General features: G+C 64.4%; 55 protein-coding genes and 1 pseudogene (2 of these 56 running past the window's edge). 25 read left to right on the top strand and 31 right to left on the bottom strand.

Annotated elements, in window-relative coordinates; all coding sequences use genetic code 11:
• A protein-coding gene (locus WHZ77_RS17295; protein ID WP_375309044.1) for a type II toxin-antitoxin system RatA family toxin crosses the window boundary here: on the top strand, positions 1-204 show its final stretch. The gene continues 279 nt to the left of window position 1, outside the view; the window shows 204 of its 483 coding nt (coding positions 280-483); the start codon falls outside the window, past its left edge; it ends in the stop codon at positions 202-204.
• Here the strand turns inward: WHZ77_RS17295 and WHZ77_RS17290 are convergent, their stop codons facing one another.
• Genes WHZ77_RS17290 through WHZ77_RS17265 form a run of 6 tightly spaced genes read right to left on the bottom strand, consistent with a single transcriptional unit; the run spans position 205 to position 5,344 of the window.
• Positions 205-1,020: a c-type cytochrome gene (locus WHZ77_RS17290; RefSeq protein WP_375309043.1), complete on the bottom strand. Its 816-nt coding sequence runs from the start codon at positions 1,018-1,020 to the stop codon at positions 205-207. It lies immediately after the preceding gene.
• The gene (locus WHZ77_RS17285; RefSeq protein ID WP_375309042.1) at positions 1,020-2,642 is read right to left on the bottom strand and encodes a b(o/a)3-type cytochrome-c oxidase subunit 1; all 1,623 of its coding nucleotides are present in this window, start codon (positions 2,640-2,642) and stop codon (positions 1,020-1,022) included. The genes WHZ77_RS17290 and WHZ77_RS17285 overlap by 1 nt, the downstream gene beginning before the upstream one ends.
• The gene (locus tag WHZ77_RS17280; protein ID WP_375309041.1) at positions 2,629-3,192 is read right to left on the bottom strand and encodes a cytochrome C oxidase subunit II; all 564 of its coding nucleotides are present in this window, start codon (positions 3,190-3,192) and stop codon (positions 2,629-2,631) included. The genes WHZ77_RS17285 and WHZ77_RS17280 overlap by 14 nt, the downstream gene beginning before the upstream one ends.
• Entirely contained in the window at positions 3,189-3,365 is a 177-nt protein-coding gene (locus WHZ77_RS17275; RefSeq protein WP_202633012.1) for a hypothetical protein, read from the bottom strand. Before WHZ77_RS17275 ends, WHZ77_RS17280 begins: the two co-directional genes overlap by 4 nt.
• Before the next feature lie 19 nt (positions 3,366-3,384).
• Positions 3,385-4,623: a cytochrome c gene (locus WHZ77_RS17270; protein ID WP_375309040.1), complete on the bottom strand. Its 1,239-nt coding sequence runs from the start codon at positions 4,621-4,623 to the stop codon at positions 3,385-3,387.
• Positions 4,624-4,636: 13 nt separating this feature from the next.
• The gene (locus tag WHZ77_RS17265; protein ID WP_375309039.1) at positions 4,637-5,344 is read right to left on the bottom strand and encodes a c-type cytochrome; all 708 of its coding nucleotides are present in this window, start codon (positions 5,342-5,344) and stop codon (positions 4,637-4,639) included.
• 1,088 nt (positions 5,345-6,432) lie between these two features.
• On the opposite strand from WHZ77_RS17265, the gene WHZ77_RS17260 reads away from it, so the two are divergent.
• Positions 6,433-8,781 carry a TonB-dependent receptor family protein gene (locus tag WHZ77_RS17260; protein ID WP_375309038.1) on the top strand — a complete coding sequence of 783 codons (2,349 nt, stop codon included), beginning with the start codon at positions 6,433-6,435 and terminating at the stop codon, positions 8,779-8,781.
• 18 nt (positions 8,782-8,799) lie between these two features.
• A complete protein-coding gene (locus WHZ77_RS17255; RefSeq protein ID WP_375309037.1) occupies positions 8,800-9,618 on the top strand; it encodes a methyltransferase domain-containing protein in 819 nt (272 codons plus the stop codon).
• Between the two features lie 9 nt (positions 9,619-9,627).
• On the opposite strand, the gene WHZ77_RS17250 is transcribed toward WHZ77_RS17255, so the two are convergent.
• Positions 9,628-10,236 carry a CinA family protein gene (locus WHZ77_RS17250; RefSeq protein WP_375309036.1) on the bottom strand — a complete coding sequence of 203 codons (609 nt, stop codon included), beginning with the start codon at positions 10,234-10,236 and terminating at the stop codon, positions 9,628-9,630.
• A 3-nt stretch (positions 10,237-10,239) separates the two neighbouring features.
• The gene (locus tag WHZ77_RS17245) at positions 10,240-11,421 is read right to left on the bottom strand and encodes a bifunctional 2-C-methyl-D-erythritol 4-phosphate cytidylyltransferase/2-C-methyl-D-erythritol 2,4-cyclodiphosphate synthase (protein ID WP_375309035.1); all 1,182 of its coding nucleotides are present in this window, start codon (positions 11,419-11,421) and stop codon (positions 10,240-10,242) included.
• A gap of 280 nt (positions 11,422-11,701) precedes the next feature.
• On the opposite strand from WHZ77_RS17245, the gene dusB reads away from it, so the two are divergent.
• Genes dusB through ntrC form a run of 3 tightly spaced genes read left to right on the top strand, consistent with a single transcriptional unit; the run spans position 11,702 to position 15,327 of the window.
• The gene (gene dusB / locus WHZ77_RS17240) at positions 11,702-12,703 is read left to right on the top strand and encodes a tRNA dihydrouridine synthase DusB (RefSeq protein WP_375309034.1); all 1,002 of its coding nucleotides are present in this window, start codon (positions 11,702-11,704) and stop codon (positions 12,701-12,703) included.
• Complete coding sequence (locus WHZ77_RS17235) at positions 12,700-13,875, top strand: nitrogen regulation protein NR(II) (RefSeq protein ID WP_375309033.1); 1,176 nt, start codon at positions 12,700-12,702, stop codon at positions 13,873-13,875. The genes dusB and WHZ77_RS17235 overlap by 4 nt, the downstream gene beginning before the upstream one ends.
• 9 nt (positions 13,876-13,884) lie before the next feature.
• A complete protein-coding gene (ntrC, locus tag WHZ77_RS17230) occupies positions 13,885-15,327 on the top strand; it encodes a nitrogen regulation protein NR(I) (protein ID WP_015686181.1) in 1,443 nt (480 codons plus the stop codon).
• Positions 15,328-15,491: 164 nt separating this feature from the next.
• Here the strand turns inward: ntrC and WHZ77_RS17225 are convergent, their stop codons facing one another.
• Positions 15,492-15,812 (bottom strand): histidine kinase, encoded by a 321-nt coding sequence (locus tag WHZ77_RS17225; RefSeq protein WP_375309032.1) that lies wholly within the window; start codon positions 15,810-15,812, stop codon positions 15,492-15,494.
• Between the two features lie 11 nt (positions 15,813-15,823).
• Between WHZ77_RS17225 and WHZ77_RS17220 the strand changes: the two genes are divergently transcribed.
• The 4 genes from WHZ77_RS17220 to hflX all read left to right on the top strand — a co-directional run bounded on the left by WHZ77_RS17220 (position 15,824) and on the right by hflX (position 21,503).
• A complete protein-coding gene (locus WHZ77_RS17220; protein ID WP_375309031.1) occupies positions 15,824-18,217 on the top strand; it encodes an ATP-binding protein in 2,394 nt (797 codons plus the stop codon).
• Between the two features lie 17 nt (positions 18,218-18,234).
• Complete coding sequence (locus WHZ77_RS17215) at positions 18,235-19,605, top strand: sigma-54-dependent transcriptional regulator (RefSeq protein ID WP_375309030.1); 1,371 nt, start codon at positions 18,235-18,237, stop codon at positions 19,603-19,605.
• A 240-nt stretch (positions 19,606-19,845) separates the two neighbouring features.
• Positions 19,846-20,094 carry an RNA chaperone Hfq gene (gene hfq / locus WHZ77_RS17210; protein ID WP_007591126.1) on the top strand — a complete coding sequence of 83 codons (249 nt, stop codon included), beginning with the start codon at positions 19,846-19,848 and terminating at the stop codon, positions 20,092-20,094.
• 11 nt (positions 20,095-20,105) lie between these two features.
• Complete coding sequence (hflX, locus tag WHZ77_RS17205) at positions 20,106-21,503, top strand: GTPase HflX (RefSeq protein ID WP_375309029.1); 1,398 nt, start codon at positions 20,106-20,108, stop codon at positions 21,501-21,503.
• Positions 21,504-21,690: 187 nt separating this feature from the next.
• Here the strand turns inward: hflX and mazG are convergent, their stop codons facing one another.
• Entirely contained in the window at positions 21,691-22,545 is an 855-nt protein-coding gene (gene mazG, locus WHZ77_RS17200; RefSeq protein ID WP_375309028.1) for a nucleoside triphosphate pyrophosphohydrolase, read from the bottom strand.
• A 126-nt stretch (positions 22,546-22,671) separates the two neighbouring features.
• Here mazG and queC point away from each other — a divergent pair, with 126 nt between their 5' ends.
• On the top strand, positions 22,672-23,406 hold the full coding sequence (queC, locus tag WHZ77_RS17195; RefSeq protein ID WP_375309027.1) for a 7-cyano-7-deazaguanine synthase QueC: 735 nt from the start codon (positions 22,672-22,674) through the stop codon (positions 23,404-23,406).
• On the opposite strand, the gene WHZ77_RS17190 is transcribed toward queC, so the two are convergent.
• The 3 genes from WHZ77_RS17190 to nthA are packed head-to-tail and all read right to left on the bottom strand — an operon-like array spanning position 23,403 to position 25,062.
• Positions 23,403-23,780 carry a nitrile hydratase accessory protein gene (locus WHZ77_RS17190; RefSeq protein ID WP_143845174.1) on the bottom strand — a complete coding sequence of 126 codons (378 nt, stop codon included), beginning with the start codon at positions 23,778-23,780 and terminating at the stop codon, positions 23,403-23,405. The two genes, queC and WHZ77_RS17190, sit on opposite strands and share 4 nt — an antisense overlap.
• The gene (nthB, locus tag WHZ77_RS17185; RefSeq protein WP_375309026.1) at positions 23,777-24,439 is read right to left on the bottom strand and encodes a nitrile hydratase subunit beta; all 663 of its coding nucleotides are present in this window, start codon (positions 24,437-24,439) and stop codon (positions 23,777-23,779) included. Before nthB ends, WHZ77_RS17190 begins: the two co-directional genes overlap by 4 nt.
• On the bottom strand, positions 24,436-25,062 hold the full coding sequence (gene nthA, locus WHZ77_RS17180) for a nitrile hydratase subunit alpha (protein WP_375309025.1): 627 nt from the start codon (positions 25,060-25,062) through the stop codon (positions 24,436-24,438). Before nthA ends, nthB begins: the two co-directional genes overlap by 4 nt.
• A 63-nt stretch (positions 25,063-25,125) precedes the next feature.
• Between nthA and WHZ77_RS17175 the strand changes: the two genes are divergently transcribed.
• The 5 genes from WHZ77_RS17175 to WHZ77_RS17155 all read left to right on the top strand — a co-directional run bounded on the left by WHZ77_RS17175 (position 25,126) and on the right by WHZ77_RS17155 (position 29,565).
• Entirely contained in the window at positions 25,126-25,884 is a 759-nt protein-coding gene (locus WHZ77_RS17175) for a hypothetical protein (RefSeq protein WP_375309024.1), read from the top strand.
• Between the two features lie 31 nt (positions 25,885-25,915).
• Positions 25,916-26,722 (top strand): enoyl-CoA hydratase/isomerase family protein, encoded by an 807-nt coding sequence (locus WHZ77_RS17170; protein WP_375309023.1) that lies wholly within the window; start codon positions 25,916-25,918, stop codon positions 26,720-26,722.
• A 249-nt stretch (positions 26,723-26,971) separates the two neighbouring features.
• Positions 26,972-28,108: a methionine ABC transporter ATP-binding protein gene (locus WHZ77_RS17165; protein ID WP_375309022.1), complete on the top strand. Its 1,137-nt coding sequence runs from the start codon at positions 26,972-26,974 to the stop codon at positions 28,106-28,108.
• A complete protein-coding gene (locus tag WHZ77_RS17160) occupies positions 28,098-28,763 on the top strand; it encodes a methionine ABC transporter permease (protein ID WP_375309021.1) in 666 nt (221 codons plus the stop codon). The genes WHZ77_RS17165 and WHZ77_RS17160 overlap by 11 nt, the downstream gene beginning before the upstream one ends.
• A 28-nt stretch (positions 28,764-28,791) precedes the next feature.
• Positions 28,792-29,565 carry a MetQ/NlpA family ABC transporter substrate-binding protein gene (locus WHZ77_RS17155; RefSeq protein WP_375309020.1) on the top strand — a complete coding sequence of 258 codons (774 nt, stop codon included), beginning with the start codon at positions 28,792-28,794 and terminating at the stop codon, positions 29,563-29,565.
• A 15-nt stretch (positions 29,566-29,580) separates the two neighbouring features.
• Here WHZ77_RS17155 and WHZ77_RS17150 read toward each other — a convergent pair whose 3' ends face one another.
• Entirely contained in the window at positions 29,581-30,573 is a 993-nt protein-coding gene (locus tag WHZ77_RS17150) for a helix-turn-helix domain-containing protein (protein WP_375309019.1), read from the bottom strand.
• Between the two features lie 183 nt (positions 30,574-30,756).
• Here WHZ77_RS17150 and WHZ77_RS17145 point away from each other — a divergent pair, with 183 nt between their 5' ends.
• From WHZ77_RS17145 to WHZ77_RS17135, 3 genes and pseudogenes are all read left to right on the top strand, one after another.
• Positions 30,757-31,953 carry a serine hydrolase domain-containing protein gene (locus WHZ77_RS17145; RefSeq protein ID WP_375309018.1) on the top strand — a complete coding sequence of 399 codons (1,197 nt, stop codon included), beginning with the start codon at positions 30,757-30,759 and terminating at the stop codon, positions 31,951-31,953.
• Between the two features lie 15 nt (positions 31,954-31,968).
• Positions 31,969-33,953, top strand: a pseudogene (locus WHZ77_RS17140) (primary-amine oxidase).
• A 249-nt stretch (positions 33,954-34,202) separates the two neighbouring features.
• Entirely contained in the window at positions 34,203-34,961 is a 759-nt protein-coding gene (locus WHZ77_RS17135) for a CBS domain-containing protein (RefSeq protein ID WP_375309017.1), read from the top strand.
• Positions 34,962-35,074: 113 nt separating this feature from the next.
• On the opposite strand, the gene WHZ77_RS17130 is transcribed toward WHZ77_RS17135, so the two are convergent.
• Positions 35,075-35,638 (bottom strand): helix-turn-helix domain-containing protein, encoded by a 564-nt coding sequence (locus WHZ77_RS17130; protein WP_375309016.1) that lies wholly within the window; start codon positions 35,636-35,638, stop codon positions 35,075-35,077.
• Between the two features lie 425 nt (positions 35,639-36,063).
• Between WHZ77_RS17130 and fsrB the strand changes: the two genes are divergently transcribed.
• A complete protein-coding gene (gene fsrB / locus WHZ77_RS17125) occupies positions 36,064-37,353 on the top strand; it encodes a siderophore utilization protein FsrB (RefSeq protein ID WP_375309015.1) in 1,290 nt (429 codons plus the stop codon).
• A 98-nt stretch (positions 37,354-37,451) separates the two neighbouring features.
• On the opposite strand, the gene WHZ77_RS17120 is transcribed toward fsrB, so the two are convergent.
• The 7 genes from WHZ77_RS17120 to WHZ77_RS17090 form a co-directional block, all read right to left on the bottom strand.
• Positions 37,452-37,976: an exopolysaccharide biosynthesis protein gene (locus tag WHZ77_RS17120; RefSeq protein ID WP_375309014.1), complete on the bottom strand. Its 525-nt coding sequence runs from the start codon at positions 37,974-37,976 to the stop codon at positions 37,452-37,454.
• Positions 37,977-38,019: 43 nt separating this feature from the next.
• Positions 38,020-38,184, bottom strand: a complete 165-nt coding sequence (locus WHZ77_RS17115) for a DUF3309 family protein (protein ID WP_375309013.1) — start codon at positions 38,182-38,184, stop codon at positions 38,020-38,022.
• Between the two features lie 104 nt (positions 38,185-38,288).
• Positions 38,289-38,435: a hypothetical protein gene (locus WHZ77_RS17110; protein ID WP_375309012.1), complete on the bottom strand. Its 147-nt coding sequence runs from the start codon at positions 38,433-38,435 to the stop codon at positions 38,289-38,291.
• 101 nt (positions 38,436-38,536) lie between these two features.
• Complete coding sequence (locus tag WHZ77_RS17105; protein WP_166056303.1) at positions 38,537-38,701, bottom strand: DUF3309 family protein; 165 nt, start codon at positions 38,699-38,701, stop codon at positions 38,537-38,539.
• 530 nt (positions 38,702-39,231) lie between these two features.
• Complete coding sequence (locus WHZ77_RS17100) at positions 39,232-39,432, bottom strand: CsbD family protein (RefSeq protein WP_375309011.1); 201 nt, start codon at positions 39,430-39,432, stop codon at positions 39,232-39,234.
• 552 nt (positions 39,433-39,984) lie between these two features.
• Positions 39,985-40,383, bottom strand: coding sequence for a hypothetical protein (locus WHZ77_RS17095; protein WP_375309010.1), 399 nt, complete (start codon positions 40,381-40,383; stop codon positions 39,985-39,987).
• Between the two features lie 53 nt (positions 40,384-40,436).
• The gene (locus WHZ77_RS17090) at positions 40,437-40,850 is read right to left on the bottom strand and encodes a BA14K family protein (RefSeq protein ID WP_375309009.1); all 414 of its coding nucleotides are present in this window, start codon (positions 40,848-40,850) and stop codon (positions 40,437-40,439) included.
• 327 nt (positions 40,851-41,177) lie between these two features.
• Between WHZ77_RS17090 and WHZ77_RS17085 the strand changes: the two genes are divergently transcribed.
• From WHZ77_RS17085 to WHZ77_RS17070, 4 genes are all read left to right on the top strand, one after another.
• Complete coding sequence (locus WHZ77_RS17085; RefSeq protein WP_375309008.1) at positions 41,178-42,005, top strand: hypothetical protein; 828 nt, start codon at positions 41,178-41,180, stop codon at positions 42,003-42,005.
• 125 nt (positions 42,006-42,130) lie between these two features.
• Positions 42,131-42,934 carry a universal stress protein gene (locus WHZ77_RS17080; protein ID WP_375309007.1) on the top strand — a complete coding sequence of 268 codons (804 nt, stop codon included), beginning with the start codon at positions 42,131-42,133 and terminating at the stop codon, positions 42,932-42,934.
• 110 nt (positions 42,935-43,044) lie between these two features.
• Positions 43,045-43,881: a universal stress protein gene (locus WHZ77_RS17075; RefSeq protein ID WP_375309006.1), complete on the top strand. Its 837-nt coding sequence runs from the start codon at positions 43,045-43,047 to the stop codon at positions 43,879-43,881.
• 34 nt (positions 43,882-43,915) lie between these two features.
• The gene (locus WHZ77_RS17070) at positions 43,916-44,404 is read left to right on the top strand and encodes a CDP-archaeol synthase (protein ID WP_375309005.1); all 489 of its coding nucleotides are present in this window, start codon (positions 43,916-43,918) and stop codon (positions 44,402-44,404) included.
• On the opposite strand, the gene WHZ77_RS17065 is transcribed toward WHZ77_RS17070, so the two are convergent.
• The 3 genes from WHZ77_RS17065 to WHZ77_RS17055 are packed head-to-tail and all read right to left on the bottom strand — an operon-like array spanning position 44,385 to position 47,450.
• Positions 44,385-45,350, bottom strand: coding sequence for a metallophosphoesterase (locus WHZ77_RS17065; protein ID WP_375309004.1), 966 nt, complete (start codon positions 45,348-45,350; stop codon positions 44,385-44,387). The two genes, WHZ77_RS17070 and WHZ77_RS17065, sit on opposite strands and share 20 nt — an antisense overlap.
• Positions 45,351-45,376: 26 nt before the next feature.
• Positions 45,377-46,492, bottom strand: coding sequence for an SbmA/BacA-like family transporter (locus tag WHZ77_RS17060; RefSeq protein WP_375309003.1), 1,116 nt, complete (start codon positions 46,490-46,492; stop codon positions 45,377-45,379).
• Positions 46,485-47,450: a 1-phosphofructokinase family hexose kinase gene (locus WHZ77_RS17055; protein ID WP_375309002.1), complete on the bottom strand. Its 966-nt coding sequence runs from the start codon at positions 47,448-47,450 to the stop codon at positions 46,485-46,487. Before WHZ77_RS17055 ends, WHZ77_RS17060 begins: the two co-directional genes overlap by 8 nt.
• 198 nt (positions 47,451-47,648) lie before the next feature.
• Here WHZ77_RS17055 and WHZ77_RS17050 point away from each other — a divergent pair, with 198 nt between their 5' ends.
• Positions 47,649-48,989 carry an agarase gene (locus WHZ77_RS17050; RefSeq protein ID WP_375309001.1) on the top strand — a complete coding sequence of 447 codons (1,341 nt, stop codon included), beginning with the start codon at positions 47,649-47,651 and terminating at the stop codon, positions 48,987-48,989.
• Between the two features lie 21 nt (positions 48,990-49,010).
• Here the strand turns inward: WHZ77_RS17050 and ppsA are convergent, their stop codons facing one another.
• From ppsA to WHZ77_RS17020, 6 genes are all read right to left on the bottom strand, one after another.
• Entirely contained in the window at positions 49,011-51,422 is a 2,412-nt protein-coding gene (gene ppsA / locus WHZ77_RS17045) for a phosphoenolpyruvate synthase (protein ID WP_375309000.1), read from the bottom strand.
• A gap of 78 nt (positions 51,423-51,500) precedes the next feature.
• On the bottom strand, positions 51,501-52,496 hold the full coding sequence (locus WHZ77_RS17040) for an FAD:protein FMN transferase (RefSeq protein WP_375308999.1): 996 nt from the start codon (positions 52,494-52,496) through the stop codon (positions 51,501-51,503).
• Positions 52,493-53,062 (bottom strand): nitrous oxide reductase accessory protein NosL, encoded by a 570-nt coding sequence (locus WHZ77_RS17035; protein WP_375308998.1) that lies wholly within the window; start codon positions 53,060-53,062, stop codon positions 52,493-52,495. Before WHZ77_RS17035 ends, WHZ77_RS17040 begins: the two co-directional genes overlap by 4 nt.
• Positions 53,059-53,886 (bottom strand): ABC transporter permease, encoded by an 828-nt coding sequence (locus tag WHZ77_RS17030; RefSeq protein ID WP_375308997.1) that lies wholly within the window; start codon positions 53,884-53,886, stop codon positions 53,059-53,061. Before WHZ77_RS17030 ends, WHZ77_RS17035 begins: the two co-directional genes overlap by 4 nt.
• Positions 53,883-54,803 (bottom strand): ABC transporter ATP-binding protein, encoded by a 921-nt coding sequence (locus WHZ77_RS17025; protein WP_375308996.1) that lies wholly within the window; start codon positions 54,801-54,803, stop codon positions 53,883-53,885. Before WHZ77_RS17025 ends, WHZ77_RS17030 begins: the two co-directional genes overlap by 4 nt.
• A protein-coding gene (locus tag WHZ77_RS17020) for a nitrous oxide reductase family maturation protein NosD (RefSeq protein ID WP_375314746.1) crosses the window boundary here: on the bottom strand, positions 54,800-55,214 show its final stretch. 926 nt of this gene lie beyond the right edge of the window; 415 of the gene's 1,341 nt are visible here — the last part of the coding sequence; the start codon falls outside the window, past its right edge; it ends in the stop codon at positions 54,800-54,802. The genes WHZ77_RS17025 and WHZ77_RS17020 overlap by 4 nt, the downstream gene beginning before the upstream one ends.

Below are 55,214 nucleotides of genomic sequence, written 5' to 3'. Positions count from 1 at the left end.
AACCGCTGGACGTTCGAGCCCAAAGGCCAACAGGAGGGTGAGGATGTCTGCGACGTCGGTTTCTTCCTCGCCTATGAGTTCAAGAGCCGCATGCTTGCGATGCTGATGGGCTCGATGTTCGATGCCGCCTTCGCGCGGTTTTCCACAGCGTTCGAGAAGCGGGCGGATGCGATCTACGGCCGGCCGAAGCTGGCGTCGTCCTGATCAATCCACCGCCTTCACGATATCAGGCGGCTGCGAGGCATAGTAGGCCGCGGCCTGGTCGATCTCCTGCGGTGTCATCGATCTCGCGATGTTGCGCATCTGCTGGCTGATGTCGTTGCGGCGCTCGCCGGATGCGAAGGCATGGAGCTGCGCCTTCATGTAGGCTTCGGACTGGCCTTCGAGCCACGGACTGCCGGTCTTGTTGTCGAGGCTGCCATGGCAGGCGCCGCAAGGCGCGATGCCGCGCATTGGCGCGCCGTAAACGACGATGTTGGGTTTCGGCAGTTGCGGCGTCGGGTGATAGGCGGGAAGCCTCGGCAAATAGGCGTAGTAGTTCGAGAGATCGGCGATCTCCTCGTCCGTCAGGTTCACGGCGAACGGTGACATCACGGCATTGCTGCGCGCGCCGGAGCGGAAATCGTGCAGCTCCTTGTAGATCACGGCGGCATACTGGCCGGCGAGATTGGGTGAGTCCGCACGGCTGATGCCGGTCGGGCCGTGGCAGATCGCGCAGCGCTGCGCCTGCGTGGCGCCGCGGCCGATCGCTTCCTGGCTCGGACGCGCCAGCGTATGCGAGGTCAGCACGACCTCGGACAGGCGTTTTGCCTGTTCGGGCGCCTTCACATTCGCCGCGCGCTGCGGCACGCCGGCAGCGCTGCAGATAGCATCCCAGACATTGGCGAACTGTACCCAGGGCTGAGCGAAGGGCAGCACGATGAAGCCGGCAATCGCTGTGACGATCAGGATCGCAGCGGTGATGCCGACACCAATCCGGAAATGGCTGTTGCGGAGGGTGAAGAGGTCGCGCGCGCTCATCACTGCGCTCCCACGTAGACGGCGGGCACCGAGGTGCCTTCACTCAACGCCAGATTCAGGATCGGATAGCCGTAATTGGTGATGGTGAGGGCGATCATCAGCGCCACCCACAATGCGTGCGTGTTGAGCGCGACCGGAACGGTCACTGGCTGATGCAAGGCCAGCGCAAAGCGGTACGGCCCGGCCTCGGTCTGGGGCGCACGCATGCCGCGCGCCAGGATGACGATGAACATGATGCCCGACGCCAGTAAAATAAAGCCGCCGAAAGCAGAGAGGGTGACGGAGAGCGCCTGCGGCGCGATGGCTGGATCGCCGAAGTCGAAATAGGCCATGCGGCGCGGCATGCCCAGAATGCCAACCCAGTGCCACGGAAACGTCGTGACGACCATGCCGACGAACCACAGCCAGAGCTGGGTGCGCATCAGGCGAAGGTCGATCAGCTCGCGGCCAGTCAGATGCGGCCACAGATCATAGGCGATCGCGAAATACATGATCACGATGGCGCCGCCGAAGATCAGGTGGAAATGACCGGTGATCCATTGCGTGTTGTGGATGGACGCGTCGAGCTGATAGCTCATGTTGATGAGGCCGCCGGCGCCGCCGAAGCCGAGCATGACGAACGAGAACGCCAGCGCCAGCATCATCGGGTTGTCCCAGGGCAGGGCCTTGATCCAGCCAAACAGGCCGTGGCCGCCGCGCAGCCGCGCAGCGATCTCGACCGACGCGCAGATAGTGAACACCGTCAGCAGGGTCGGCAGCGCGACCAGCGCGGTGAAGGCCGAATGGATGAACTTGAAGCCGGCGCCGACCATCGGATCGGCAAAGGTGTGGTGCATGCCGATTGGCATCGCCACCACCAGGAACAGAATGAAGGAGATCCGCGCCATGCTGTCGGAATAGACCCGGCCGCCGATCGCGCGCGGCACGATGGTGTAATAGGCGATGTAGGTCGGCATCAGCCAGAAATAGACGATGGCGTGCAGCGTCCAGGAGAAGAAGATGCGCGCAAGACCGGCGTCGATGGTGTTCTTCAGTCCTGCCGCGACGGGAATGATCTGGAGCAGCAGCTCGAGCGCGGCGCCGACCGCGGTCCAGGCCCACAGATAGGAGCCGGCAACATTGGCGAACATCGCCAGCGGTACCGGCGCGCCGGGATGGGCCTTTCGCCAGACGCGCAGATTGATCGACATCAGCGCGACCCAGATCCAGGAGCCGACCACGACCAGCACGACGCCGAGGTAGTAGAAGACGTTGCCGATCAGCGGCGGATAAAACGTGTAGAGCACCGAAGCACGGCCGAGCGCGATCGGGATCACGGCCATGATGCTGCCGGCAACGATCAGCCAGAAACCGGCCCAGGCCCAGCGCACGCCGACCAGGCGCTGCTCCAGCGCGGATTCGCTGATGGCATAGCCAAAGCCCATAGCCACCAGGGTCGGGAACACGTAGCCCATCACCGTACCGTGCGCGGTGAGCGAACGGTAATAGAGCTCGGGATTGGACAGCCAGGTCCCGATCGGGCTGCGAATGAACATCTGCCAGGCGCCGAGCGTCAGCGCGACGCCGAACACAGCAAAGGCAAACCAGAAATGGGAGAGGATGAGCTTCCTATTGACCAACACAGCTCAGCCTCCCGCCGCTCTTCGCGCGATTGGCGAAGTCAGCCTTGTCAATCACCTTGACCTTGCCCCACATGCCCTCATGGCCAAAGGAGCAAAACTCCTGACAGGGCATCAGATAGTCGCCAGTCTTCGTAAAGCGCATCAGCTGCTCGGAGACGTAGCCCGGCACCAGCATGGTGTTGACGTTGGTGCCCTGGATCAGGATGCCGTGCACGACGTCTGCGCTGGTGGCGCGCAGCGTGATCGGCGTATCGGCGGGCACCACGATGCAGGCCGGCGTGAAGGAATATTGCTGGCCGATCGCACGCACCGTGACCGCGCCATTGGCCTCCAGCACGCTGCCGAGATTGCTCTCGACGAACTCGCCGAACAGATGGATTCGCGACGGATCGATGATCTCGACGCGTGGCTGCGGCATGGTCGCGCGATGGATGCCGGCGAATGCCGCCAGCAGCGCCATCATGACGATGATGATCACGGCGATGGTGGCCCAGCGCCGCTCGACGCGGGCGGCGACCTCGGCGCTCGCATGGCTTTGCTCAGTGCTCATTGCAGCGACCCGCGCGGCAGGAAGACGAACAGGTAGAACGCGAGCCACATCGCGACCACGCAGGCCGTGGCGATGCCGGCGAGCACGATCGCGCCGGACGGCCCTTGCGCGACGACCTCCTCGACGGCCTCGTCAGCGGCGGCTGGGCTGGTCGGCGGATCGGAATTGATCATGATGGCTCTCTGGCATCTCTCAGTTCAGCGGCGCGGAGCGCAGCTCGTTGGCGTCGCGTGCCGAGACCGGTGTGCCGCGATTGCCCCAGGCGGTGCGGATGTAGGAGACGACGGCGGCGACCTCGTTGTCGGAGAGGAGGCCCGCGAACGGAGGCATGCCATACGGCATCGGATTGCCCTTGGTGCCCGGCGGATAGCCGCCATTGAGCACCATGCGGATCGGGTTGACCGCCGACTGCATCTCGATCGACTGGTTGTTGGCGAGCGGCGGCCAGTGCGGCGGCTTGCCTTCGCCCTGCGTGCCGTGACAGCTCGCGCAGTTCTTGTCGTAGACGGTCTTGCCGAGGCTGATCAGCAGGCTGCTTTCGGTGGTCGGCAGCGCCGAGCTCGGCGCCGGCGGCGGCGAAGGCTCCGCGATGCCCTTGAGGTACACCGCCATTGCCTTGGTGTCTTCGTCATTGAGATATTGCAGGCTGTTGTGCACGACCTCGGCCATCGGGCCGTAGACAACGCCGCGCATCGAGACGCCGGTCTGGAGCAGATCGGTGATGTCCTTGATGCTCCAGTCGCCGAGACCGGCTTCGCGGTTCGACGTGAGCGAAGGCGCGTACCAGTTCTGCATCGGGATCAGGCCGCCCTTGAAGGCGTCCGATTGCGAGGTGCCGCCGAGCGCATTGATCGGCGAATGGCACATGCCGCAATGGCCGAGGCCTTCGACCAGATAGGCGCCGCGATTCCATTCCGCCGATTTCTTGGGATCCGGCTTGAACTCGCCCTCGCTGAAGAACAGCGTGCGCCAGCCGAGGATGAGCTGGCGATTGTCGTAGGGGAAACGCAGCTCGTGCGGCTTGTTCTTCTGGTTCACCGGCGCGATCGAGCGCAAGTACGCGAAGATCGCGTCGCTGTCGGCGCGCGTAACCTTGGTGTAGGACGCGAACGGCATCGCCGGGTAGATCAATCCTCCGTCAGGGAAACGGCCGCTGTGCATGGTCTTGTAGAAATCATCGGCGCTCCACTTGCCGATCCCGGTTTCCGGATCAGGCGTGATGTTGGAGGTGTAGAGCGTGCCGAACGGGGTCGGCATGGCGCGGCCGCCGGCGAACAGGCGGCCCTCCGGCGCGGTATGGCACGCGGTGCAGTCGCCGGCGCGGGCGAGATATTCACCGCGTGCAATGATGTCGCCGGTCTTTTCCTGCGCCTGCGCGACCGTGGTCAGCGCGGCGAGGGCGAGCAGCGTGATCGAGATTTTGAAGCCCATCACCCGCCTCGCGTCAGTTGGGCTGGCTGCCGCAGCCGAAGGGCAGCGCGTAGGTGCCCTTCGGTACGGGGGCCGGGTTGGCCGGCGCTTGCCGCGTCGCGAGCCAGGCTGCGACGGCGGTGACATCAGCTTCCGTCAGATGGCCGGCGATGAGCTGCATGCAGTCGGGCGATCTCGCGGTGCGCGTGCCGTAGCGCCATGCGCCGAGCTGGGCGCTGACATAAGCGGCGCGCAGGCCGAGCAGGCCGGGGATGCCGGGCTGCATGCCCGTCAGTCCCGGCCCGTGGCAGCTCACGCAGGCCGGAATGTTGCGCCCTGCATCGCCGCTGGTCGCGAGCATCTCGCCCCGTGCGAGGAGGTCCTTGCTGACTTCGCTCGGCGCAGGCTGCGGCAACGGCGGATGCTCGCTGGCAAAATATTCCGCCATCGCCTCCAGATAGGGATCGGGCAGGAACTCGAGGAGATAGTTCATCGGCGGGTATTTGCGCCGGCCGCTGCGGAAGGCGAGCAGCTGGTTGTAGAGATAACCGGCCGGCTTGCCGGCAAGCCGCGGGAAATAGACGTCGCTGGTGCCTTCGCCCTTGTTGCCGTGACAGGGCGTGCAAGCCTCCACCCGCGCTGCCATCGTATCCGGCGGCTGGTTGGCCGTTTGCGCGGCCGCACCATCAAAGGCGGCCAAGGTGATGATCACGGCGGCGAAGGCCGCGGCGCGAGCGAACACTTTTCGTCGCCCTCCAACAATGCTGGTCCGGTTGATTCCGGATCACAACGTATATCAGCATTATTGCGTCAACATATGCTGCGCAAGCTCGGACATCAGTCACGACGTTCGCTCGCGCCATCTGCGTTTGCGATCGCGATCGAATTCGACAGATTTGCGTGCTTTTTGAAAACTGGATATAACGCTGCAGTCTCGCGACAGTTCCTGTCCGAGTTGTTACGTATTCATGACACCCTCCGTTGTCAGAGGGCGCAGGGAAGACCGGATGCCGGCTGACACCCGCGGTCCACTGTGCGAAGGTTGCGCTACAAGAGGCTGCACAGCGGCATACAGGTGAAGCCATAACAACCGGCCTTCCCTGCGCAGTGGTTGGAACGGCGTATGGCGAGCTCTCCCCGGGGAGCGATGCACTATTGCCCCCGTCGCCTTGCGGATGGCTGACGCGCGGGTCCGGTTGGACCACACCCGTCACCACAAGACTTGGCGCACAGACCCCGGGCGCCAGGACGACACGCTTTGGCCGTACGCAAATCGCACCGGTCGTGTGCGCGACGCTTTCGCTCACGGTTTTGCCGCCCTGCGAAGCCCTTCGCGCCGATGCGACTTGCGTCCACCGCCGCCCACCCCACGTTTCGTGACGATCGCGATACGCCCCTCTGACCGGGGTGAGGTGACGTTTGAATACGCCAAAGCCGAATTTCGGTAAAGTGGAATATTTTCGTACGCGCGGATTGACCCGCGACTTGTGTGTTTTGCCCGTCAGGCAACGCAAGCACTTGTAGCCCGGATTACTCTGCGAAGCGCAATCCGGGGTTCGTGCCCGCAGATGCAAAGACGCCGGATTGCGCGGAGCCTTTCATCGGGCGGCGCTTTGCGCCGACTCATTGGCTCCATCCAGGCAACGGAACGGCGATTGGAACGAAACTAATTCCAAGCTGCGCGCTGCTTGTTCCAGCGCAACCAGATTCACGGCACCTGCGGCGAGCTTCGCGCGAGATCGAGGCGGCGCAGAGCGTCGCGCGGATTGCGACCCGCGAGCGGGGGCGACAGGCCGCGGGCAAAGTGGGGCTGGAATGGGAAGTACGATCATGAGGATGCGCGGCACGATACTGCTGTCATGGACTGCGTCTGCCTTGTTGCTGCCGGCGATTGCCGCAGAGTCTTGCCTCGCGCAATCGGCGACACCAGGCACGGCCATCCAGCTCGATCCGGTGGTCGTCAGTGTGCCGAAAAGCGGGACGAAGCCGTCGGTGGCGTCCCGCGAGCGGGTTGCAACGCAACGGCGTGCCGCCAAACCGCAGCCTCGCAACGATGTCGGCCCTGGCGAGACAGCGGGGCGTGCTGCTGCCGCCGCCGCATCGGTGCAGCAGCGCTTCGAGGCGCTCGCGGGAGGCGTGGCACTCGTCAGGCAGGAGGACCTTTCCCCCACCGCCAATCCGACCGTATCGCGCGCCCTGAACGGCGTTCCCGGCGTCGTTGTGCAGGAGTTTTTCGGCGGTAACGACCAGCCGCGCATTCAGATCCGCGGCTCCGGCCTGCAGCAGAACCCGGTCGAGCGCGGGCTGCTGGTGCTCCAGAACGGACTGCCGATCAACCGGGCTGATGGCTCCTACATCGTCGGATTTGCCAATCCGCAACAGGCGGAAGCCATCGAGGTCTATCGCGGGTACATGGCCAACCGCCTCGGAGCGACCGTGCTGGGCGGCGCGCTGAATTTCGTGTCGCCGACGGGATCGTCATCGCCGGGCACGCAAGCGGCGGTTAGCGGCGGCAGCTTCGGGCAGTTCAATGCCAGCACGCAGAGCGGTGGCAGGAAAGGCGATGTGGACGCGCTGGTCCAGGCCGATTTCAGCCGCCGTGACGGCTTTCGCGACTACAATAGCTCCGAGCGCAGCAGCTTCAACGCCAATGTCGGCGCCGTGCTGTCCGAGAACGTCAGCACGCGCTTCTTCATCGGCTATACGGACCTCGGCTTCGACGTGGCGGGACCGCTAACCAAGAGCGCCATGGAGGCCAATCCCCGGCAGGTCTTCGCCGGTCCGACTTTCATCCCGCCGTCGACCTCGATCAATCCGGGTCCGAATGTGGTGCGCGACAAGCCGCGCCGCGAGGCCGACCAGTTCCTGGCGGGCTCGCGGACCACCGCGACATTCGACGCGCATCTGTTCGACGTGGCGCTCGGCTATACCCACACCGACGACATGTTCCGTTTCCCGATCTCGTCAGGCGTCCGGGCCACCCGGGGCGACGATGCGACGGGCGTATTCCGCTACGCGTACAAGCCCGACGGCGCTGCCGCTTTGCCGCTGCTGGAAACGACCGCGCAATATTCCGTGGGATCGGCGGATCGGGAGAACTTCATCAATCAGGCCGGGCAGACCGGCGCCAAGTTCGGCGAAAGCCGGCTCGATGCGGCGACGCTCGCGCTGTACGCCGGCCTCAACTTGCCGGTCTGGGACCGGGTCACCGTGTCGCCGGCGATCGCCTACGGCTATGCCACCCGCGACAACGAAGACACCTATCGGAATGCGACACGGCCGACGATTGCCTATAATCCGGTAAATCCGACCATGTTGTTGCCGAACGGTGCGGTGCCGACGCAGAGCTCGAGCTATGCGCGGAGCTACGCAGCGTGGAGTCCCAGCATCGGCGTGACCTTCCGCCCCGTGCCCGACCAGACCATCTTTGCCGCGGTCAGCCGTAGTTTCGAGCCGCCGTCGCAGGACGACCTTCTCGCAACCGTCAACGGGACCCCGAACAGCAGCGCGGGACGGCCGACGCCAGGCAGTCCGGGCCTCGTCGCGGCGGCCTTCGCGACGCCCGATCTGAAGGCTCAGACCGCCACCACGGTTGAAGGCGGCTGGCGCGGCCGCTCCGGCGTCTTGTCGTGGGACGCGGTCACCTATTATTCCTGGGTCGACAATGAGCTCTTGAGCCTGCGCGACTCCACCGGGGCATTGATGGCGGCGGTCAACGCCGACCGAACCACGCATTTCGGCGTCGAGCTCGGCTTCGGCGTCAGGATCACGGAGCGGCTGACTGGCCGCGTCGCCTACACCTTTCAGGACTTTCGCTTCGAGGACGATCCGGTGCGCGGCAACAACCGGCTGGCCGGCGCTTCGCCGCATCTCTTCAATGCCATCCTGCAATATCGGGCGACGGATGCCTGGAAGCTCGAGGGCGTGGTGCGCTGGAGTCCGGGCGCCATGCCGGTCGACAACATGAACACGCTATTTGCCGATCCGTTCGTCGTCGCCGATCTGCGGTCCGAATACCGGATCAGCGAGCGCTTCTCGGTGTTCGGCGAGATCACCAATCTCTTCAACGCGACCTATGCCGCATCAACCCTGATCGTCGATCAGGCCAGGCCGGATCAGGCCGCGTTCATCCCCGGTGACGGACGCGGATATTACGGCGGCATCCGGGCGCGGTTCTAAGTTGCAAAGGAGAGTCCAATGATGGCGAAACAAGCGATGGCACCGGTTGAACTGCCGGGCAGTGATCTCGACGTGGCGAAGATGCCGGGCCATTGGCTGCTGGCCCGGCTCGGCAAGCGCGTGCTGCGTCCCGGCGGTCTTGGCCTCACGCGTGCGCTGCTGCATGGGCTGGTGATCGGCGCGGAGGACGATGTGGTCGAGTTTGCGCCAGGACTCGGCGTCACCGCCCGCATGATCCTGGATCGGGGCCCGCGACGGTATGTCGGCGTCGAGCGCGATGCGCGCGCGGCGGCGTGGACGATCCGTCAGCTTCCTGCGAGGCGAAATGTCTCGGTCGTCATCGGCGCGGCCGATCAGACGACTCTGCCGGCCGGCTCGGCGTCGGTCGTGATCGGCGAGGCGATGCTGAGCATGCAGACCCAGGAGCAGAAGCGCCGCATCGCGGCGGAAGCGTTCCGGCTGCTTCGCCCTGGGGGGCGCTATGGAATCCACGAACTCGCCGTGATCCCGGACGACATCCCGCCCGATCAAAAGCAGGAGATCGATCGCGCGCTATCCGGGGCCATCCATGTCGGCGCGCGGCCATTGTCCGGGCACGAATGGAGAGCGTTGCTGGAGGGGGCCGGCTTTCACGTCGATGCCGTTGAATTCGCACCGATGCATCTGCTGCGGCCCCGGCGCCTCGTGCAGGACGAGGGCCTGTTCGGCGCATTGAGACTCGCCAGGAACCTGTTGCTCGATCGTGCCGCGCGGCATCGGGTGCTGGCGATGCGCCGGGTGTTCGAGCAGCATCATGCCAATCTGGCTGCGATCCGTGTGATCGCCCGCAAGGCGTAGGCGAGGCGCTCAGCTCCGCGGCGAGCGCGGATTTCTCCGCTTCACTGCGTGCCGGCGCGGCGAGCGTGTCACGCGGGGCCGCAGACGGGTTGCCGCGGCGGCACGGCGTGGCTTGGTTTGGGCCGGGCCGCGGGCGAGGTCCGTCAGCATGCGCAGCGCCTCGACCACCGAGCGCTGGCGCACCGCGCTGCGGCCGATCGCGCCGAAACGATGCTCGCGGTGGACGATGCGGCCATCGCGCGCGGCGACGGCAAAATGCACGAGGCCGACCGGCTTGCCGGGCGTAGCGCCGCCGGGGCCGGCAATGCCCGTGATGGCAACCGCAAGGTCGGTGCCGGCGCGCTCCAGTGCGCCGACCGCCATGGCGGTTGCGGTCTCCTTGCTGACGGCGCCGAAATTGGTCAGCGTGCTCGCTTCGACGCCGAGCATCGCGCGCTTGGCATCGTTGGAATAGGTGACGAAGCCGCGGTCGATCACGTCGGACGAGCCGGGGATGTCGGTCAAGGCGCCGGCGACGAGGCCACCGGTGCAGGACTCGGCGGTCGCGATCGTCAGCTTGCGCATCCGGCACAGGTCGAGCAGCGAGCGGGAGAGGGCGCGTGCGTCGCTGCCGGCCATGACCTAGACGCTCCAGGGGAGGCGGATGGTGGCGCTCGCAGTGGCCGCAATGCCTTCCTCGCGGCCGGTGAAGCCGAGCCGCTCGCTGGTGGTCGCCTTCACCGCGACGCGGGAGATGTCGACGCCGGAGATCTCGGCGATGCGCGCGCGCATGGTGTCGCGGAGCGGGCCGATCTTCGGCCGCTCGCAGATCATCGTCACCTCGAGATTGGCGACGCGGCCGCCGCGCTGCGTGACGCGCTCGATGGCGTATTTCAGGAACTGGTCGGACGAAGCGCCCTTCCATTTCGCATCGCTGGGCGGGAAGTGCGAGCCGATGTCGCCATCGGCCAGCGCGCCGAGAATGGCGTCGACCAGCGCATGCAGGCCTACATCGCCGTCGGAATGGGCGAGAAAGCCCTTGGTGTGCGGCACGCGCACGCCGCAGATCATCAGATGGTCGCCCTCGCCGAAGGCGTGCACGTCGTAGCCCGTGCCGGTCCTGATGTCGCCGAGCAGGCTGGCCAGGCGCGCTTCCTCGCGCACGAAATCCTCGGGGGTGGTGAGCTTCATATTGGCAACATCGCCTTCAAAGGTTGCAACCGTCAATCCCGCCCATTCGGCAATCGCGGCATCGTCGGTGAAATCGCTGCGACCGTCCCTGGCCGCCCGACGATGCGCTTCGAGAATGACATCGAAACGAAAGGATTGCGGCGTCTGCGCGATGCGCAGGCGCGCGCGATCCGGCGTGTCCTCGACATTGCCGTTCGCGCCGGTGACCTTGATGGTGTCGGTGACTGCGACGGCGGGGATCGCCGCACCGGTGCGGCTCGCAGCCTCGATCGCGCGCGAGATCAACCCTTGGGAGACGAAGGGCCGCGCGGCGTCGTGGATCAGGACGATGTCTGGCTTGTGCGTTACGAGCGCTTCGAGACCGGCGAGCACCGAGGCCTGGCGCGTTGCGCCGCCATGGGTCGGCGCCTCGTGCTTCAATCCTGCGACCGCTGCCGTGAACATGGCGCTGTCATCGGGATTCAGCACGGGCTGCACCGCGAACACGTCGGGATGGCGGCTGAACGCTTCCATGGCGCGATAGATCACGGGCACGCCGCCGATCGTCCGATATTGCTTCGGCCCGCCGGCGCCCGCGCGCAGGCCGCGTCCGGCTGCGACGAGAACGACTGCGGTGCGCTCTGATTTCGCCATAGGACTCAAATACTCAGCTGATGATGGAGAGAGTTGGGGTGTGGGTGATGACCGGCATGCCTCTAGCACGGCAGGCACGCAAAAAAAGGGGGTTTCCCCGGATTGTGGGAAACAGCATTTTGCTGCACTGCACTTGAAAGATTTGCAGAACTGTCTAAACTGTAGGCATGACGCTTGACTGCACAAGAATTGTGCGCAAGATAGATCATGGCAGGCGATGAAGCCCTGCCTAGTCAACGAGACCCCTGTGACCGGCTCGGCAATATCCGGCTCTAAGCCGTTGAAAATAGGCGATATCGACGTCGCCACCCCGGTCTTCCTGGCACCCATGTCGGGGGTGACGGACTCACCCGTCCGCAAGCTCGCAGCCGAACTCGGGGCCGGTCTGGTCGTCTCCGAAATGACCGCCAGTGACGAGCTCGCCAACGGCCATCGGATGTCCCGGTTGCGCTGCGAAGCGACCGGAATCGGCTCGCACGTGGTCCAGCTGGCCGGCTGCGAGACGCACTGGATGGCGGAAGGCGCCCGGATCGCCGAAGCCGAAGGCGCCGACATCATCGATATCAACATGGGCTGCCCGGCCCGCCACGTCACCGGCGGCCAGTCCGGCTCGGCCCTGATGCGGGATCTCGACCATGCCGTCAGCCTGGTCGAGGCGACGATCGCGGCGGTGAAGGTGCCGGTGACGCTGAAGATGCGGCTCGGCTGGGACGACCGCAGCCGCAACGCGCCGGAGCTGGCGCGCCGCGCCGAAGCCGCCGGCATCAAGCTCGTCACGGTGCACGGCCGCACCCGCTGCCAGTTCTACAAGGGCGAGGCCGATTGGGACGCGATCCGCGCGGTGCGCGACGCCGTCTCCATTCCGCTCGTCGTCAACGGCGACATCACGTCTTACGAGAAGGCGATCGCGGCGCTCGAGGCCTCCGGCGCCGATGCCGTGATGATCGGCCGCGGCGCCAACGGGCAGCCCTGGCTGCCGGGCCAGATCGGCCGCCGCCTGAAGGGCGGGGCGGCGGAAGCGACGCCGTCGCTGGAAACACAGCTGCATTATGTGCGGACGCTCTACGAGGGGGTCTGCGCACTATACGGCCTGCGGATCGGCCTGCGGCACGCACGCAAACATCTCGGCTGGGCGCTCGACGTCGCCGCCGATGCGAGTGGTGCGCCGGTCGAGAAGCTGAAGGGATGGCGCCAGGCAATCCTCACGTCGGAGGATCCGCGCCGCGTCCACCAGTCACTGCAAGATGCCTTCGACGACTTCGCATGGAGCGCTGCTGCATGAGCTCAGCTGCTGAACATCGTCGGCCGATACCGTCCGACAGCGACGCGATCCTGGATGCCTTGCCCAATCCGGTCCTGCTGATCGGGCCGGACGGCAAGATCGTCGGCGCCAACATCGCCACCGAAGCCTTCTTCGACATCTCGACGCAATTCCTGAAGCGGCAGTCGCTGAAAGAGCTGGTGCCGTTCGGCAGCCCGTTGCTGGCGCTGATCGACCAGGTGCGCTCGTCGAATTCGCCGGTCAACGAATACAAAGTAGATCTTGGCACGCCGCGCATGGGCGGCGACCGCCAGGTCGACCTGCATGTCGCCCCGCTCACCGAGCGCCCAGGCCATATCGTGGTGATGCTGCAGGAGCGCTCCATCGCCGACAAGATGGATCGCCAGCTCACCCATCGCAGCGCCGCCCGCTCGGTGATCGCGCTGGCGGCGATGCTGGCGCACGAGATCAAGAACCCGCTCTCGGGCATCCGCGGCGCGGCGCAGCTGCTGGAGCAGCAGGCCTCGTCCGAGGACCGCATGCTGACGCGGCTGATCTGCGATGAGGCCGACCGCATCGTGACGCTGGTCGACCGCATGGAGGTGTTCGGCGATGAGCGCCCCGTGGTGCGCGGCCCCGTCAACATCCATTCCGTGCTCGATCACGTGAAGCGGCTGGCGCAGTCGGGCTTTGCCCGCAACATCCGCTTCGTCGAGGATTACGATCCCTCGCTGCCGCCGGTGCTGGCGAACCAGGACCAGCTCATCCAGGTGTTCCTCAATCTCGTGAAGAACGCCGCCGAGGCGCTGATCGACGTTCCCGACGGCGAGATCCAGCTCACCACCGCGTTCCGTCCCGGCGTGCGCCTGTCAGTCCCCGGTCAAAAATCCCGTGTATCCCTGCCGCTCGAATTCTGCGTGAGGGACAATGGACCTGGCGTGCCGGACGATCTTCTGCCCAACCTGTTCGATCCCTTCGTGACCACCAAGCAAACCGGCTCCGGCCTGGGTCTTGCACTGGTCGCCAAGATCGTCGGCGATCACGGGGGCATCATCGAATGCGAATCTCAGCCGCGCAAAACCACCTTCCGCGTGCTGATGCCGATGTATTCCACATCGGTGAAACATGCCGATCACAGCAGTCGCGACGACTCTGCCGGGAAGTCGTCGTCTGCATCTCAGGGGGCAAAATGAGGATTAACAATGCCCGCAGGTAGCATTCTCGTAGCTGATGACGATACCGCCATCCGCACGGTTCTCAATCAGGCTCTGTCCCGCGCCGGCTATGAAGTCCGGCTCACCGGCAATGCCGCAACGCTGTGGCGCTGGGTCAGCCAGGGGGAGGGCGATCTGGTCATCACCGACGTGGTGATGCCGGATGAAAACGCCTTCGATCTGCTGCCGCGGATCAAGAAGATGCGGCCGAATCTGCCTGTCATCGTCATGAGCGCGCAAAACACCTTCATGACGGCGATCCGGGCCTCCGAGCGCGGAGCGTACGAATATCTTCCAAAGCCCTTCGATCTGAAGGAGCTGATCGCCATCGTCGGCCGCGCGCTCGCCGAGCCGAAGGAGCGGACCACGACGCCGGACGAAGACGCCGAGATGGAGGCGATCCCGCTGGTCGGCCGCTCGCCGGCGATGCAGGAAATCTACCGCGTGCTCGCGCGGCTGATGCAGACCGATCTCACCGTGATGATCACGGGCGAGTCCGGCACTGGCAAGGAGCTGGTGGCGCGCGCGTTGCACGATTACGGCAAGCGCCGCAACGGCCCGTTCGTCGCCGTCAACATGGCGGCGATCCCGCGCGATCTCATCGAGTCCGAACTGTTCGGCCATGAGCGCGGCGCCTTCACCGGTGCCAACACCCGCGCTTCCGGCCGGTTCGAGCAGGCCGAGGGCGGCACGCTGTTCCTCGACGAGATCGGCGACATGCCGATGGAGGCGCAGACCCGCCTGCTGCGGGTGCTGCAACAGGGCGAATACACCACCGTCGGCGGCCGCACCCCGATCAAGACCGATGTGCGGATCGTCGCGGCCTCCAACAAGGATCTGCGCGTGCTGATCCAGCAGGGTCTGTTCCGCGAAGATCTGTTCTTCCGCCTCAACGTCGTGCCGCTGCGGCTGCCGCCGCTGCGTGAGCGCATCGAGGACCTGCCCGATCTCATCCGCCACTTCTTCACGCTGGCCGAGAAGGACGGCCTGCCGCCGAAGAAGCTCGACGCACTGGCGCTGGAGCGGATGAAGCAGCACCGCTGGCCCGGCAACGTGCGGGAGCTCGAAAACCTCGCGCGACGCCTCGCCGCGCTCTATCCGCAGGACGTGATCACGGCCTCTGTCATCGACGGCGAGCTAGCGCCGCCCTCGGTCAGCCCGGGTGCCGCGGTCCAGCAGGGCGTCGACAATCTCGGCGGCGCCGTGGAGGCCTATCTGTCCTCGCACTTCCAGGGCTTTCCGAACGGCGTGCCGCCGCCGGGCCTCTATCACCGCATTCTGAAGGAGATCGAGGTGCCGCTGCTCACGGCCGCCCTCGCGGCCACCCGCGGCAACCAGATCCGCGCAGCCGACCTGCTCGGCCTCAACCGCAACACGCTGCGGAAGAAGATCCGGGATCTCGATATCCAGGTGTATCGGAGCGGGGGCTAATCTCCCGCGACGGTGGCTCAGCTCCCCCTACCAAAGGTGAGCTGAGCCTGTCCGGATCGCGCTGGCCAGTGTGGCTGACGCGGTGGACAGAAGTCCGAGTCGGGCTGAAATGTTCCGCAGGGACACAGGTTTTGGTCATTGGGCCGCAGGGCGCGATGTCGCGCTCATCTGACAAGGCGGCTTGATGCGGGCTGCGCGGCGACGATGTTTGCCGTCAGCTTGTGCAGGCCGGGCCCGTTAACAAGCAGGCCCGCCGCTGCGATCAGCAGCAGAACCGCAGACACCATCATTGCAAGGAAGAACCTGTCCATGCGGGTCAAGCCGCGGGGGCGGAAAACCGTTCCCGCAGGCAAGCTCTGCCTGGTGACCGGCCTGTGGATGCGCGGGTCCATCGCGGCGGTGGCGCCGCGGAATTGTCGCAATTCGGCAACAATGTGGTATGAATACATCAGTATCCGCCCGCCGCGGACCCCGTTTTTCAGCACCCATTGCCGGAATGACCAGCGCAGACACCTCGGCCGCATCCTTTGACACGGCCCCAGCGGAAGAGCCCCGGCGCTGGTCGGTGCGACGCTGGCTGGCACCGTTTGCCGTGGCGCTGGCGATGCTGTCGGCGATGATGACCTTCGTGGTCCTGACCGGCCTGACGCGGATCGATCCGACGCCCGAGGTGGTTCGCTCGTTCTACCTGCTCAATGCGGGCTCGATCCTGCTGCTGGTCGGGATCATCGTCCGCGAGCTCTGGCAGCTCATCCTGGCACGGCGGCGGGGCCGGGCGGCGGCCCGCCTCCACGTCCAGATCGTCAGCCTGTTCTCGATCGTGGCGGTGCTGCCGGCCGTGCTCGTGGCCGTCGTCGCCAACGTCACCCTCGAGCGCGGCCTCGACCGGCTGTTCTCGGGGCCGACCAAGGAGGTGATCCAGAATTCGCTGACGATCGCGCGGGCCTACATGCAGGACCATGCGCAGCTGATCCGCGGCGACATTCTCGGCATGGCCAACGACATCGCGCACGCCCGGCCGCTCTACGACCAGGATCGCCGCTCGTTTCGCGAGTTGCTGGCGGCCAGCGCCAGCTCCCGCAATTTGCCGGGCGCGATGATCATCGACAAGGACACCAATATCCTGGAATCCGCCGATACCGGCATGCGGCTGGCCTATTCGCCGCCGGCGCCGGACTTCCTCAGCAACGTCAACGAATCCGAGCCCGAGATCGCGGTGCTGCCGGACGCGAGCTTCGTCGCCGCCGTGATCCGCCTGCGCGCCTTCAGTGACACTTTCCTCTATGTCGCCCGTCCGCTCGACCCGAACGTCGTCAACCAGCTGAAGCAGACCGAGGTGAGCGTCGCCGAATACGCCCAGATCGAGTCGCGGCGGCTCGGCATCCAGGTCGCGTTTGCGCTGATGTTCGCGGTGATCGCGCTGACCATTCTGATGGCCTCGGTGCTAATCGGACTGAACTTCGCCAACTCGCTGGTGGCACCGATCCGGCGGCTGATGAACGCGGCCCACACCGTTTCCACCGGCGACCTCAATGTGAAGGTGCCGGTGCACCAGTCGGAGGGCGATCTCGCCCAGCTCGGAGAGACCTTCAACAAGATGACGCAGGAATTGCGCAGCCAGCGCGACGAGCTCGTCAATGCCAGCGACCTCATCGACAGCCGCCGCCGCTTCATCGAAGCGGTGCTGTCGTCCGCCAGCGCCGGCATCATCGGCGTCGACAATTCGGGCAGCGTCGGCATCCTCAATCGCTCCGCCGAGAAACTGATCGGGCACTCCGAAGCGGAGACGCTCGGCCATCCTCTGTCAGACGTGCTGCCCGAGCTCGACGAGATGATGAAGACGGCGCGGGAGGGGACCCAGCGCCTGGTACAGGGCCAGATCACGATCACGCGCGACGGGCAGGAGCGCAACCTCTCGGTCCGTGTCAGCGCCGAGAAGACCAGCCAGCCGCACGACAGCTACATCATCACGCTCGACGACATCACCGAGCTCGTGTCCGCGCAGCGCACTTCGGCCTGGGGCGACGTCGCGCGCCGCATCGCCCACGAGATCAAGAATCCGCTGACGCCGATCCAGCTCTCCGCCGAGCGCATCCGCCGCAAATTCGGCAAGGACATCACCGAGGCCAAGGACAAGCAGATCTTCGAGCAGTGCACCGACACCATCGTGCGGCAGGTCGACGATATCAGGCGCATGGTCGACGAGTTCTCGCGCTTCGCGCGGATGCCGAAGCCGGTGATGGAGGGCGAGGACGTCGCCGATACCGTGCGGCAGGCGGTGTTCCTGATGAAGGTCGCCCATCCCGAGATCGATATCGAAGTCGAGTTCAGGGACGATCCGCTCCGCGCCCAGTTCGACCGGCGGCTGATCTCGCAGGCGGTCACCAACATCGTCAAGAACGCCACCGAGGCGATTGAGCAGGTTCCGCCGGAAGAACTCGGAAAAGGACGTATCGACGTCGTGGTCTCGCGCGAGGGCGAGGACGTGCTGATCGACGTCGTCGACAACGGCATCGGCCTGCCCAAGGTCGCGCGCTCGCGGCTGCTCGAGCCCTATGTGACGACGCGAGCCAAGGGCACCGGCCTTGGGCTTGCGATCGTCGGCCGCGTGCTGGAGGACCATGGCGGCCGCATCGAATTGAAGGATGCCTCCGACTTCCGGGATGGCCAGCGCGGTGCCTGGATGCGGATGCGCTTTGCGATCTCCGGCGCTCCCGCGAAGAGCGAGGGGACCGAGACGGCACCGGTTGCCCGGGAGCAGGCCAAGGATACGCCAAAGCAAGCGGAATCCACCCAGGACGCGGAAACAAAAGCGCCGGCTGTCGAAACCAAGGTGCCGGCTGAAAAGACCAATGATTCAACGAAGATCGAAGCCTCAACAGGCATCTGACCAGACAGGCGCGACCCATGGCTAGTGAAATTCTGATTGTCGATGACGAGGCCGATATTCGGGATCTCGTCGCGGGCATTCTCGAAGACGAGGGGTTCGTGACCCGGACCGCGCGCGACAGCGACACGGCGCTCGCCGAGATCGCCAACCGCAGGCCGCACCTGGTGTTCCTCGACATCTGGCTGCAGGGCTCCAAGCTCGACGGCTTGCAGCTGCTGGAGCAGGTCAAGAAGGACAATGCCGACCTGCCGGTCGTGATGATCTCCGGCCACGGCAACATCGAGACCGCTGTCGCCGCGATCAAGCGCGGCGCCTATGACTTCATCGAGAAGCCGTTCAAGGCCGACCGGCTGATCCTGGTCGCCAACCGCGCGCTGGAGAACTCGCGGCTCAAGCGCGAGGTCAAGGAGCTGAAGCAGCTCGCGCCGAGCGCAAGCTCGCTGGTCGGCCGTTCGCCGAGCATGAACCAGCTGCGCCAGACCATCGACCGCGCGGCCAAGGCCAACAGCCGCATCCTGATCGTCGGTCCTGCCGGCGCCGGCAAGGAGCTGACTGCGCGCACGCTGCATATGGCCTCGGGCCGCGCCGACGGTCCGTTCGTCGTGATCAATGCCGCCGCGATCACGCCAGAGCGTATGGAGCACGAGATGTTCGGCGTCGAGCCGTCCAACGGCGAGCAGGCGCGCAAGCCCGGCGCGCTCGAGGAAGCCCATGGCGGCACGCTGTTCATCGACGAGATCGCGGACATGCCGCGCGAGACCCAGAACAAGATATTGCGCGTGCTGGTCGAGCAGTCGTTCCAGCGCGTCGGCGGCACCGGCAAGGTGCAGGTCGACGTCCGCATCATCTCCTCTACCGCGCGCAATCTCGAAGAGGAGATCGCGGCCGGCCACTTCCGCGAGGATCTCTATCATCGCCTCTCGGTGGTGCCGATCCGCGTGCCCGCCCTGTCGGAGCGGCGCGAGGATATTCCGGAATTGATCGACTACTTCATGGAGCAGATCTCGGCCGGCAGCGGCCTGCCCAAGCGTCAGATCGGGCAGGACGCGATGGCGGTGCTGCAATCGCATGTCTGGCCCGGCAATGTGCGCCAGCTCCGCAACAACGTTGAGAGAGTCATGATTCTGGCCGCGGGCGGACCGGAGGTGATCATCACCGCCGACATGTTGCCGCAGGACGTCGGCTCGATGGTGCCGGCCATGCCGACCAGCAACAATGGCGAGCACATCATGGGACTGCCGCTACGCGAGGCGCGGGAAGTGTTCGAGCGCGACTATCTGATCGCGCAGATCAGCCGCTTTTCCGGCAATATTTCACGCACCGCCGAGTTCGTCGGGATGGAGCGCTCGGCGCTGCACCGGAAATTGAAGGCGCTCGGCGTCGGCTGACGCCGTCGGCACCTTCACATTGGGCGAGGAAAATCATCGATTTCCGTAGTTTTTCGGGGCAATAGGGCCTGGCCTGCCGCGTGAAGCGGCTTGCCTAATAACCCGACCTGTCCTCTAATCGTACCGCTGTTCCTTCCGAGGGGGATCTCATGAGGAGCGGCAACCGGAAGAGACTCCAGAACTCTCAAAAGAGGGTCGCAACCGGCGCAATAAAAAGAAACTCAAAGCGAGAAAAAAACAATGGCGGCAGACCGCGCACAAAACCTACAGGACACCTTCCTTAATCACGTTCGCAAAACGAAGACGCCACTGACGATCTTTCTGGTCAACGGAGTGAAGCTCCAGGGCATCGTGACCTGGTTCGACAATTTCTGTTTGCTGCTTCGGCGCGACGGTCACTCGCAGCTCGTCTACAAGCATGCGATCTCGACCATCATGCCGGGCGCTCCGATCCAGCTGTTCGAAGGCGGCGAGGATCAGCCGGCTTGAGAGTGACCTGATTGGAACCCCGGAATTTCGACGGGGATGCCGACCGTCCGCGGCCGGCAGGGGCAAAGCAGACGGGGCGGGTGCTTGTCATCGGCCCCTATTTGCGGCTGCGTTCGGGAAGTGCCGACGCGCAATCGGAGAGTCACGCCTCGTCTAACCAGATATTGCGAAACGCGGAGGCCCGGCTCGACGAAGCCGCGGGCCTCGCGCGCGCGATTGATCTCGTCGTTGCCGACGCCATCATCGCGCCGGTCAGCCAGATCCGCCCCGCGACCTACATCGGCAAGGGCAAGGTCGAGGAGATCGCCGCGCTGGCTAAGAGCCTCGATGTCGAACTCGTGGTGATGGATTGCGCGCTGGCGCCGATCCAGCAGCGCAATCTCGAGAAGGAGTTGAACACAAAGGTGCTCGACCGCACCGGCCTCATTCTGGAGATCTTCGGCCGCCGCGCCAAGACCAAGGAAGGCTCGCTCCAGGTCGAGCTCGCGCATCTCAACTACCAGCGCTCGCGCCTGGTGCGATCGTGGACCCATCTCGAACGCCAGCGCGGCGGTTTCGGATTCATGGGCGGTCCCGGTGAGACGCAGATCGAAGCCGACCGCCGCCTGATCCAGGAGCGCATCTCCAAGCTCGAGGGCGAACTGAAGAAGGTGCAGGCGACGCGGCGGCTGCATCGCGCCGGCCGCCAGCGCGTGCCGTATCGCGTGGTGGCGCTGGTCGGCTACACCAATGCCGGCAAGTCGACGCTATTCAACCGGCTGACACGTGCCGACGTGCAGGCCGCCGACATGCTGTTCGCCACGCTCGATCCGACCCTGCGCGCGCTCAGCCTGCCGCATGGCGGCAAGGCGATGCTGTCCGACACCGTCGGTTTCATCTCCAACCTGCCGACGCAGCTCGTCGCCGCCTTCCGCGCCACGCTGGAAGAGGTGCTGGAGGCCGACGTCATCCTGCATGTCCGCGACATCTCGCACGAGGATGCCGAGGCCCAGCAGGGCGACGTCGACGCGGTGCTCCGCCAGCTCGGCATCAATCCCGATGACAGCGGCCGCATCATCGAGGTCTGGAACAAGATCGATCGTTACGATGCCGAGCAGCGCGAAGAGCTTCTGAACATCGCCGCGCGCAGGCCGGAGGATCATCCGGCGATGCTGGTCTCGGCCGTGTCAGGCGAGGGCATCGATGCACTGCTCGCCGCGATCGAGGAACGCCTGGCGGCCAAGCGTACCACGCTCGATCTCTCGATCGACGCCGCCGATGGCGCCGGCATCTCCTGGCTGCATCGTAATGCCGAGGTGCTGGCCAAGGAGCTGCACGACGGCCGCTTCGACATGACGGTGCGGGTGGACGAGACCAAGCGGGATATCGTGGTGTCGAGGTTCGATGCGGTGCCGCATCACGCGGCTTAGGCGATCTGGCCTTGGCCAGTGACTTCAGAGAATTGTTGCCTCAAGCACCACTGTCGTCTCGGACAAGCGTAGCGCAGATACTGGATCCATAACCACAGGACGTGGTTTGGTGGGTGGTATTGGCCGCTTCGTGCTGCGGATGGATCACGCGGTATGGGTCCCCGCCTTCGCGGGGACGACAGCGGAGTTAGCGGCGAACTTCCTTGCGTCCTTCTGATACTGGATTCTCCTCGCCCTTCGCCGCATTCCAGAGCGCATCCATCTCCGCCAGCGACGCCTGCTCCAGCGTGTGCCCCTGCGCTTCCAGCGCCCGTTCGATGAACGCGAACCGCCGCTCAAACTTCGCATTCGTCGCGCGCAGCGCGGCTTCCGGATCGGCATCGACGTGGCGGGCGAGGTTGACGAGGGCGAACATCAGGTCGCCGGTCTCGTCCGCGATCTCCTGCTTGTCGTTGCGGTCGAGCGCGGCCTCGATCTCGTCGGCCTCCTCGCGGATCTTTTGCAGCACCGCGCGCGGATCGTTCCAGTCGAAGCCGACGGTGGAAGCCTTGCGCTGGAGTTCCATGGCGCGCGTCAGTGCGGGCTGGCCGGCCTTCACGCCCGCCAGCAGCGATTTGTGCGCCGGAGTTGCTTCAGGCGGCCGGCGCGCGGCGCGTTCGGCTTTCTCTTCCGCCTTGATGCGGTCCCAGACTTCCTTGACGTGGGAGGACGCGAGGTTGCCCTCCTTGTCGGCAAAGACATGGGGATGGCGCCGGATCATTTTCCGGGTGATGGCCTCGACGACGTCGCCGAAGGCGAACGCGTTCTGCTCCGACGCCATCTGGGCGTGGAATACGACCTGGAGCAGGAGGTCGCCGAGCTCCTCGCAAAGATCGCCGAGATCGCCGCGGTCGATGGCATCCACCACCTCATAGGCTTCCTCGATCGTGTAGGGCGCGATCGTCGCAAAGTTCTGCTCGAGATCCCAGGGGCAGCCGGTCACCGGCGTGCGCAGCGCCGCCATGATCTCGATCAGGCGGGAAATGTCGCGGGAAGGGGTCATTGCGGGGGCGTCTCCTGGATCCAGAACCTTATGCCAAAAGCGGGCCGCCGTTCCCAGCCGTGCGCGGGGGAACAGGCCGATTTCCACCGATTGGCTGATACGTTCCGCGGTGCTAAAGCGCGGGCCATGAGTGACGCATTTTCATCAGAGACCGCCATGGTGCTGTTTTCCGGCGGACAGGATTCCACCACCTGCCTCGCCTGGGCGCTGAACCGCTTCGCGCGCGTCGAGACGCTGGGCTTCGACTACGGCCAGCGCCACGCCGTCGAGCTTGCCTGCCGCGACCGTCTGTTCGACGGCATCAAGGATCTGCGCGAGGACTGGGCGGCAAAACTCGGCGAAAGCCACACGCTGTCGATTCCGACTTTGGCCGCGGTGTCGGAGACGGCCCTGACGCGCGATGTCGCGATCGCGATGGGCGCCGACGGCTTGCCCAACACCTTCGTGCCGGGCCGCAATCTGGTGTTCCTGACCTTCGCCGCGGCGCTGGCCTACCGGCGCGGCATCACCCACATCGTAGGCGGCATGTGCGAGACCGATTATTCCGGCTATCCCGATTGCCGCAACGACACCATCCAGGCCATGCAGAGTGCGCTGTCACTTGGCATGGCCCGCAAATTCGAGCTGCATACGCCGCTGATGTGGATCGACAAGGCGGCGACCTGGCAGCTCGCGCACGACCTCGGCGGCGACGGGCTGGTCGACCTCATTCGCGAGCAGTCCCACACCTGCTATCTCGGCGAACGCGGCGCGCAGCACGATTGGGGTTACGGATGCGGGGAATGCCCGGCGTGCAGCCTGCGGGCGAAGGGATGGCGGGAGTTTGTGGCGGAGAGGTCGCGCCGAGGGAGCACGAGCTAACCAAAATCTTCCGGCCGCAGCTCGATCGGCTTGCCGTGCGGAGTGCGATCCGCCGCGTGGTCCCAGGCGTCACGATAACGATGCAGCGTGTCCATCGAGGCGACGCCCTTGCGTGCAACCAGTCCTTCCAGCGTGGCGAGCCAGTGCAGATAGTAGGTCTCGCCGGTGTCAGGATCGCCGGCGGCCTGTGCACGCTTGATCTCGTCGGCGAGGGCCGCGGCCCATTCCGGCCAGGTGAACACGCCGCGATCGTGCAGGCTCAACGCCATGGCGAAGGCATGTGCCTCCCAGGGGGCGCGGAACACCGGGCCCTCGTCGTCGCGCGGGATGCTCGGAATGGCCGCCGTGGCGGCGGCCGCAAGCGCGCTGCTCATGACGCCGGGTCCAGATAGGGCTCGAACGCGTCGATCGAGACCTTGAGGGTCGGATCGCCATCCTCACCCCAGAGATCGCGGCCTTCGAATACGACCGTGTAGAGCCATTGCGGGTTTTCGCCGAGCTCCATCGCAGCCGAATCCGGAAACACGTGGCAGCCGTGATTCAGTTCGACGACACCGACATGGCCGCGCACATAGCGCGGCAGCCGCGTATGGGTGGCCGGGTGGATGTTCTTCGCGCGCACCTTGTCGCCGATGTTGAATTTGGCGGGTGCGGGCGCGGTGCGGCCGAACTTGCCGCGCACCATGATGCGCTCGACCTGGCTGAGATCGAACTTGCCGTGCTTGAGCGCCTTTCCGGGCTGCATGGCGTGGCCAGCGGCCACTTCCTCACGGGTGAGGTAGCCCTTTTCGATCAACATCTCTTCGAGGCCGAGAAACCATTTCTTGTAGTAGGAGCTCGACAGATAAACGTCCGGTGGCAGCGTCTCGCGATAGAAGCGCGAGGTGTCGATGTTGAAGGCGCCGGCCGCGCCCATCGCGCGCACCATGGCGAGGACGCGCGATTCCCAATCGGCGTGAAACATCGGCTCGTTCGGCTCGGGTTCGACCTTGCCGAACCCGTCCATGCCGCCCATGTCGTGCACACCGTTCATGAGGGCGCTCCGGGCGTCCTGGGGAAGCCGGTGCCGATCATGGAATCGCGCGTGACGAGGTCTGCGAGCTGCTCCTCGCTCCAGCCTTCGGTGCCCTCGGGCCGCATCGGCAGCACCAGGAAGCGCGTCTCGGCGGTCGAGTCCCAGACCCGGATTTCCATGTCCTTCGGCAGCGTGACGTCGAAATCGGCGAGCACGCCGCGCGGGTCCTTCACCGCGCGCGAGCGGTAGGGCGAGGCCTTGTACCAGACCGGCGGCAGCCCCAGCATTTCCCAGGGGTAACAGGAGCACAGCGTGCACACGACCATGTTGTGGCGCTCAGGGGTGTTCTCGACCACGACGAGATGGTCGCCGACGCGGCTGACATGGCCGAGCGTGCCGATGGCCTTGCTGCCGTCCTCCAGCAGCGCGGTCTTGAAGGCCGGATCGGTCCAGGCCCTGGCGACGACGCGCGCGCCGTTATGCGGGCCGATCTTGGTCTCGTACGCCTGGATGATGGCGTCGAGCGCAGCCGGCTCGACATAGCCTTTTTCGGTCAGAATGGTCTCGAGCGCGCGCACGCGCAGCTCGGTCTCCGACAGCTCGGAATGGTCGTGATCGTGGTTGTGATGATGTTCACTCATGAGTGCGAAGATAGTCCCAGAATGCGGGCGTTGTCGAGGCGAAGACTCTGCTAACATCTCACTATGGGATGGGCTGCACACACGGGAATGACCGCCGCAATCGCGACACTCGTCGCATTCGCGCCGCAGGATGCGCGCGCCGCGAATGGCGCCTATGCGGTGGATGCCGCCGATATCTCCGAAGTCGGCTCCTGCAAGGTCGAGAGCTGGATGTCGGCTGCGTCCAACACGGATTTCTCCGCGGTCGCCAATCCCTCCTGCGTCGTCGATCCCTTCAGGCCGATCGAACTGAGCCTTCAGACCATCAGGGCCCGCAGCGATGGTGAGTGGGGCACGACGATGGCCCCGAAAGCCAAGACCAATTTCGTCCCGACCGGGATCGGCCGATGGGGATTATCGGCCTATGGCGGAGGATCGTTTGATGCTGCGACCGGCGAGGCGTTGACCGGCTTTGCCGTCATCCCCGCAACTTTTCGCCTGTCCGAGACCATGCGCATCAATGTCAACGGCGGCTGGCTCTGGGATCGCACCGTCGACCGGCATTATCTGACCTATGGCGTCGGCTTCGACTGGAAGTTCACCGACACTTTGCAATGGACGATCGAGGCGTACGGGCAGGCCGGTGCCTCCGAGATCGCAAGCATCGTGCAGCCGCGCTTCCAGACCGGCGCGCGCTACCGCCCGAACGAGATCTTCTCCGTCGACGTGATCTACGGCCGCAACATCACCGGCGAGAACGCCAACTGGATCACGCTCGGGACCACGATCCGGTTTCCGGTGGAAGGCTCCCAGCCGGAGCATCGGCGGACCGGGCATTTGTGATCAAGACCAACAAGAAACGGAGGAGATTGCCTTGACGGACTATGTGAAGATCGAGAGGGGCCTAGGGCCGGACGGGCGTATCGCGATCGTGCGGTTCGACCGCGGCGACGGCATCAACGCGCTGTCACCGGAAGCACTGCGCCAGCTCACCGCGGCCGCGCGCAGCTTCGAGGACGATTCCGCGACCTCCGTCGTGGTGCTGACGGGCAGCAACAGCGCATTCAGCGCCGGCTTCGACCTCAAGGATTCCGAAGGGCGCGCGCGCAAGGACATGGACCTCGGCACGCTCAGGCGGCACCTCAAGCTCGGGCCGCGCCTCACTCACGCCTGGCAGGAGATGGAGCAGATCACGATCGCGGCGATCGAGGGTTTCTGCGTCGGCGGCGGCGTGGCTCTGGCCGTGGCGCTCGACTTCCGCGTCATGGGCCGCGACGCGCATTTGCGCGTGCCCGAGGTCGGGCTCGGCATGAACATGAGCTGGCAGAGCATCCCGCGCATGCTGCATCTGATCGGCCCGGCCCGCACCAAGCAGGCAGTGATCCTGGCCGATCAGCGCATCTCGGCGGACGAGGCCTACGAATGGGGCCTGGTCGAGCAAGTGGTCGATCCCGGCCATGCGTTCGACGCCGCGATGGAGCTTGCGCGCAAGGTCGCCGCGCAGCCGCCGCTCTCGGTCGCCATGACGAAGCTCACCGTCAACCGGCTCGCGCATGCGCTGGACGATCTGGCAAGCCACATGGACGTCGACCAGTTTGCCCTCGCAAGCCTCAGCGAGGACCACAAGGAGGGCGTCGATGCGTTCCTGACGCGGCGCAAGCCGAAGTTCAGTGGGCGATAGAGTCAGCCGGCGCGGAGGCTGATACCCCCGGCGAGGGAAATTTTCTTCTCTGAGGAGGGATTAGGAAAACTTCACCCATTTCCTCCCAAATATCTGAAATTGCAACAAAGAGCTGAAAAGGCGAATGTGCGTGCTGCGCTGCAGCACCTCGCAACGCAACTGCTTTTCTCTGTCGCTTGATGCGGCCTGCCTCCCGCGCGCCTCCTGGCGGGTGGGGCAGACGAATGATGATGCACGAAGGCCGCCTCCATGAACGCCCACCAATCGCTCGCGATCGGACAACCGCTCGAAACGCTTGAAGCGATTTCACCTGCCGCAGTCGAAGCGGACGCCATGGTCCGTTTCGCTGGCATCTCGAAGACCTATCCGGCCTATCGCGGCAAGCCCGGCGTCAACGCGCTGCAGGATATTGATTTCGCGATTCCGCGTGGGTCGATCACCGGTGTGATCGGCCGTTCCGGCGCCGGCAAGTCGAGCCTGGTCCGGCTGATCAACGGGCTCGAGAAGCCGACCACGGGTCATGTCATCGTCGATAACAGAGAGATTTCGGCGCTGGCGGGCCGCGAATTGCGGCTGGCGCAGCGTTCGATCGGCATGATCTTCCAGCACTTCAACCTGCTGTCGTCGCGGACCGCTGCCGACAACATTGCGCTGCCGCTCGAGATCGCCGGCTGGGCCAAGGCCGACATCAAGACCCGTGTCGCGGAGCTGCTGGCGCTGGTCGGCATCGCTGACAAGCACGACCGTTACCCTTCCGAACTCTCTGGCGGCCAGAAGCAGCGCGTCGGAATCGCGCGGGCGCTGGCGACGCGGCCGAGCGTGCTGCTGTCGGACGAGGCGACCTCGGCACTCGATCCGCAGACCACGCGCGCCATTCTAGATCTGCTCGCGAACATCAACCGCGAGCTGGGCGTGACCATCGTGCTGATCACCCATGAAATGTCGGTGGTGCGCCAGCTCGCCAAGGAAGTGGTGGTGCTCGACGCCGGCCACGTCGTCGAGAGCGGCCATGTCGCCGACATCTTTACCCATCCCGGGCATCCCATCACGCAATCCTTCCTGGCCGAGGCGATCGGCGACAGCCTGCCGGTCTCGCTGGCAAGCCGGATCGTGGCGGTGCCATCTGCCGGCGGTCAGGTCGTAATCCGCGTCCAGGTCCGCGGGGCAGGGGCTGGCGATACGCTGGTGGCGCGGCTCGCGCGCGAGCTCGGCCTCGATGTTGCGCTGCTGTCGGCCCGGATCGACGAAATCGGCGGCCAGCATGTGGGCTCGCTGGTGCTTGGGATTCCTCTCGGAATTCCTGGCGGCGAGAGCGCGGTGACGCGCACGCTTGCCTGGCTGTCTCAATATCAATTCTCGGCGGAGCGTCTCGGCTATGTCGCCTGAACTCATCAATCTGATCATCCAGGCCACCGGCGAGAGCCTGTATATGGTCGGCATCGCGGCGCTGCTCGGCACCGCCTTCGGCCTGCCGCTCGGCGTCTTCCTCGCCACCAGCCGGAAGGGCGAGCTGTTCTCGGCTCCCGTCGTCAATCGCGTGCTCGGCATCGTCGTCAACGCGACGCGCTCGACACCCTTCATCATCCTTGTCGTCGCCATCATCCCGTTCACGCGGTTGATTGCCGGCACCTCGATCGGCTCGACTGCGGCGATCGTGCCGCTGGTCATCGCGTCGACGCCGTTCATCGCCCGCCTCGTCGAGGCTGCGATCCGCGAGGTCGATGGCGGCCTGATCGAGACCGCGTCCTCGTTCGGGGCCTCGCCAATCCAGATCGTGCTCAAGGTGCTGATCCCCGAGGCGCTGCCCGGACTGGTTCTGGCCCTGACGCTGGCGGTAGTCAGCCTGCTCGGCTACTCCGCCATGGTCGGCGCCGTCGGCGGCGGCGGCCTTGGCGATCTCGGCATCCGCTACGGCTACCAGCGATTCATGCCGGAGATGATGCTCGCCGTCGTGGTCGTGCTGATCGCGCTGGTGCAACTCGTGCAGAGCGCGGGGGATTATCTGGCGCGCCGGGTCAACCGCCGGCTGCGGCATCGCTGAACCACATTTTTCGAAACTGGAGATATCAATGCGCTTTCTGGCAACCCTAGCGGCTGCAGCCTTGCTTGCGACCACGACTCATGCCGAGACCATCCGTGTCGGCGTCACCGCCGGCCCCCATGCCGAGATCCTGGACGTCGTGAAGAAGGTTGGCGCCGAGCGCGGCCTCGACATCAAGGTGGTCGAGTTCACCGACTACGTGATCCCGAACCAGGCGCTGGCGCTGAAGGATCTCGAGGCTAACTCGTTCCAGCACGAGCCGTACCTGAAGAACCAGATTTCCAAGACCGGCTGGAAGATCGTCAAGGTCGCGACCACGATCGGCTCGCCGCAGGGCGTCTATTCGCAGAAATACAAGAAGCTCGCCGACCTGCCCGAGGGCGCCCGCGTCGCCATCGCCAATGATCCCTCGAACGGCGCGCGCGGCCTGATGATCCTGGCGCTGCACGGCGTGATCAAGCTGAAGGACAACAATAACGTCGCGTCGACGATCGCCGACATCACCGAAAACCCGAAGAAGCTCCGCTTCGTCGAGCTGGACGCCGCGCAGCTCCCGCGCGCGCTGCAGGACGTCGACGTTGTCTCGATCAACAACAATTACGCGGTGCAGGCCGGCCTCAATCCGGCAACCGACGCGATCGCGCGCGAAAACCCCGACGGACCCTGGGTCAACATCCTCGCCGTCCGCGACGAGGACAAGGACAAGCCGTGGGTGAAGCAGCTGATCGAGGCCTATCACTCCGATCAGGTGAAGGCGTTTCTGGAAACGCGCTTCAAGGGCACCTACCTGCCGACCTGGTAAGCGGCAAACAGCGCGTCAGGCCGCCACCAGCCTGGCGCGCCGCAGCGTCTCCGAGGGCAGCTCGGAGAAGTGGCGCTTGTAGTCAAGCGAGAACTGGCTGAAGTGCCAGAAGCCGTGCTGCACGGCGACGTCGTAGACGGAAACGTCAGTGTCGCCGGCGCGCTTGAGATCCCGCCGCACGCGGTTCAGGCGCATCGCGCGCCAATAGTGCATCGGGCTGGTGCCCACCACTTCCTGGAAGCAATAGCCGAGCTTGCGCGGGCTCGCGCCGACCGCCTTGCAGACCTCAAGCAGCGACAGCGCGCGCTCGCCGCGGTCATGCATCAGCTCGCGGGCGCGATCGACGGTGCGCCTCCGGGCCGCTGAGCTGCGGCCGGGGTCGCTGGCGCGTGCCGTCGGCAACATGTCCATGATCTCGACGAGGAGGGCATCTTCCAGCGCCTGGCGCGCCACGGGATCGGCGAACCGTTCGGGGGCCGTCGTGATGGTCTCTTGAATGGCGGTCAGATGGGCACGCAGCCGCGCGACCGGCGCTTGCGCGGTCTCGATCACCCGCAACTGGTGCCAGACGGCGCGCGGCAACTCGATATCGAGCCGGGCTGCAAGCTCCGCGATCAGCACCGTGCTGGCAACGACACCGCGCAGCTCGAAAGCCTTCGGCGTACACATGTCGATCTCGGCGTCAATGCTGGCGAGCACGCGGGCGCCCCTGGCGCTGGTCCCGTTGCAGCTGAGTTCGCCGTCGCCGTCCCAGGGCAGGCCGATGCCAAAACTGTCGGCGCCGAGCTGGCCGTATTGGCGCACCTGCTGGCTGGTGATCTCGCGGAACACCTCGAGCCGAGGCAGAGAGAGCTGCGTAAAGCTGCCGCGGAATGCGCCGGCGCTGATCTGATCGTAGCTCAGCCGCCAACGGCCGAGGCCGGCGCAGTGCTCGTCGACGTCCGTACTGCTGGCCTGAAGCAGATTGGGAGCTGAGTCCTGAATCGGAAGAGTTGCGCTTAAGACCATGACACTACGTCGGAATTTGCAAGTCGAGTAGCTAGCAAAAACCACGCCAGACTGGCACGACCGTGGCCCCTGTCCAGCAAAATATTGCTGGATCTCGATAACGTTCGGTCTCGCCGACGTGCAGTCTTCGTCGCAGTTATTCCCGACAGCGAGGTCGGGATGGCGCTTCGCGGAGGGATCGAGATGCGAACGACCGAGATCATGCGCGGCAGCCCGCCCGCGCCAGAGGCCCAGGTGACCCGCGCCAACTGGCGCAGCTTTCCTGCCATCCGCTGGGGCTTTACCCATACCCGCGAGGTGCTGCCGACCGCCGAGGTCCGCCGCTCAGCCCACCCGACGCCAATACGAAGTGCGCCGCACGAGCTTCAGAAGCTCGGCTTCACGGCGCCCGACGGCAAGCCGACCACGATCGAGGCCAGCTTACGCGAGACCTTTGGCGACGCGCTCCTGGTCATGCACCGGGGTACGCTGATCCACGAATGGTATGGCGACGGCATGAGCGTGACCACGCCGCATCTGGTTTGCTCGATCAGCAAGTCAATCGCCGGCACGCTCGGCGGCGTCCTCGCTGCGCGCGGGCTGCTCGATCCCGAGGCGAGGGTGGTGCGCTACGTGCCGGAGCTGGAGAATTCCGTCTACGGCCGCTGCACCGTTCGCAACGTCCTCGACATGGCGGTCGCGATCAAGTTCGAGGAGGACTACGAAGACCCCGCCGGCGACGTCGCGCGCTATCGCTTCTCCTCGGGCTGGGACGTTCCGCCGCCTGGCGTCGAGCCCGGCCATCAGCGCGCCTATCTCACCACGCTGCGCGGCACCGGCAAGCCGCATGGCAAGGTGTTCCACTACGTCTCGACCAACACCGAGGTGCTGGGCTGGGTCTATGAGCGCGCCTGCGGCATGCCTTATCCGCGCATCCTCTCCGAATATCTCTGGCAGCCCCTGGGCGCCGAGGAGGATGGCTCACTCACACTCGACAGCCACGGCATGGGCCGCATCGCCGGCGGTCTCTCGGTCACCACGCGCGATCTGCTGCGCTTCGGCGAGATGATCCGCAATCGCGGCCTGGTCGATGGACGGCAGGTGGTGCCGGGCTGGTGGATCGACGACATCCACGAGAACGGCGATCCCAGGGCGTGGGCCGACGGCGACCTCGCCGACATCTTCCCGGGCGCCCGCTACCGCAGCAAATGGTACACGATCGATCCCGCGCGCAACGATCTCGCCGCAATCGGCATCCACGGCCAGTGGCTCTATATCGATGCGGCCACCGACACCGTCATCGTCAAGCTCGCGACCCAGCCCAAGGCGATGGACATTCCGCTCGACCATCGCTGGCTCGCCGCCTTCCGCGCCATCACCGCGCATCTCGCCCCGCGCTGACCTCTGGACATCACCATGCTCGATGCCGTCAAAGCCACAGCGCAAACCGCGACCCCGCATGCGCTCGATCCGCTGACCGCCGAGGAGATCACGGCGGCGTGCACACTGGTGCGCGTCGCTGCGGCCTCGCCGGAGAATTGCCGCTTCCCGACCGTGCGGCTGAGGAGCCGACCAAGCAGCAGCTGGCTGCGGGCTCAGCGGGGCGCCGCGCCTTCGCGCTGACGCTGGACATCACTACGGGTGAGGCGATCGAACACATCGTCGATCTCGACCGCAACGAGATCGTCGCGCGCAAGCTGGTGCCGAACCGCGAAGCGCCCTACGGGCAGCCGCCGGTGATGCTCGAGGAATTCTTCAAGTGCGAGGCCGTGGTCAAGGCCGACCCTGGCTGGTGCGCGGCGATGGTTCGGCGCGGGCTGACCGACAAGGACATCGAGCTGGTCCAGGTCGACCCGTTTTCCTCGGGCTTCTTCGACATGGAATTCGAGCGCGGCGCGCGCATCGTCCGCGCGGTCAGCTTTTTCCGCGAGCACCTTCAGGACAACGGCTATGCGCACCCGATCGAGGGCGTTGTCGCGGTCGTCGACCTGATCGCCGGCAAGGTCATTCACCTCACGGACGCAGACCCGATCGTGCCGATCCCGCGCAAGAAGCGGAACTATGGGGCGCATGAGGTGAAAAACCCGCGCACCGACATCAAGCCGCTGCACATCGAGCAGCCCGAGGGTGCAAGCTTCAAGGTCGACGGCTGGAAGGTCGACTGGCAGAAATGGAGCTTTCGCGTCGGCTTCACCCCGCGCGAGGGCCTGGTGCTGCATCAGCTCAGCTATCAGGATGGCGCGCGCAAGCGCTCTCTGATCCATCGCGCCAGCGTCACCGAGATGGTGGTGCCCTATGCGGACCCGACCGACAATCACTTCTGGAAGTCGGCGTTCGACGCCGGCGAATACGGTCTCGGTATGCTCGCCAACGCGCTGGAGCTCGGCTGCGACTGTCTCGGCAACATCCATTATTTCGACGTGCCGGCCGCCGACAACAAGGGCGAGTCCTATCTCATGCAGAACGCTATCTGCATGCATGAGGAAGACTACGGAATTGCCTGGAAACACTATGAATTCCGCAACGGCCTGTTCGAGGTCCGCCGTTCGCGCCGCCTCGTCATCTCGTTCTTCGCCACCGTCGGCAATTACGACTACGGCTTCTATTGGTACCTCTACCAGGACGGCACGATCCAGCTCGAGGCCAAGCTCACCGGCATCATCCAGACCGCCGCGGTGCCGTCCGGCCAGACGTACAAATGGGGCGGCATGGTCGACGACAATCTCGGCGGTCCGACGCACCAGCACTTCTTCAACGTGCGCATGCACATGGATCTCGACGGCGGCGGCAACACCGTCACCGAGCACGAGTTCGTGCCGCGGCCCTGGGGTGCGGACAATCCCCATGGCAACGCATTCGACACCACGACGCGCGTGCTGTCGCGCGAGCGCGATGCCGCGGCAATTGCCAATGGCGAGACCGGCCGGTTCTGGAAGATCAGCAATCCCAACGAGACCAATTCGGTCGGCAACGCGCCGGCCTACAAGCTCGTCGTCAATCCGAGCCCGCTGATGCTGGCGCAGGAGGGCAGCTACGTGCGCAAGCGGGGCGGCTTCGCGACGAAACACGTCTGGGTGACGGCATTCAATGCGGACGAAAAATACGCCAGCGGCGACTATCCCAACGTCCACGCCGGCGGCGACGGCCTGCCGTGTTACGCCGCGCAGAACCGCAATATCGAGAATACCGACATCGTCGTGTGGCATTCCTTCGGCCACACCCATGTCTGCAAGCCCGAGGACTTTCCGATCATGCCGGTTGAATATGCCGGCTTCATGCTCAAGCCGACCGGCTTCTTCGCAGCCAATGCAGCCGGCGACATCCCGCCTGATCGTAACAGCCGCAGCGTGCTCGCGGGCGAGGAGAAAGGCGGCGGCAGCTCGTGCTGCCACAAGGGCTAGGTGGTCGCCGGCGCAATCCGGCACGCGGACAGCCCGACGCATAACCTATTGACGCATGAAACGGTTCGGTTCGGCCGCAGCAGACGACAGCGCCGCAGCTACAAAAAAGCCGCCAAGTACACGGCTCGCGGGCGCATGGTTTCTCGCTAACCTATGATAAGCTTCGCATCCATCTGCGATCCGACGTTGATCCTGGTCAAGATCCGGTCCGAGGCGGGGGCTATCTGTGAGCGGCTCCGGAGACCACACATGCGAGCAGACCAGATCATGTCCCGGCGGGTGGTCACGATCCGCCCCGAATCCTCTGTTGCTGATGCGATACGGCTGATGCTGTCGCATCATTTCAGCGGTTTGCCCGTCACGGACGGAGGCGGGAAGCTCGTCGGCATCGTCTGCGAGAGCGATTTCCTGCGAAGGACGGAGATCGGTACCCAGCACGCGCGCAAACGGCTGCTCTCGCTCCTGCTCGGATCAGACCGCTTCGCGCGGGAGTTCGTGAAGGAACACGGGCAGAAGGTCGAACAGGTCATGACGCCTGCCCCGGTGACCGTGGCTGAGGACACGCCGCTCGACGAGATCGCCGCCTTGATGGAGTCTCGACGGGTGAACCATGTGCCGGTGATGCACGAGGGTCGTATCGTCGGGATGATCACCCGCTCCGACTTCGTGTCCGCGGTTGCCGGCCCGCTGGCGAAAGTCCCATGCGACCTGGAGGACGACAATCAGATTCGGCAATCTGCTCTGGCCGCGATGTCGGATGCGGCGTGGCATCCAAGCGGGCTGAACATCAGCGTCAGGGACGGTGTCGTGACCTTGCGTGGCGTCGTCCGAAGCGAGGCCGCGCGTCAGGCGGCGGTCGTCGCTTGCGAAACCATTCCGGGTGTTCACAAGGTTGAGGACCGTCTTTGCCTTCAGACGCTTCGTGCAGATCCGGAGGACGATTATGGCGGCGGAGACATCGCATCGCTCCCGGCAGAGACCTCGACTGCCGACGATGAGCCGTTGTGACCGCGACCACTGCGGCTGGTCATGCACGGTCGGTGCGTTGACGTGGCAGATACTGGCCTCGATCCGCAACGTTGAATTTCGACGACTGGCGGTGAGCCGATCGGGACGGCCGACTACGCCAATTCGAGATCGCTGCCGCGCGCGCCGTCCGGCGCCAATCCGATCGACGCCGGTCCGGCAATGAGATTATCGAGGTCGACCAGCAACAGATCGGCAATATGTGTGAGCTGGTGGAGAGGGATGCTCATCTCACCGCTCTCGGCACGTGACACGAACTCGGGCGAGACGGCGAGGAAATTCGCAATCTGGATCTCGGTATAGCCACGCGCCTCCCGCGCGGCCTTGACCTGCGCGCCGATATGCTGCCTGTGCAGGGCCTGCTCTTCGTCGGTCATCATGAGAGCCTGCTCGTCCGGGCTCGCAACGCCATCGGCGAACGCAACGCCGAGCAACCGTCGCTTCTGCCACGCAACACGGCAGGTCTTTCGCAGCCCGTCGGCAAAGACCAGCGTGGCCTCTTTCGGAAACGACAGCGACCAGTCGAGCTTCAGTCTCGCTCCCGTGCCTGATACGTCGCAGATCGTGCAGGGGATGCTGACGGCACCCCTGGCGCCGTCAAACTCGATAATCCCGGTCCTGGCCGTAGATTGCCTGGTCGCAGCGCGCAATTCGTTCATGGATCTCGAACCCCGGATGCCCAGCACGCGCTGGCACAGAACGTTGCGGCGCGTTCCGCAAAGTGACTGAAATATCCCGCAACATAGTCTACCGCCGGGGTTCCTCAGGCTCAATCGAGCGGCGAGGGCATGGTAAAGGATTCGTTCTCCGCGCAGGCCTTCGATGTCGCCGGACGTCCCGTGCGATCGACCGCGCCAGTTCGTCTAGAACAATTCCAGATCCAGCGAACCATGCACGCTTGTTCGTGCGTGAGCGCATTCGCCGCACTGGCTGCACACAGGTCTGGAGAAATTCTAACGCTGTTCCTATCGCGCTCTGAAATCGGCTGCGTTAGGGCGAGACACCAAAAACGATACCGGCAAAGCCGGCAGTGCGTGGGGCCGTCCGGCAATGAGGGCCGGACCTTCGGAATGAGACCTGAGCGATGAGAGCGATATTCGGCAAGCTGCATCGCTGGGCGGGACTGCTGACGGCCGGCTTCCTGTTCTTCTCCGGCATCACCGGTGCGATCATCTCATGGGACCACGAGACCGACGACGTCCTGAACAGCCATCTGTTCGACGTCTCGACCAAAGGTCCGGCGATTCCCTCGATCGAGCTCGCCGGGATGATCGAACAGCGCGATCCCCGCGCGCGCGTCGTGTACCTCTTCATGACGCCGGAGCAGGGGCACTCGCTGTGGTTCTTCGTGATGCCGAGGATCGATCCTTCGACCGGCAAGCGTTTCACGATCGACTACAACCAGGTCTTCCTCGATCCCAGCACGGGTGTCGAGCTCGGCCGGCGTTATTGGGGTGCGGTGTGGCCGGTGACGCGCGAGAACCTCGTCTCGTTCCTCTACAAGCTGCACTACACCATGCACATTCCGGAGATCTGGGGCAGCGATCGCTGGGGCATGCGCGTGCTCGGAATCATCGCGATCATCTGGACCATCGACTGCTTCGTCGGTTTCTATCTGACGCTGCCGTCGCGGCGCGGAGCCAGGGCGGCCCGGGCGTCGCAGGTCGCGCGCCAGCTCGATCGCGGCTTCTGGGCGCGCTGGGCGCCGGCATGGACCATCAAGACGTCAGGCAGCGCCTACCGGATCAATTTCGACATCCACCGCGCCTTCAGCCTGTGGACGTGGGGCCTGCTGTTCATCATTGCCTTCACGGCGTTCTCGCTGAATCTGTATTTCGAGGTGTTCTCGCCCCTGATGAAGATGGTGTCGAACTACACGCCGACGCCCTATGAGCAGCGGCCCTACCGCGATCTCGACGATCCCATCGAGCCCAAGGTCAGCTTCGCCGACATCGCCGCGCGGGCTGCTGCCGACGGCAAGCGGCGAGGGTGGACCGTCCCGGTCGGCTCGATCAATTACGGCCCGGCCCATGGCGTCTATGCAGCGGCCTTCTTCCATCCCGGCGACGATCACGGCGCCGGCGGCGTCGGTCCAGCGCAGCTCTACTACGACAGCGAGGATGGCCGTCCGCTCGGCGAGCGGCTGCCTTGGGTCGGTACCGCCGCCGACATCTTCGTGCAGGCGCAATTCCCGCTGCATTCGGGCCGCATCGTCGGACTGTTCGGCCGGATCCTGATCTCGATCATGGGCCTCGTCGTGGCCGCGCTCTCCGTCACCGGCGTCGTGATCTGGTGGCGCAAGCGCAGGGCACGCATTCGCGTGCGCGAGACCGCCGCCATACGGCTGAACCGGCAGCTCACGCCGGCCGAGTAGGGCTCACGCACGCCTCCCGGGCGACTCTTTCCGCCCAGCGCCGCCACAGCGACTGGAGATCGCCCTCAGTCCGCGGAAACTCCATGAGATCACCGGCGTCACCAAGACCGTTTCCTCAAGCTTGATGAAGTCGCGCGGGGAAGGGCGATCACGAGGGCGGGAACGATGTTGCTCAGAGGCAGCGGCGTGAGGACCAGGGTGACGTTCAGCAGCACGACGACGGCGCCGATGAGACGCTTGGTCACCTCGACCGGCGTCGGCCAGCGCGGATGAATGAATTTCTCAAGATACCTCAGCACGGGCACGGCTCGCTGCACCAGAGCGGCCAGATGCCGCGTCGGCAATGAACGGGCGGCAACGCGGCGCGGGAACGCCGGCGCATTCCGACCCATGATCATCTCGAATGCGGGGATCATGAGCAGCAGCCCAGCCACGATCGAGACGCCCGGTGCAATAGCGACCACGGCGAGCAGCAGCATGGTCAGACCGAAGGAGCGCTTGTGGAGGCGGCCCATCAACCAGCCCAACGTAAAGTGATCTGTCGGCGCCTCGTCGTGCAGCCGCTGCAGCAGCAACGAGGCGGGTACAAGCATCCCTTCATCGGCGGCGGCTGTAGGCTTCAACTGGCGCATCCTGACCCGGTCGATGCTGCCGACCGCGACAGGATCAGAGCCGCCCCAGCAGCAGCAGCACGACGAGAATAATCAGGATCGTCCCGATGACACCCATCCCACCGTGGCCATAGCCGTAGCCGTAACCTCCAAAGCGACCGCTGAAGCCACCAAGCAGGAAGATGACGAGGATAATGATAAGGATAAGTCCGATCGACATCTGTCCGACTCCTTTGGTGAGACGTTGTGGATATTGAGTGTCCCGGTCGTCCAAGCGTGGTGCGCGATCTTCAAGCTTCCGGCGGCGTCAACACAACAGCTACGCTATTTCTTCTCGATCGAAATGCCACGTTCGCCGATGCTGATCTCGACGCCAGTGGTCTTCTGCCGTTCTCGGTAGACTTGATAGCCCAGTATCGTCGCGACGACGGCGAGCCCGCCGATGACGAGATAAAGCATGTTCCGAGACATCGTCCTGGAATCCCAATTCGTGTGCTTTGCTTTGATGGATCGATCTGACCCATCCCGGTCAAAGACCGCCACTCGACATCTGCTCGCCGGCCACCGCTTGGTCAAAGTTTGCCAAGCAAGAGCAGGATCAGCAGAATGACAATCACCAAGCCGAGACCACCGCCGCCATAGTAGCCAGTACCGTAAAACGGACCGCCGCCGATCCCGCTAAAGCCGCCCAGCAGCGCGATCACGAGAATGATCAGAATGATAGTTCCAATCGACATTGCAGCATCTCCCCTTTGCAGTTTATCCGCGATCGTATTGTCTCGAACACCAGCGGTCCCAAGCGAGTTCCTGATGCGGAACTTATCTTGTGATGAGAGGTAGCAAGCCTTGTTGACTTAAATCAAAGATGTAGATCGCTCGAAACGACACCAACATCTTGGTGGACAGTCAGCAGACGGCTGTCGAGCCGTTGCAGCCAACGCCGGGGCGGAGATGACGCATCACGCGGCTTGATTTTGAGCCAGTCGCCGTCACGCCCATGAACGAGCCGGAGCGTTCGCGTGTGATAGCAGGCAGGATCTGGAAGGTCACCAGGGCTCACTCGTGGGCGCCGCCGTGGTGGTCGTCGGCTATCGCATCGCCATACTTGCTGCGCTCGGCGGCGGGCTCGCGACGTCGGCTGCCGCCGCGACGGTGAGTTTGCCGCCGCGTCAGCCGTCCGCTAAGGCCGCAAAGTGCGAGCGTTAGTCGGAGCAGCAAACAGTCCGGACAGCCAGGGGCCCATGAGCCCCCGGCCTCGGTCGGCAAACTACTTGAGAGAAGAGAACCAACTATCGATGTCCTTGCGAACCTTATCCTTCGCAAAGCCATATCGTTGCTGAAGCCGCCCTTCCAGCTGCTCGCGTTTGCCGTCGATCGCGGTCAGATCGTCGTCGGTAAGCTTGCCCCATTGCTCCTTGACCTTGCCGCGGAGCTCCTTCCAATTTCCTTCAATCTGATTCCAGTCCATGGTGTGTCTCCAAACTCAAGATTGAACACGCTGCCGCATCGTCGCGGTCGCTGCAGAGATTGCCATGCCCAAACAGTGTCAATCGCGCCCTCAGTACGGGGCGTAGTATCGACGGCGATAGGGGGAGGGGCCGCCGTAGTAACCTGGCGCGTAGTAACCTGGCGCATAGCCCGGCCCATAGTAGCCTGGCCCGTAGGCCCCATAGGCCGCGGCTCCGGCCGCAGCACCCAGGATTCCAAGACCAATTGCGGCGCCGGGAGCACGGCGATAGCCGCGACTACGGTAATGGCGTCGGTAGTAGACCTCTGTCACTCCGGACGAGGACTTCGCTTGTGTCAGGAGAGCCGTGCTCGGCGAGGTCGGCGCGGCCTCCGAAGGGAGGATCGAACCGAGCATCGCGGCACCGAAGAGCGCGGCGGCTATCGTGCACTTCCTTGTCTGCATATTCATTGCTGTATCCTCTCGAATCTCGCGCGTCTCAAGCGGCCAGTGACTTCGTGTCACTGGCCGGCCTGATGGTTGCCCCTGTCGTAGCCGCTCACGAAGAGCGATTTACTTGGTGCAAGTCTTGTCGGCTTTCAGAGCCGCTTCTGCCGAAGCCTTTGTCGTGTGGGCGACGCCGACAACCTTCATGCTGCTGCCGGTTGCAGGCTGGCTCTCGACGATCTGACACTTCATGGTCGCAGTATCCTGAGCCAGGTAGAACGATGAGGGCGATTGCCCGACGGTCTTGCCCGTTTCAGCAGCGAATGACGGCGAAGCGAACGCGAGGACTGCGACCGTCGCCAATAGAGTGTTTCTCATGAAATCCACCAATTCTTGTTCGTCCGGAATCGGACAAGGAACGAATGGAGACGGCGGACAAGGGTTCCGGCTATCGCGGATTTGTTTTTTGCGCGCGAATTGACGTGGATCAATGACAGCTTCGAATGCGGCTTCGAATGGCTGCAAGCAGGCTGCTCGATCCGCGCCATATCAAACTGCCGAGGCTCAGGTTGCCGTCCTCACGGACAGGGATGGCGCAGGCCGTCGTAGCCGAGATAGGTGCCGGAATACGGGTCGTAGGACCTGAAGCGTTGCGCGCAATAGCCAACCGCGTCGCCACCGACATAGGGGGCCGGAGCGACATAGGCCGGACCATAATAGCCCGGAGGGTAGCCGTAATAGCCATAAGGCTGCGTAGCACCAATAATTGCCCCGCCGATCAGCGCGCCAGCGATTCCCGCACCAATTCCAATGCCCGCACCACCATGATAGTGGCCACGCCAGCCGCGGCGATATTGCACCGTCTCCACCGATGGTGCCGCCGCGCTGCGCAGCATGAGCGCGGAGGTTGCCGGCGCCGCCGCGAGAGGCGCGACAAACCAAGGTGAGGCAGCGACGATGAACGCAAGAAGCACGGTCTTGGACGACTTCATGACAACTCTCCAAATACATTTCCCGGCCGCGCAGCTTTCTTCGGCGCAGCCGGCATGGTTGCAATAATGATCCGGGAGCGCCTGCGTGACTTGATCCAGCGCAACGTGAGCACGTATCGATTGAACAAACTTGGTTTTACTGATCGGAAACATTCGCAAAGCAGCGCAATGCTACGTAAGGATAACCGGACACTATCCTAGCTCTGAACGCGAGCATGCGTGCTGCTTCGGTCAATAATGTCGCTGATCGAACGGCCTTCGCGGATGAACCTTTCCGCCCGACAGCGGCACAAAGACTGGAAATTGCTCGATGTCCGCGGACATTTCATGAAATCGCTCGCCTTGCTCTGCCTGCTCGCCTTCGCCACATCCGCTTATGCGGCCACGCCGGAGCAGCACTATCTCGACCTGCGCGATCGCTACATCGCGAAGTTCACGAAAGCGGCGGAGAATGACGAGACCCTCAAACAGCACAATGCTGCGCTGGGGGAGTTGACAGGCGTGCTGCGCGGCCTCGTGGGACCGGTCACGATCAAGGGCCTGCCGGCCGCCGGCAAGTCGAACGTCGACACGCGCTTCAAGGACGAAACGGGCTTCGGCCATCTCGACGGGCTCGGTTTCGCCACAGAAGGTGACAAGTTGCAAGCCGTGGTGACCACGACCAATTTGCTCAAGCACTGGCTTGCCGAGCACCGCGAGGACGGTATGCCGCAGGAGATCGACGCGGCATTCAGGTCGGACCGCTTCTATTACTACGCGATCCAGGATGCGGCCTTCGCCAAATACGCCGAGCTTCCGATCACGAAGCCCGCATCAGCAAGTGTCGCTGTTGCCGTGCTCGGCGTACGCGGCAATGGCGATCTGAAGGGGCCGCCGACGGAAATCGACGTGGTCGCAATTCAGGGCGACAAGGTGTTCTTCCTCGCCACAAGCGACGCGGTAAAGACGGCTGAGATTCCGGCCTGCGAGAAGGTCTGGAAGCAGATGATGGCGCGGCCCGTCAACAAGAAGGACCCACACGGCGACATTGTCCGCGAAGATCAGGCCATGGATGCCTACACGAAGTGCTTCGCCAAGGAAGCGCCAAGCCAGGGCTGGTTCGCGGTCGCCGTCAAGAAGGCGCAGCGCCAGCTGGATCTGCTGCCGCTGCGGTAGCTTTGGCTTATATCAGCGAGCCTGACGCAGGGCTGCTTGACTTGGGTCAAACGGACTGGCGCAGGAGGTGCCAGAGAGGAGCAGCGTCAATAAGCGGAGCAATGTCAATGACGATCGCGAGCGTGATGGTCTATGTCGATCCCGAGCAGCAGGCAGAAGGTCAGGTCCGTGTCGCGCGGGACGTTGCAAACAAGTTCGGGGCCACTCTGATTGGCGTTTCCGCCGTCGCGGTCGAGCCGCCGTTCGTTGCGGAGGGCGTCATCATCCGGGAGACGACCGCGGAAGATCTGAAGCGGATCAAATCCACGCTCGCCGACAAGGAGCAATGGTTTCGCAGCGTGGCCGGGCTGCCGAAAGAACGGGTCGAGTGGCGCTGCAGCGTGGACTATCCAACCGCATTTCTGGCCGACGAAGCGCGATCGGCCGACCTGGTGGTGATCAAGCGGGCGCAACAAAATCTAAATCAATTCCATTTCGTCGATCCGGCCGAAGCGATGATGCGAATGGGGCGGCCGACACTGCTGGTGCCTGATCATGTTCCGGCACTCAGTGCCGATCGCATCCTGGTCGGCTGGAAAGACACGCGAGAGGCGAGACTGGCCGTGCGCGATGCGCTGCCGTTCCTTGCGAGAGCTTCGCAGGTGACCGTGGTCGAGATCTGTACGTCCGATGACCAGGACACGGCGCGGCACCGGGTCCGCGATGTGGCGAAATATCTGCAGCGCCATGGCGTGAAGTGCCAGGTCGATGTGCGCGTGCACATGGCCGAGGCTGATGCCCACCAGCTCGTGCGCTTGACCAGGGAAGAGGGCGCCGATCTGATCGTTACCGGAGGCTATGGCCACAGCCGGCTCGGCGAGTGGATGTTCGGAGGCATGACTCGCGGTCTTCTGAACGAGGCGCCGGTCTGCGTGATGATGTCGCACTAGCGTGTCACACGAGCCAGCCGGTTGCCTGGCAGTCTAGCATCGACTTGCGGGCCGATGGCGCTGAACGTGTCTCGGCTCCCTGGCTAGGAATTGCGATTCTGGAGACTTCGATGGCCATCAAGGACATTCTGCTCACCCTGACCAGCTATCCCGATCCGACGCCGGTTTCGGTGATTGACCGCGGCGTGTCGCTGGCTTCACTCCTTGGCGCCCACATCACGGCGATCTCCTGCGAGGTCCATGTGCAGGTTCCCGGCAGCTTCCTGTCCGGCGCCGGCAATCTCGGGGCGATCGTGGCCAGCGAGGCTCACAAGAGCAAAAGCAACGCACAGGATCTGCTTGCGGCCTTTGAATCGGCCGCCCGGAAATTGGGCGTGCTGCACGAGATCATTCTCGAAAATTGTCTGACATCCGAGGTGCCGGACCTTCTGGTGGAATACGCGCGGCTGCGGGATATCACCATCGTGCCGGTGCCGGAATCCTACGACCAATGGCATGCTGAAGCGATCATCTTCGGGGCAGGGCGACCAACCCTGGTCGTCCCGGAAGCGCCGGCCGCGCGCCCGGTCGAACTGAACAGGGTCATCGTCGCCTGGGACTTCAGCCGCGCCGCGGCACGTGCGGTCTCCGATGCCATCCCGCTCCTGGAGAAGGCTCGCGAGGTCTGCGTACTTACGGTCACCAACGAGAAGACCATTCCGAGCCGACGCTCGTCGTCCGAACTCGCCAAGAACCTGTCGCGCCATGGAATCGAGGTGGTCGTCGAGGAGGTCGACGCCGCAGGACGTGCCATCGGCGACGTTCTCGCAGCGCAGATTGCGGCCCGCAGCGCCGATCTCCTGGTCATGGGCGCCTACGGTCATTCCCGTCTCCGGGAGTTCGTGCTGGGAGGCGCGACCCGGAGCATCCTGACGAGGCCTCCGATTCCGGTGCTGTTCTCCCACTGATCAGCAACGCGACCCGCAAACGACGGCCAGCCCGATGTCCGTGGTGCCAATCCTCCAGGCGCTCTTGCTCCTGACGCTTGCAAATGGAGCGCCGGTCGTCGCCAAGAAGGTCTTTGGGTCTCGCTTCGCGTTACCGCTGGATGCGGGGGCATCGCTCTTCGACGGTCGCCCTGTGTTCGGCACCTCGAAGACCGTTCGCGGTATCCTTGCATCGGTTGTCGCAACTGCAATCGGCGCAGCTTTGCTTGGCCTGCACTACGAACTCGGCAGCCTGGTCGCGATCGTCGCTATGGCTGGAGATCTGTCCTCCAGCTTCTTGAAACGGCGCCTGAACCTTCCCTCCAGCAGCCAGGCGATCGGATTGGACCAGGTCCCGGAATCGCTGTTCCCGCTGTTGGCTTGTCGGGACGCGCTCTCGCTGAGCTACGCAGACATCTTCGTCGCGGTCTGGATCTTCTTCGTCGGTGAACTCGCGATCTCCCGCATCCTGTACATGTTGCGCATCAGAGATCAGCCCTATTGAGACGATCTGCGGTCCGGCACAGCCGGTGCAACGTGATTTCCGGCGGGCAGTTGAAACGTACGGCCACGACGCTGGACCCTGCGCCCACCGACGTATAGCCGACCATGTCGTGATAGCGCCAGGCGCCGGAGCCCATCCGGCGCGGCAACACCGAGTCGAGCGTGATGGGGATCGATCCCGGAAGGCAGACCTGTCCGCCGTGCGTGTGTCCGCTCAAGAGCAGATCAAAGCCGGCATGTGCCGCCTGTCGATAGATTTCCGGTGTGTGGGACAGCAGGATCGAGAATGCGCCATCAGGGACCTGCGAGCCGACCTTCTCGATGTTGTCCACCCTGAAATAGTGTGCATCGTCGATACCCGCGACAAATATCTCCTGATCGCCGCGTTTGATCGTCGCACACTCGTTTTGAAGCATCCGGATGCCCATCGCCTCCAGGCCCGGCAGCATCCTGATTGTGTCGTGATTGCCGAGCACGCCGAGAATTGGCTGCTTGAGGTGAGCCGTGACCCGGGCCATGCCTTCCAGTGCGGCATCGAACTCTCCGAACGTCTTGCCGCGATAGTCGCCGGTCAGAACGCACAAATCATAGTCCAGGCCGGCCACCAGCTCGACCAGGCGCCGCATGGCTCGCTGGCTCATATCGACATGAGTATCGCTGATGTGAAGGATCGTGAAGCCGTCGAACACGGCCGGCAAATGCGCGCATTCGACATCGTTGTGCTTGACGACGACGCGCTCGGCATTTCGGCGCCCGCGCCAATAGAGCCCGGACAGCTTCAGAATGCCTCGTATCAACGCATGAACGGAGTACCAGTTTTCGATATGAAAGAAGTTGAGGCCCTGGCCAAAGATCTGCGCCTCATGATCGGTCTCGATTCCAAGCCGCTGCCGGGCATGTATCCGCCCCAGGCGTTCTTCCAGTTTCGAAACCAATGCGTCGTCCATCTGATCTGCCTTCCGGTTCGCTGCGATCAATTGCGCGAACCCGTGGCCTTGTCATCCGCAGGGCATCGATCGACCTTGTCCAGAGCAAGAAGGAGCGATGCAACGCGGTTGGCCGACGCCGCCCATTCCGCAAGCTTCGGGTAGTTGTCCGTAAACCAGTTGCAGGCGCTTTGCACGGCAACGAAGGCTGCCGCCGCCTGGACGACTTCGCCAAGCAGCATCGTACCGGCAACGTATTTGGGCGTGCAGAGCAGCAGGCCGATCACCGGCGTCAGCAATGAATTGGTGTGAGATACCACCGTCAGGCGCACGAGTTGCCAGCAATAGGCCAGCCACGAGGCAATCACGGCCTTGAGCGCGGCGCCGGTCGCACGAATTCCATCCTCGCCGTTCGCCTCGGGTAACCTGTTCTCTCCACTTTCGCGCAAGTGCGTTCCGATGGCCCTTAGCTGGGCTTCCACCCGCTTGTTCTCCTCCAGGACGGGCGTCAGCTGGCGGCCGATCAGCATCGTCATGGCTGCCACGATGAGCGAATAGGCGGCGACGGCAACCACGAGATAGCCCGGAATGGTCAAGCTCACGCCCGCTGCTTCGATCGCGAGATTGCCGCCAACCACCCAGAGGATCCCGGTAAAGGTGGCCGCCGTCAGCAGAGAGGAAATGAGGCCAAGAATGAGGTCGACGGGCAGGTCCGTTGCCAGTCTGCCGTCCTCGGCGATCCGATATTCGGGGGCTTGGTAGTCTCCCGCCACGGCATTCAGTCGCACGAAGCGATCCCGCTCCAGCCAGTAGCGGTAGAGCTCGGTGCTGAGCCAGGCCCTCCATTTCCGCTGCAGCGTCATCCGCCCCCAGACGGAGAAGACGGCGAGCGAAAGGCTGGCCGCGACCAGCGGCATGAATCGCAAGGCCTGGGTGAGAAGCTCCTTCCCATCCTTGCGTTCGACCGCGTTGAAAAAATCGCGGTTCCAGAAGTTGAGCGAATACTGGGTCAGCAATTGCAGAAGAACCGTGGCAATGAGCAGCACGGTGAGAAGCCAGGCCCAGGCAGCTGACTTGCCTGCCCAGAAGCCGCGCGCATCTTTCCAAAAACGCAACAGCAGCTGCCGCTCGTTCGGCGGTTGATATCCCTGGTTGCTAGGCATGATCGCCGGCGATGGCTGTGACGTTCACGCTGGAAGCGAGGCGATGAACGTCGGCTCCGAGGCAAAGCCCGGTTCCCGGACTGAGCAGCGCAGCCGAACCACCGGCCACGCCATAACGCAGGGCGGTCTCGAGCGGTGCGCCCTCTGCGAGGCGCGACACCATCGCCCCCAGGAAGCTGTCACCGGCGCCGGAGACGCTGACGAGCTCGATAGGCAAGCCCTTTGCTCGCAAGGCGATGTCGCGCGTCAGGAGCAGGGCCCCGCTGGGGCCCATGGACAGAGCGATGATCTCGATACGATAGCGATCGAACAGGCGGCGGCCCGCCTGGATGAGCGAAGGCTCATCGGCGCTGCTGATCCCGGCCAGATCCTGAAACTCCCGAAGGTTGGGCTTGATGAGATAAACGCCCACATCCAAAGCGGCTTTCAGCGAGGCGCCGGACGTGTCCACGATGACCTTCGCGGGTCCTTTTGCTGCCTGGGCGACCCTGCCATAGAAATCAGGCGGGACACCGGGGGGCAGGCTGCCGCTCGCGATGACGAATGCAGCCTGCGGACTGATGCGCGCAATTGCATCGAGGCATTGCTGCCATTCGAATTCACTGAGCAAGGCGCCTGGAAAGACCAGCCGAAATTGCTCCCGGGTCGTCTCGTCGAAGACAGTGATATCTTCCCTTGTGTCGTTCGACGTCGGGATCACGATACTGCGGACGGCTTCGCGTTCAACCAATGCCGCAAGGGTTTGCCCGGTGGCGCCGCCGGCTGGATAGATTGCGGTCGCCTCGGCACCGAGCCGGTTCAGAACCCTGGCGACGTTGATTCCGCCGCCGCCGGGATCGCGCTGAGCTTCCGCGCAGCGCATCTTGGTGAAGGGCAGCATCTTCTTGACCGAAGTCGAGATATCGACAGCCGGGTTGATGGTCAGCGTCACGATCTGGACGGGCGGTGTCTCAGCCAAGGCCTTCGTTCTCCATCAGTGCGCAAAGGCCCTCGATCAACCTGCCATCGGACCAGACTCGCTGTGACGCGGCCGCCCTGGGATTTCCTCCGGCATTGGTAGGCACGCAGGTTCCGGGTGGTATTGAGATATGTCAAGCAGCCACGGCAGGACCATGCGATGGATTGATCATCCTTAGTCTGCTGCCGGGGTCTGCACTTGCGAAGAACGAAATGGGGAGGGGTCGTCGACGACGGCCTCAGCGGGAGCGGTTTCTTCCGCGTTGCCGAGCGCGATGGCGTGTTCTGGCTCGTCGATCCCGACGGCGGCCGCTTTCTCTCCAAGGGTGTGAATACCGTCCGCTTCGATCAGGACCGCATTGGCCAGACCGATCGCGCGCCCTACGCCGAGAACTGCCTGGCCAAGTACGGCAGCCTGCACACCTGGCGCGCGGCTGCTGCCGACCGGCTGGCAAGCTGGAACTTCAACACGGTCGCCTGTTGGTCGGACGAACGCGTTGCCGGTGCGGGGTCGCAATTGTTGGCGAATGCGCCGACCTCAGAGCTCGGCGCGTCCTTCCGCCTGCACCGGCGCGATCAGACTTTTCCGGACGTCTTCGATGCCGAATTTTCGTCGCATATCCGCGCCGCCGCCAACAAGCGTTGCGCCGGCTGGCGCAACGACCCCGGCTTGCTCGGCACCTTCATCGACAACGAGCTGTACTGGTCGCCCGACTGGCGCGGGACTGACGAACTGCTCACATTATTCCTGAACCTGCCGTCTCATCGTCCGGGCCGGGTTGCGGCCATCTCGATGATTCAGGCACACTACAGGGAGTTCTCCCAATTCAACGCCGTATGGCGCACGCCGGCGCGATCATGGGAAGAGCTTGCAAGGATCGAACATGTCGTGGCGCCGTTTATCAGAATGCGGCCCAGCGCCGTGAACGACGCGCTCGAGACCCGTGCCAATCTCGCCGATCCCGCGCGCGAGGCGTTCTCTGCAGATTGCGATGCCTTCGTGGCCGTCGTCGCCGACAAATATTTCGAGCTGTGCTCCGCGGCGATCAGGGCGGCCGCCCCCAACCATCTCGTGATCGGCTCCCGATTCGGATATCAGCCGCTGAGGGGCGTGATTGCCGCAGCCGGCCGCCACCTCGATGTGATCTCCTTCAATTGCTACGATTTCGATCCCGGCCCGGTCATCGATGCGTATTCCGCAGCCGGCAAGCCGTGCCTGATCTCCGAATTCTCCTTCCGCGGCGACGACGCCGGCTTGCCCAACAGCAGAGGGGGAGGGCCGCGGGTGGCCACACAGGTCGAGCGCGCCCGCGCCTTCGAGCGATACGTGTCGGCCGCGCTGAGCAAGCCGAACGTGGTCGGCTATCACTGGTTCGAGCATGCCGACCAGCCGGTCGAGGGCCGCTTCGACGGCGAGGACTCGAATTTCGGCACGGTGACCATCGAAGACGAGGTTTACGACGAGTTGACCAGGACGATGACCAAGGTCAATGCCGCAGCCGAGCGCATTCACGCCGCTGCCGTCCCGGCGGTCATCTGATCGTTGCAACGAGCCGAAGCGTCAGGCGCCTGATTTGGCCGGGTTGGTTTCGGCATCGAGCACCACGGCCATCGTACGAAACACGCTGGATGGGTTGACGCTGATCGAGTCGATCCCGAGCCCGGTCAGATAGCGCGCAATCTCCGGATAATTCGCCGGAGCCTCGCCGCAGATGCCGACATGGCGACCGTTGCGCTTGGCACCGACCACGGCCAGCCGGAACATCTCCAGCATTCCCGGATCGCGCTCGTCAAAGTCAAAGGCCACGATATCGGAATCCCGGTCCACGCCCAGCGTGAGCTGGGTGAGGTCGTTGGACCCGATCGAGAAGCCGTCGAACAGTTCCGAGAACGCATCGATCTGGATGACGTTGTTCGGAATCTCGCACATGACATAGATTTCGAGACCGTCTTCGCCGCGCTTCAGTCCATTGGCGGCCATCGTCGCGATCACGCGCCGGCCTTCCTCGACGGTTCGGCAGAACGGCACCATGATGCGCAGATTGGAAAGACCCATCTCCTTTCGCACCAGGCGGAGCGCCGCGCACTCCAGCGCAAATCCCTCGGCGTAGGCGGGGTGGCTGTAGCGAGACGCGCCGCGGAATCCCAGCATCGGATTCTCTTCCTTCGGCTCGAAGCCTTCTCCGCCAACCAGGCTGGCATATTCGTTGGTCTTGAAGTCGGACAGCCGCACGATCACGGGCTTTGGATAGAAGGCCGCGGCGATGGTGCCGACGCCTTCCGCGAGTGTCTGAACGAAGAAGTCGCTCGGGCTCTTGAAGCCCCGCGTCAGACGTGCGATCGCGGCTCGCGCCTTGGCCGACTTGACCTTGTCCGGCTTGAGCAAGGCCATCGGGTGAACCCCGATATGCTCACTGATGATGAACTCCATGCGGGCGAGGCCTACACCGGCCTGCGGCTGCATCGCCGTCCGGAATGCCATCTCGGGCGTTCCGACATTGACCATGATGGCCGTGCGTGGCTGCCTGAGCTCGCTCGCCGGCGTCCTCGTCACGTCGAAGGCAACCGATCCCTGATAGACGCTTCCGACATCTCCTTCGGCGCAGCAGATCGTGACTTCAGTCCCGGTCTTGATCTTTTCGGTCGCGCCTGTGGCGCCCACAACGGCGGGGATTCCCAGTTCTCGCGCCACGATCGCTGCATGGCAGGTGCGACCGCCCTTGTCGGTGATGATGCCGGACGCGATCTTCATGACCGGCTCCCAATCGGGGCTGGTGGCCGGCGCAACCAGGATCTCGCCCGGCTTGAAGGCGGCGAGGTCGCGCGCGGTCGCGACACGGCGCGCACGTCCCGACGAGATCTTCTCCCCCACTGCACGGCCGCTGACGATGACCGGGCCGCGTCCCTTCAGATTGTAGGTCTCGTAGAAACTCGCCGAACGCCGCGAGGCAACCGTCTCGGGCCGGGCCTGGATGATGTAGAGCTTTCCGTCGACGCCGTCCTTGGCCCATTCGATGTCCATCGGCATCGCAACGCCGGCGTGTCTGGAGTAGTGGGCTTCGATCAGGACCGCGCTCTCGGCGAGGCTCAGCACTTCCGGATCGGAGATACAGAACTGCTGGCGTTCGGCTTCGGGGACGTTGCGGGTGAGCGTCGCGTGCTCGCCGCCACGCTTGCCGTAAATCATGCGGATCTGCTTGGCGCCGAGCCGGCGTCGCAGTACACGGCGATATCCCTGGCTCAGCGTCGGCTTGTGGACGTAGAATTCGTCCGGATCCACCTGGCCTTGCACGATGGTCTCGCCGAGGCCGTAGCAGCCTGTGATGAACACCACGTCGCGAAAGCCGGATTCGGTATCGAGCGTAAAGACGACGCCGCTGGCCGCCAGATCGGAACGGACCATCTTCATCACGGCGACGGAGAGCGCGACCTTGAAATGATCGAAGCCGTTGTCGATGCGGTAGGAGATCGCGCGATCGGTGAAGATGGACGCAAAGCAGCGCCGACACGCTTCGAACAGATCCTTGGGCCCGCGCACATTGAGAAAGCTCTCGTGCTGGCCTGCAAAGCTCGCCGTCGGCAGATCCTCGGCGGTCGCCGAGCTGCGCACCGCGACAGCAACCCCGGTCCCGGCCTCGCGTTCGAGCTGCCGATACGCCTCCACGACCTGCTCGCGAAGGAGGGGGGTGTCCATCGCCCCGTAGATGATCTTGCGGGCCTTGGCGGCCTTGCTGGCGAGTTGCCTGATGTTGCTCTTGTCGATCCCGTCGATCAGCTTGTGCAGTTCGTCCGCGACGTTGCCCCGCGACAGCGCGTCGCGATAGGCGTCGGCCGTGATCGCAAAGCCGTTGGGGACGGCAATCCCCTGTGACGCGAGGGCGGAGTACAATTCGCCCAGCGAAGCGGTCTTGCCGCCCACCAGATTGACGTCGGCCAAGCCGAGTTCAAGGAAAGATTTGATGTATTTCGACATGGAGGCAGCAAATCACGTGCTGGCCTTCCACGCTTGAGGCAGGTCAAGGCCTGCAACAAACCGAACGCGGTTGCGGCGCTACGCCGAAAATTCGACGGACCGGCCGGCATCATCGATGAGATGGACGCGGTCGATGTCGGCACGCGGCAGCAACGACCGAATCTCGTCCTCCGGCATCAGGCTGAAGGCCGTCGACAAGGCATCCGCCGCGGTGGCGCTGCGGGATACGGTCGTCACGCTGTGATAGCGGAGGGCACATCCGCCCGTTCGGGGATCGAACAAATGGTTGAAGCGCGCCCGGGCGTCGAACTGGAAGCCGTAGCTGCCCGAGGTGGACACGGCGCGATCGACGATCGGCAGCGTTGCCTTCATCTGGCCTGCGACGTCCGGATCGGCGATGCCGACTTCCCATGGTCGTCCGTCCGGACGCGCCCCGATGGCCCGGGGTTCGCCCATGTCGACCAGGCTGTGGGAGATGCCGTGAGCCCGCAGCAAGTCCACCACCTTGTCCGTGACATAGCCTTGCGCGATCCCGTTCAGAGTAACGGCCATGCCGCGGGGCATCACGATACGATCGCGACTGACCGTCAGACGGCCGCTGCCGACGCGCGCGAGCGCAGCATGGACCTGCTCCGCCGCCGGGCCGGCGGGGTCCGCGTCATCTCGCGCGAAATGGCTGGCATAGAGGTCCCACAACGGCTGCACCGTGACATCGAACCGGCCGCCTGTCAGCCTGGAGTAGTGTTGCGAGGTCGATAGCAGATCGACCATCTCGGCGGCGGGATCGACCAGAATGCCGGTGCGATTCAGTTCGACCAAGGCAGACTCGTTCAGGTAGAGGCTGAACAGCCGCTCGAGCCGGCGCGCCTCGGCACAAGCGAGCGCTATCAGCCGCTCCGCTCGGCTACGGTCTTCCCCGTGAATCTCCATCGTCGCGACCGCCCCCAGCATCGTGCCCCGCCAGACGGTCGGCGCGACGTCGGCGCGAGCAAGGCGGTTGGTGGTCAGCAGGCCAATGCCCGCGGCTGCGGCGCTGATCCGGATGAATCGTCGGCGCGTCGGCGTTGGCGTCATGGTGATCTCCCTGATCGATCGCTCGACGACCCGCCGGTCGCTTCGGACGCCGCGCCGCTGTTGATATTGGCGGACGTCAGGACATAGTCCCGGGGCACATCGCCGAAGCCGACGATCCGGCCGCCGTTTTCGCCCGCGAACTTCTCGGCTGCCGCCCGGTCCGAGAACGGAACGGCTTCGTCCCCGCCCATGCCGCTCTTGACCCGGCTTTCAATCACGAACAGCGCCTTGCGCGCCTCGACCCAGTTGTCGGAGCCCGGCTTGTCCCAACTCGGCGCCTTCGCCATGTCAGAGACGTAGATCGCCAGGATATCCTTCGGCTCGTCCGGCAATTGGGTGAAAGCGAGCGTGTCGCGCGCGGACGAGAACCAGACCGGCTCCATCAGGCTTGCGACGAAGATCTGGCCCTTCGGTCCGGGGTGCTCGAGCACGTTCATGCCGCAATAGTGGCCGATGTCCTCCGCGGTCATCCGATGCGGCGGCGGGATCTTCGCGACCTGCTTCTCGTTGCAGCCCGCGAGTGCGAGCGGCAGCAACAGGGCACAGGCTATGGTCCATCGTCTCATAGCTCTCTCCGGGAGAAAGCGAGCGCGGCGAGTCCGAGCGGAACCAGGGTCCAGCAGAGCAGGGCGGTCAGAAGGACAGGCACCGTCAGCGACGTGGTTTGCGCGAGGCCGGCCATGCCGGCGAATGTGCTGACATTGGCGAACCCGGTCAGGTTGATCAGCCGGTAGCTGTCCGTCGGATTCGAGAGGAGCAGGGCGTTGAGCGCGGTCGCCGAGATGTTGCGCCCCTGGTCGAGCGCAAGCACGCCGAGGAGTGCCATGTCGTAGATCAGCACCAGAAACAGCCACAATCCAATGCAGATACCGGCTGCCGTTCCGCGGTCGCGCACGAGCGCGCTGACCAGGTATCCGATCGCCACGAAGGTCGCGCCCAGCAGCACGGAGGAGCCGATCATGGCCACGAAGGCCAGAAGACTATCGGCATCGATCTGGCTGCCCGTCGCCGCCAACGCTCCCACGGCAAGCCCATAGCCGAGGCAGGTTGCGAAGGCGAGAACGGCGAGATGGCCCAGGAACTTGCCGAGCAGCACCTGCCATCGCGCGACCGGATAGCTGAGCAGCAACAGCATCGTCCCGCGCTCCATCTCGCCGACGATGGCGTCGTGGGAAATCAGAAGGGCGATCAGCGGAACGAGAAAGATCGTCAGGCTCGACAGGCTCACGATGACCACGTCGAGCGTGCGAACGCCGACGTTGCCGGTTGGCGCGCTGCCGAGAAAGCTCAGTGACAGGGCGAGCCCGGCGAGCAGGAGCGTTGCCGCCAGCACCCAGCGATTGCGGATGGCCTGGTGGATTTCCTTGGCCGCGATGATCAGGACATTCATGACGCCTGCTCCGATTGCCGGAGGAAGTGAGCGTAAAGCTCGTCGAGGGTCGGCGGGACCACATCGACGTCCTCCACGGAATTGCCCGAGGCCGTGGCGCGGTGCAGAAGCTCGATCTTCCGCTCCGGCGCGGCGTCGATCTCGACGATGTGGCCGTTCAGGCGGCGGCAGGTCGCATCCTTCGGCGCCCACCCCGGCAGCTCGCTCGGCGCGAGGCCGGAAACCTTGAGACGGATCCTGGTGGGCAACCGGGCGAGGCGGCGCAGCTCCTCGATCGATCCGTCCGCGACCTTGATGCCGCGGTTCATGATGATGACCCGGCCGGCGCGCTCCTCGAGCTCGGTGAGCGCGTGTGACGACAGCAGCACGGTCGTGCCGCCGGCGGCGAGCCGCTGGATGACGTCGTAGAAGGTCTGGCGCAGCTCCGGGTCAAGCCCGGTGGTCGGCTCATCCAGCAGCAGCACACGCGGATGCCCGATCAATGCCTGCGCAAGTCCCAGGCGCTGGCGCATGCCCTTCGAGTAGGTGCCGACGCGGCGGCGGCTGGCCGGTCCCAGTCCGACGTTGTCGAGCAGATCGAGCGCCTTGCTCACCGGCTCGCGTTTCAGCCTGGCGTAGAAGGCCTGCGTCTCGCGGGCGGTCAGCGCTGCGTCGAAGGAGACATTCTCGGGCAGGTAGCCGAGCTGCTGACGGCCCGCGAATTCGCCGGCGGCGGGATTGTCCCCGAGCACCTCGATCGAGCCGCTGGTCGGCCGGATCAGCCCGAGCATCAGTTTCATGAGCGTGGTCTTGCCGGCGCCGTTGTGGCCGATCAGGGCCACCAGTTCGCCCTGGTCGAGCTCGAACGAAGCGCCACGGACGGCCTGGACGCTGCCATAGTCCTTGGTGACGTCGCAGATGCGCACCGTCCTCGTCATCGGACCTCCTCGGCCTTGCGGCGCGGGGGCGGGGATATCAGAGGGTGGCTGTCAACGACCCCGCCTGGCAGCAGAGCCGGAAATTGCGCCTGCGCCCAGCGGATCACCTGGACGGCGGGGCTGTTGATGAGGACCTTCGCAGCGGGCGCCGTCCACAGCACGCGGTCGATGAGATCGTTCGGCCGGTAAGCCGTGTCGGCGATTCCGTCGCCGTTGAGGTCGAACGCCGGATTGTCGCTCCAGTAATTGCCGCGTCCGCCGGTCGACCAGTCCAGGTGCCGGGTGCCGACATATTTCACCTGGTTGGCGTTGTTGACGAAGGCGTTGCCGGTGATTTCGTTGCCTTCGGAGCCGGCGGTGAAGTGCACCCCGATGGCGCAGCCTTCGAACCAATTGTTGCGGAACTTGTTG

Origin of the sequence: Bradyrhizobium sp. A5 (assembly GCF_042076515.1) — a bacterium.
Lineage (GTDB): Bacteria > Pseudomonadota > Alphaproteobacteria > Rhizobiales > Xanthobacteraceae > Bradyrhizobium > Bradyrhizobium cosmicum.
Note: the sequence above shows the minus strand (reverse complement) of the source record. Positions and strands in the feature narration are given on the sequence as shown.

What these genes read in the sequence shown, in the direction of transcription:
- WHZ77_RS17145 (WP_375309018.1), top strand. Translation starts at nt 30,757, where the DNA reads ATGCGAACGACCGAGATCATGCGCGGCAGCCCGCCCGCGCCAGAGGCC.
- WHZ77_RS17060 (WP_375309003.1), bottom strand. Translation starts at nt 46,492, where the DNA reads ATGCCTAGCAACCAGGGATATCAACCGCCGAACGAGCGGCAGCTGCTG.
- nthA (WP_375309025.1), bottom strand. Translation starts at nt 25,062, where the DNA reads ATGAGTGAACATCATCACAACCACGATCACGACCATTCCGAGCTGTCG.
- ppsA (WP_375309000.1), bottom strand. Translation starts at nt 51,422, where the DNA reads ATGTCGAAATACATCAAATCTTTCCTTGAACTCGGCTTGGCCGACGTC.
- WHZ77_RS17100 (WP_375309011.1), bottom strand. Translation starts at nt 39,432, where the DNA reads ATGGACTGGAATCAGATTGAAGGAAATTGGAAGGAGCTCCGCGGCAAG.
- WHZ77_RS17220 (WP_375309031.1), top strand. Translation starts at nt 15,824, where the DNA reads ATGACCAGCGCAGACACCTCGGCCGCATCCTTTGACACGGCCCCAGCG.
- WHZ77_RS17250 (WP_375309036.1), bottom strand. Translation starts at nt 10,236, where the DNA reads ATGGCCGGCAGCGACGCACGCGCCCTCTCCCGCTCGCTGCTCGACCTG.
- WHZ77_RS17130 (WP_375309016.1), bottom strand. Translation starts at nt 35,638, where the DNA reads ATGAACGAATTGCGCGCTGCGACCAGGCAATCTACGGCCAGGACCGGG.
- WHZ77_RS17110 (WP_375309012.1), bottom strand. Translation starts at nt 38,435, where the DNA reads ATGTCTCGGAACATGCTTTATCTCGTCATCGGCGGGCTCGCCGTCGTC.
- WHZ77_RS17105 (WP_166056303.1), bottom strand. Translation starts at nt 38,701, where the DNA reads ATGTCGATTGGAACTATCATTCTGATCATTCTCGTGATCGCGCTGCTG.
- WHZ77_RS17035 (WP_375308998.1), bottom strand. Translation starts at nt 53,062, where the DNA reads ATGAGACGATGGACCATAGCCTGTGCCCTGTTGCTGCCGCTCGCACTC.
- queC (WP_375309027.1), top strand. Translation starts at nt 22,672, where the DNA reads ATGAGTGACGCATTTTCATCAGAGACCGCCATGGTGCTGTTTTCCGGC.
- ntrC (WP_015686181.1), top strand. Translation starts at nt 13,885, where the DNA reads ATGCCCGCAGGTAGCATTCTCGTAGCTGATGACGATACCGCCATCCGC.
- mazG (WP_375309028.1), bottom strand. Translation starts at nt 22,545, where the DNA reads ATGACCCCTTCCCGCGACATTTCCCGCCTGATCGAGATCATGGCGGCG.
- WHZ77_RS17190 (WP_143845174.1), bottom strand. Translation starts at nt 23,780, where the DNA reads ATGAGCAGCGCGCTTGCGGCCGCCGCCACGGCGGCCATTCCGAGCATC.
- WHZ77_RS17070 (WP_375309005.1), top strand. Translation starts at nt 43,916, where the DNA reads ATGTCCGTGGTGCCAATCCTCCAGGCGCTCTTGCTCCTGACGCTTGCA.
- WHZ77_RS17030 (WP_375308997.1), bottom strand. Translation starts at nt 53,886, where the DNA reads ATGAATGTCCTGATCATCGCGGCCAAGGAAATCCACCAGGCCATCCGC.
- WHZ77_RS17165 (WP_375309022.1), top strand. Translation starts at nt 26,972, where the DNA reads ATGAACGCCCACCAATCGCTCGCGATCGGACAACCGCTCGAAACGCTT.
- WHZ77_RS17075 (WP_375309006.1), top strand. Translation starts at nt 43,045, where the DNA reads ATGGCCATCAAGGACATTCTGCTCACCCTGACCAGCTATCCCGATCCG.
- WHZ77_RS17150 (WP_375309019.1), bottom strand. Translation starts at nt 30,573, where the DNA reads ATGGTCTTAAGCGCAACTCTTCCGATTCAGGACTCAGCTCCCAATCTG.
- WHZ77_RS17215 (WP_375309030.1), top strand. Translation starts at nt 18,235, where the DNA reads ATGGCTAGTGAAATTCTGATTGTCGATGACGAGGCCGATATTCGGGAT.
- WHZ77_RS17115 (WP_375309013.1), bottom strand. Translation starts at nt 38,184, where the DNA reads ATGTCGATCGGACTTATCCTTATCATTATCCTCGTCATCTTCCTGCTT.
- WHZ77_RS17275 (WP_202633012.1), bottom strand. Translation starts at nt 3,365, where the DNA reads ATGATCAATTCCGATCCGCCGACCAGCCCAGCCGCCGCTGACGAGGCC.
- hfq (WP_007591126.1), top strand. Translation starts at nt 19,846, where the DNA reads ATGGCGGCAGACCGCGCACAAAACCTACAGGACACCTTCCTTAATCAC.
- nthB (WP_375309026.1), bottom strand. Translation starts at nt 24,439, where the DNA reads ATGAACGGTGTGCACGACATGGGCGGCATGGACGGGTTCGGCAAGGTC.
- WHZ77_RS17155 (WP_375309020.1), top strand. Translation starts at nt 28,792, where the DNA reads ATGCGCTTTCTGGCAACCCTAGCGGCTGCAGCCTTGCTTGCGACCACG.
- WHZ77_RS17135 (WP_375309017.1), top strand. Translation starts at nt 34,203, where the DNA reads ATGCGAGCAGACCAGATCATGTCCCGGCGGGTGGTCACGATCCGCCCC.
- WHZ77_RS17235 (WP_375309033.1), top strand. Translation starts at nt 12,700, where the DNA reads ATGAGCTCAGCTGCTGAACATCGTCGGCCGATACCGTCCGACAGCGAC.
- WHZ77_RS17160 (WP_375309021.1), top strand. Translation starts at nt 28,098, where the DNA reads ATGTCGCCTGAACTCATCAATCTGATCATCCAGGCCACCGGCGAGAGC.
- WHZ77_RS17280 (WP_375309041.1), bottom strand. Translation starts at nt 3,192, where the DNA reads ATGAGCACTGAGCAAAGCCATGCGAGCGCCGAGGTCGCCGCCCGCGTC.
- WHZ77_RS17290 (WP_375309043.1), bottom strand. Translation starts at nt 1,020, where the DNA reads ATGAGCGCGCGCGACCTCTTCACCCTCCGCAACAGCCATTTCCGGATT.
- WHZ77_RS17090 (WP_375309009.1), bottom strand. Translation starts at nt 40,850, where the DNA reads ATGAAGTCGTCCAAGACCGTGCTTCTTGCGTTCATCGTCGCTGCCTCA.
- WHZ77_RS17025 (WP_375308996.1), bottom strand. Translation starts at nt 54,803, where the DNA reads ATGACGAGGACGGTGCGCATCTGCGACGTCACCAAGGACTATGGCAGC.
- WHZ77_RS17255 (WP_375309037.1), top strand. Translation starts at nt 8,800, where the DNA reads ATGATGGCGAAACAAGCGATGGCACCGGTTGAACTGCCGGGCAGTGAT.
- WHZ77_RS17085 (WP_375309008.1), top strand. Translation starts at nt 41,178, where the DNA reads ATGAAATCGCTCGCCTTGCTCTGCCTGCTCGCCTTCGCCACATCCGCT.
- WHZ77_RS17270 (WP_375309040.1), bottom strand. Translation starts at nt 4,623, where the DNA reads ATGGGCTTCAAAATCTCGATCACGCTGCTCGCCCTCGCCGCGCTGACC.
- WHZ77_RS17065 (WP_375309004.1), bottom strand. Translation starts at nt 45,350, where the DNA reads ATGGACGACGCATTGGTTTCGAAACTGGAAGAACGCCTGGGGCGGATA.
- WHZ77_RS17080 (WP_375309007.1), top strand. Translation starts at nt 42,131, where the DNA reads ATGGTCTATGTCGATCCCGAGCAGCAGGCAGAAGGTCAGGTCCGTGTC.
- fsrB (WP_375309015.1), top strand. Translation starts at nt 36,064, where the DNA reads ATGAGAGCGATATTCGGCAAGCTGCATCGCTGGGCGGGACTGCTGACG.
- WHZ77_RS17260 (WP_375309038.1), top strand. Translation starts at nt 6,433, where the DNA reads ATGAGGATGCGCGGCACGATACTGCTGTCATGGACTGCGTCTGCCTTG.
- WHZ77_RS17175 (WP_375309024.1), top strand. Translation starts at nt 25,126, where the DNA reads ATGGGATGGGCTGCACACACGGGAATGACCGCCGCAATCGCGACACTC.
- WHZ77_RS17245 (WP_375309035.1), bottom strand. Translation starts at nt 11,421, where the DNA reads ATGGCGAAATCAGAGCGCACCGCAGTCGTTCTCGTCGCAGCCGGACGC.
- WHZ77_RS17040 (WP_375308999.1), bottom strand. Translation starts at nt 52,496, where the DNA reads ATGACGCCAACGCCGACGCGCCGACGATTCATCCGGATCAGCGCCGCA.